The 56878-nt window shown below is 68.7% G+C and carries 52 protein-coding genes (2 of these 52 cut by a window edge); 30 read left to right on the top strand and 22 right to left on the bottom strand.

Translation table 11 applies throughout. The features are described 5' to 3' along the window. Positions 1-2281, top strand: the 3' portion of a protein-coding gene (locus FXO18_RS01015) for an nSTAND1 domain-containing NTPase (RefSeq protein WP_149359213.1). The gene continues 1511 nt to the left of window position 1, outside the view; 2281 of the gene's 3792 nt are visible here — the last part of the coding sequence; its start codon lies beyond the left edge, outside the window; its stop codon occupies positions 2279-2281. 136 nt (positions 2282-2417) lie between these two features. Then, complete coding sequence (locus FXO18_RS01010; protein ID WP_149359212.1) at positions 2418-2939, top strand: hypothetical protein; 522 nt, start codon at positions 2418-2420, stop codon at positions 2937-2939. 33 nt (positions 2940-2972) lie between these two features. On the opposite strand, the gene FXO18_RS01005 is transcribed toward FXO18_RS01010, so the two are convergent. After that, positions 2973-6203, bottom strand: a complete 3231-nt coding sequence (locus tag FXO18_RS01005) for a DEAD/DEAH box helicase (RefSeq protein ID WP_149359211.1) — start codon at positions 6201-6203, stop codon at positions 2973-2975. A gap of 388 nt (positions 6204-6591) precedes the next feature. Here FXO18_RS01005 and FXO18_RS01000 point away from each other — a divergent pair, with 388 nt between their 5' ends. Then, complete coding sequence (locus FXO18_RS01000; RefSeq protein ID WP_149359210.1) at positions 6592-6909, top strand: hypothetical protein; 318 nt, start codon at positions 6592-6594, stop codon at positions 6907-6909. Positions 6910-7086: 177 nt separating this feature from the next. On the opposite strand, the gene FXO18_RS00995 is transcribed toward FXO18_RS01000, so the two are convergent. Next, on the bottom strand, positions 7087-8835 hold the full coding sequence (locus tag FXO18_RS00995; protein ID WP_149359209.1) for a hypothetical protein: 1749 nt from the start codon (positions 8833-8835) through the stop codon (positions 7087-7089). A gap of 33 nt (positions 8836-8868) precedes the next feature. Beyond that, positions 8869-9441, bottom strand: a complete 573-nt coding sequence (locus FXO18_RS00990; protein ID WP_149359208.1) for a DUF3558 domain-containing protein — start codon at positions 9439-9441, stop codon at positions 8869-8871. Positions 9442-9841: 400 nt separating this feature from the next. On the opposite strand from FXO18_RS00990, the gene FXO18_RS00985 reads away from it, so the two are divergent. The 3 genes from FXO18_RS00985 to FXO18_RS00975 all read left to right on the top strand — a co-directional run bounded on the left by FXO18_RS00985 (position 9842) and on the right by FXO18_RS00975 (position 11355). Further along, entirely contained in the window at positions 9842-10249 is a 408-nt protein-coding gene (locus tag FXO18_RS00985; RefSeq protein WP_149359207.1) for a hypothetical protein, read from the top strand. A 68-nt stretch (positions 10250-10317) separates the two neighbouring features. Next, positions 10318-10536, top strand: coding sequence for a hypothetical protein (locus tag FXO18_RS00980; RefSeq protein WP_149359206.1), 219 nt, complete (start codon positions 10318-10320; stop codon positions 10534-10536). Between the two features lie 90 nt (positions 10537-10626). Then, complete coding sequence (locus FXO18_RS00975) at positions 10627-11355, top strand: class I SAM-dependent methyltransferase (protein ID WP_149359205.1); 729 nt, start codon at positions 10627-10629, stop codon at positions 11353-11355. A gap of 53 nt (positions 11356-11408) precedes the next feature. Here the strand turns inward: FXO18_RS00975 and FXO18_RS00970 are convergent, their stop codons facing one another. Continuing rightward, a complete protein-coding gene (locus FXO18_RS00970; RefSeq protein ID WP_187774120.1) occupies positions 11409-12419 on the bottom strand; it encodes a thioesterase domain-containing protein in 1011 nt (336 codons plus the stop codon). A gap of 245 nt (positions 12420-12664) precedes the next feature. Here FXO18_RS00970 and FXO18_RS00965 point away from each other — a divergent pair, with 245 nt between their 5' ends. From FXO18_RS00965 to FXO18_RS00955, 3 genes are read left to right on the top strand one after another with little or no spacing between them, the layout of a single operon-like run. Next, entirely contained in the window at positions 12665-13468 is an 804-nt protein-coding gene (locus tag FXO18_RS00965; RefSeq protein ID WP_187774119.1) for an FHA domain-containing protein, read from the top strand. Between the two features lie 10 nt (positions 13469-13478). Next, positions 13479-13826, top strand: a complete 348-nt coding sequence (locus FXO18_RS00960; protein ID WP_149359202.1) for a hypothetical protein — start codon at positions 13479-13481, stop codon at positions 13824-13826. Next, on the top strand, positions 13823-16489 hold the full coding sequence (locus FXO18_RS00955) for an FtsW/RodA/SpoVE family cell cycle protein (protein ID WP_149359201.1): 2667 nt from the start codon (positions 13823-13825) through the stop codon (positions 16487-16489). The genes FXO18_RS00960 and FXO18_RS00955 overlap by 4 nt, the downstream gene beginning before the upstream one ends. Positions 16490-16493: 4 nt before the next feature. Here the strand turns inward: FXO18_RS00955 and FXO18_RS00950 are convergent, their stop codons facing one another. Together FXO18_RS00950 and FXO18_RS00945 are read right to left on the bottom strand one after the other, a co-directional pair. Beyond that, positions 16494-17372, bottom strand: a complete 879-nt coding sequence (locus FXO18_RS00950; RefSeq protein WP_149359200.1) for a DUF5602 domain-containing protein — start codon at positions 17370-17372, stop codon at positions 16494-16496. A 110-nt stretch (positions 17373-17482) separates the two neighbouring features. Continuing rightward, positions 17483-17953, bottom strand: a complete 471-nt coding sequence (locus tag FXO18_RS00945; RefSeq protein WP_149359199.1) for a DedA family protein — start codon at positions 17951-17953, stop codon at positions 17483-17485. 159 nt (positions 17954-18112) lie between these two features. Here FXO18_RS00945 and FXO18_RS00940 point away from each other — a divergent pair, with 159 nt between their 5' ends. Next, entirely contained in the window at positions 18113-19849 is a 1737-nt protein-coding gene (locus tag FXO18_RS00940; RefSeq protein ID WP_149359198.1) for a DUF2207 domain-containing protein, read from the top strand. Here FXO18_RS00940 and FXO18_RS00935 read toward each other — a convergent pair. Beyond that, entirely contained in the window at positions 19846-21201 is a 1356-nt protein-coding gene (locus tag FXO18_RS00935; protein ID WP_187774118.1) for a condensation domain-containing protein, read from the bottom strand. The genes FXO18_RS00940 and FXO18_RS00935 overlap by 4 nt on opposite strands. A 407-nt stretch (positions 21202-21608) precedes the next feature. Between FXO18_RS00935 and FXO18_RS00930 the strand changes: the two genes are divergently transcribed. From FXO18_RS00930 to FXO18_RS00915, 4 genes are all read left to right on the top strand, one after another. Next, a complete protein-coding gene (locus FXO18_RS00930; protein WP_149359196.1) occupies positions 21609-22730 on the top strand; it encodes an alpha/beta fold hydrolase in 1122 nt (373 codons plus the stop codon). 139 nt (positions 22731-22869) lie between these two features. Beyond that, positions 22870-24390: an alkaline phosphatase D family protein gene (locus FXO18_RS00925; RefSeq protein ID WP_149359195.1), complete on the top strand. Its 1521-nt coding sequence runs from the start codon at positions 22870-22872 to the stop codon at positions 24388-24390. A gap of 81 nt (positions 24391-24471) precedes the next feature. After that, on the top strand, positions 24472-24867 hold the full coding sequence (locus FXO18_RS00920; RefSeq protein WP_235900369.1) for a YidH family protein: 396 nt from the start codon (positions 24472-24474) through the stop codon (positions 24865-24867). Between the two features lie 2 nt (positions 24868-24869). After that, complete coding sequence (locus FXO18_RS00915) at positions 24870-25991, top strand: HNH endonuclease (RefSeq protein WP_235900368.1); 1122 nt, start codon at positions 24870-24872, stop codon at positions 25989-25991. A gap of 12 nt (positions 25992-26003) precedes the next feature. Here FXO18_RS00915 and FXO18_RS00910 read toward each other — a convergent pair whose 3' ends face one another. Beyond that, positions 26004-26336 (bottom strand): nucleoside triphosphate pyrophosphohydrolase, encoded by a 333-nt coding sequence (locus FXO18_RS00910; protein WP_149359194.1) that lies wholly within the window; start codon positions 26334-26336, stop codon positions 26004-26006. A 159-nt stretch (positions 26337-26495) separates the two neighbouring features. On the opposite strand from FXO18_RS00910, the gene FXO18_RS00905 reads away from it, so the two are divergent. Then, the gene (locus FXO18_RS00905; RefSeq protein ID WP_149359193.1) at positions 26496-27608 is read left to right on the top strand and encodes a VIT1/CCC1 transporter family protein; all 1113 of its coding nucleotides are present in this window, start codon (positions 26496-26498) and stop codon (positions 27606-27608) included. On the opposite strand, the gene FXO18_RS00900 is transcribed toward FXO18_RS00905, so the two are convergent. After that, the gene (locus tag FXO18_RS00900) at positions 27573-29267 is read right to left on the bottom strand and encodes a cation:proton antiporter (protein ID WP_328593298.1); all 1695 of its coding nucleotides are present in this window, start codon (positions 29265-29267) and stop codon (positions 27573-27575) included. The two genes, FXO18_RS00905 and FXO18_RS00900, sit on opposite strands and share 36 nt — an antisense overlap. Before the next feature lie 69 nt (positions 29268-29336). Next, entirely contained in the window at positions 29337-30614 is a 1278-nt protein-coding gene (locus tag FXO18_RS00895) for a hypothetical protein (protein WP_149359191.1), read from the bottom strand. A gap of 207 nt (positions 30615-30821) precedes the next feature. Between FXO18_RS00895 and FXO18_RS00890 the strand changes: the two genes are divergently transcribed. Next, positions 30822-31820 carry an SDR family NAD(P)-dependent oxidoreductase gene (locus FXO18_RS00890; protein WP_235900367.1) on the top strand — a complete coding sequence of 333 codons (999 nt, stop codon included), beginning with the start codon at positions 30822-30824 and terminating at the stop codon, positions 31818-31820. Between the two features lie 4 nt (positions 31821-31824). On the opposite strand, the gene FXO18_RS00885 is transcribed toward FXO18_RS00890, so the two are convergent. The 4 genes from FXO18_RS00885 to FXO18_RS00870 form a co-directional block, all read right to left on the bottom strand. Further along, the gene (locus FXO18_RS00885; protein WP_149359190.1) at positions 31825-32712 is read right to left on the bottom strand and encodes a prealbumin-like fold domain-containing protein; all 888 of its coding nucleotides are present in this window, start codon (positions 32710-32712) and stop codon (positions 31825-31827) included. Positions 32713-32844: 132 nt separating this feature from the next. Next, positions 32845-33555 (bottom strand): MOSC domain-containing protein, encoded by a 711-nt coding sequence (locus FXO18_RS00880; protein WP_223114411.1) that lies wholly within the window; start codon positions 33553-33555, stop codon positions 32845-32847. A gap of 11 nt (positions 33556-33566) precedes the next feature. Then, entirely contained in the window at positions 33567-34283 is a 717-nt protein-coding gene (locus FXO18_RS00875) for an LmeA family phospholipid-binding protein (RefSeq protein WP_187774117.1), read from the bottom strand. Between the two features lie 61 nt (positions 34284-34344). Beyond that, positions 34345-35169 (bottom strand): glycerophosphodiester phosphodiesterase family protein, encoded by an 825-nt coding sequence (locus tag FXO18_RS00870; protein ID WP_149359188.1) that lies wholly within the window; start codon positions 35167-35169, stop codon positions 34345-34347. Positions 35170-35299: 130 nt separating this feature from the next. Here FXO18_RS00870 and FXO18_RS00865 point away from each other — a divergent pair, with 130 nt between their 5' ends. The 3 genes from FXO18_RS00865 (at position 35300) to FXO18_RS00855 (ending at position 38800) form a co-directional block, all read left to right on the top strand. Further along, entirely contained in the window at positions 35300-36730 is a 1431-nt protein-coding gene (locus tag FXO18_RS00865; RefSeq protein ID WP_149359187.1) for an alanine/glycine:cation symporter family protein, read from the top strand. 128 nt (positions 36731-36858) lie between these two features. Further along, positions 36859-37254: a hypothetical protein gene (locus FXO18_RS00860; protein ID WP_223114403.1), complete on the top strand. Its 396-nt coding sequence runs from the start codon at positions 36859-36861 to the stop codon at positions 37252-37254. 55 nt (positions 37255-37309) lie between these two features. Next, positions 37310-38800, top strand: a complete 1491-nt coding sequence (locus tag FXO18_RS00855) for an SDR family oxidoreductase (protein ID WP_149359186.1) — start codon at positions 37310-37312, stop codon at positions 38798-38800. Positions 38801-39051: 251 nt separating this feature from the next. On the opposite strand, the gene FXO18_RS00850 is transcribed toward FXO18_RS00855, so the two are convergent. After that, positions 39052-40992, bottom strand: a complete 1941-nt coding sequence (locus FXO18_RS00850) for an ABC transporter ATP-binding protein (protein ID WP_149359185.1) — start codon at positions 40990-40992, stop codon at positions 39052-39054. Next, positions 40989-42722, bottom strand: a complete 1734-nt coding sequence (locus FXO18_RS00845; RefSeq protein WP_149359184.1) for an ABC transporter ATP-binding protein — start codon at positions 42720-42722, stop codon at positions 40989-40991. The genes FXO18_RS00850 and FXO18_RS00845 overlap by 4 nt, the downstream gene beginning before the upstream one ends. Before the next feature lie 242 nt (positions 42723-42964). Here FXO18_RS00845 and FXO18_RS00840 point away from each other — a divergent pair, with 242 nt between their 5' ends. Then, the gene (locus FXO18_RS00840) at positions 42965-43579 is read left to right on the top strand and encodes a lytic transglycosylase domain-containing protein (RefSeq protein WP_149359183.1); all 615 of its coding nucleotides are present in this window, start codon (positions 42965-42967) and stop codon (positions 43577-43579) included. 125 nt (positions 43580-43704) lie between these two features. Then, complete coding sequence (locus FXO18_RS00835) at positions 43705-44550, top strand: LLM class flavin-dependent oxidoreductase (protein ID WP_149359182.1); 846 nt, start codon at positions 43705-43707, stop codon at positions 44548-44550. Here the strand turns inward: FXO18_RS00835 and FXO18_RS00830 are convergent. Continuing rightward, entirely contained in the window at positions 44539-44997 is a 459-nt protein-coding gene (locus FXO18_RS00830; protein WP_149359181.1) for a carboxymuconolactone decarboxylase family protein, read from the bottom strand. The two genes, FXO18_RS00835 and FXO18_RS00830, sit on opposite strands and share 12 nt — an antisense overlap. 100 nt (positions 44998-45097) lie before the next feature. Here FXO18_RS00830 and wrbA point away from each other — a divergent pair, with 100 nt between their 5' ends. Beyond that, entirely contained in the window at positions 45098-45694 is a 597-nt protein-coding gene (wrbA, locus tag FXO18_RS00825; protein ID WP_149359180.1) for an NAD(P)H:quinone oxidoreductase, read from the top strand. Positions 45695-45763: 69 nt separating this feature from the next. Here wrbA and FXO18_RS00820 read toward each other — a convergent pair whose 3' ends face one another. Continuing rightward, positions 45764-47836, bottom strand: a complete 2073-nt coding sequence (locus tag FXO18_RS00820) for a fatty acid desaturase (protein WP_235900366.1) — start codon at positions 47834-47836, stop codon at positions 45764-45766. Between the two features lie 216 nt (positions 47837-48052). Between FXO18_RS00820 and FXO18_RS00815 the strand changes: the two genes are divergently transcribed. The 4 genes from FXO18_RS00815 to FXO18_RS00800 are packed head-to-tail and all read left to right on the top strand — an operon-like array spanning position 48053 to position 50558. Continuing rightward, positions 48053-49024, top strand: a complete 972-nt coding sequence (locus FXO18_RS00815) for a pirin family protein (RefSeq protein ID WP_149359178.1) — start codon at positions 48053-48055, stop codon at positions 49022-49024. Positions 49025-49052: 28 nt separating this feature from the next. Further along, positions 49053-49772: a pirin family protein gene (locus FXO18_RS00810; RefSeq protein WP_149359177.1), complete on the top strand. Its 720-nt coding sequence runs from the start codon at positions 49053-49055 to the stop codon at positions 49770-49772. Positions 49773-49782: 10 nt separating this feature from the next. Continuing rightward, positions 49783-50088: a GNAT family N-acetyltransferase gene (locus FXO18_RS00805; protein ID WP_149359176.1), complete on the top strand. Its 306-nt coding sequence runs from the start codon at positions 49783-49785 to the stop codon at positions 50086-50088. A gap of 26 nt (positions 50089-50114) precedes the next feature. Beyond that, positions 50115-50558, top strand: coding sequence for an SRPBCC family protein (locus tag FXO18_RS00800; RefSeq protein ID WP_149359175.1), 444 nt, complete (start codon positions 50115-50117; stop codon positions 50556-50558). Between the two features lie 20 nt (positions 50559-50578). Here FXO18_RS00800 and FXO18_RS00795 read toward each other — a convergent pair whose 3' ends face one another. Continuing rightward, entirely contained in the window at positions 50579-51373 is a 795-nt protein-coding gene (locus FXO18_RS00795) for a thioesterase family protein (RefSeq protein ID WP_149359174.1), read from the bottom strand. A 100-nt stretch (positions 51374-51473) separates the two neighbouring features. Between FXO18_RS00795 and FXO18_RS00790 the strand changes: the two genes are divergently transcribed. The 4 genes from FXO18_RS00790 (at position 51474) to FXO18_RS00775 (ending at position 54613) form a co-directional block, all read left to right on the top strand. Further along, the gene (locus FXO18_RS00790) at positions 51474-52169 is read left to right on the top strand and encodes a TetR/AcrR family transcriptional regulator (RefSeq protein ID WP_149359173.1); all 696 of its coding nucleotides are present in this window, start codon (positions 51474-51476) and stop codon (positions 52167-52169) included. Between the two features lie 93 nt (positions 52170-52262). Then, positions 52263-52835, top strand: a complete 573-nt coding sequence (locus FXO18_RS00785) for a YceI family protein (protein WP_149359172.1) — start codon at positions 52263-52265, stop codon at positions 52833-52835. Positions 52836-52891: 56 nt separating this feature from the next. Next, positions 52892-53788 carry an adenylate/guanylate cyclase domain-containing protein gene (locus FXO18_RS00780; protein ID WP_149359171.1) on the top strand — a complete coding sequence of 299 codons (897 nt, stop codon included), beginning with the start codon at positions 52892-52894 and terminating at the stop codon, positions 53786-53788. Between the two features lie 273 nt (positions 53789-54061). Continuing rightward, entirely contained in the window at positions 54062-54613 is a 552-nt protein-coding gene (locus FXO18_RS00775; protein WP_149359170.1) for a YceI family protein, read from the top strand. A 110-nt stretch (positions 54614-54723) separates the two neighbouring features. Here FXO18_RS00775 and FXO18_RS00770 read toward each other — a convergent pair whose 3' ends face one another. The 3 genes in view from FXO18_RS00770 to FXO18_RS00760 are tightly spaced (at most 47 nt apart) and all read right to left on the bottom strand, a layout consistent with a single transcriptional unit that may run on beyond the window. Then, positions 54724-55710: an SRPBCC family protein gene (locus FXO18_RS00770; protein WP_149359169.1), complete on the bottom strand. Its 987-nt coding sequence runs from the start codon at positions 55708-55710 to the stop codon at positions 54724-54726. A 25-nt stretch (positions 55711-55735) separates the two neighbouring features. Beyond that, positions 55736-56092, bottom strand: coding sequence for an ArsR/SmtB family transcription factor (locus FXO18_RS00765; protein WP_149359168.1), 357 nt, complete (start codon positions 56090-56092; stop codon positions 55736-55738). Positions 56093-56139: 47 nt separating this feature from the next. Further along, a protein-coding gene (locus FXO18_RS00760) for a M20/M25/M40 family metallo-hydrolase (RefSeq protein WP_149359167.1) crosses the window boundary here: on the bottom strand, positions 56140-56878 show its final stretch. 1511 nt of this gene lie beyond the right edge of the window; 739 of the gene's 2250 nt are visible here — the last part of the coding sequence; the start codon falls outside the window, past its right edge — the gene reads right to left on this strand; the stop codon is at positions 56140-56142.

Below are 56878 nucleotides of genomic sequence, written 5' to 3'. Positions count from 1 at the left end.
AGAGGCCGACCGGCAGCGCCGCCTACGCCGCCTCAACGCCACCCTCGCCCTCATCGCCGTCGTCGCCGTCGTCGCCGCGATAGCCGCCACCGCTGCCGGGGTGTACGCCAGCAATCAGCGCAGCGACGCGGAGCTCGCGCGCAATGAATCCATGTCCCGCCAGGCGTCCGTGCAGGCCCAGCGCACCCGCGAGGACACCCCCGCCCTCGCCGCGCAGCTCGCGCTCGCCGCCTACCGCATCAATCCCACCATCGAATCGCGCGCCGCCCTGCTCGACGCAACCGCGACGCCGACACCCATGCGCCTCGCCCACGCCCAGGGCGCCACCGACTTCGCGCTCTCCCGCGACGCCAGCACCCTGATCGGCACCTCCGCGGACGGCACCGCGCACATCTACCGCATGAATGGCAATGCCTCCGCGCCGGCCCGCACCAGCACCCTCACCACCGGCGACGAGGACAAGCACCATTCCTACGCGGTGACGCTCTCGCCCGACGAGTCGCTCGCCGCATTCGGTGGCGGCAGTGGACTCGTGCTGTGGCAGCTCGACGGCGACGAGCCCAGGTTCCTCGCCGAGCTCGATACCGGTGGCGAGCCCATCCACGATGCACAGTTCGCACCAGTCGGCCGCATCCTTGTGGCAGGGACCCCTGACGGTGGCATCCTCCGCTGGGACCTCACCGATCCCGAGCGCCCCGTCGTCCTGCCCGGCATCGTGCCCGAGAACCCGCTTCCCCAGGCCCGGGCCGCCATCGCGCACTCCGCGGACGGCAGCATCATGGCCACCTCCACCAATGCGGGCATCGTTAGCGCCTGGGACGTGACCATCCCCGGGGAGGAGCCGGCCCTGCTCGCGGAGCTGCCCCTCGGCGGTGATGGCACGACCGTGGCCAACGGGCTCGCCCTCAGTCCCGATGCCCGCTTCCTCGCCGCCGCCACAACCGCCGCCGACGTGCAGCGCTGGGACATCACCGACCTCGCGAGCCCCACCGTCCTCGACCCCCTCACCGGGTTCGACAGCTGGGTCAACGGCGTGACCTTCACCAGCGACGGCAGAGTCCTCGCCACCGCGAGCTCCGACCAGACCGCGCGCACTTGGGACTGGGCCACCGGCACCGAACTGACCCGCTTCAACTCGCCCGCCCTGCTCACCGGAATCGCCTACTCCACCGCCGAGGACATGCTCATCACCGGTGGTGATGACGGCATCATTCGTATCTGGCCCACCCCTGGACCTGTCCTCGGTGGCATCACTGGCGTGGTTTTCCAGCTGCGCTACAACGCTGACCGGTCCATCCTCGTCGTCACTGCTGGGCGCGGTGACCGCGGCGCGCACCTCTTCGACACCACCGACCCCGCCAGGCCGCAACGCCTCAGCCGCATCGACGTCCCCGAGTTCAGCGCCACCGCCGCCATCACCGACGACGGCACCATCCTCGCCGTCGGCACCCTCGACGGGCAGGTCCACCTCTGGGATACCAGCGACCCCACCAGTCCACGCCAGCTCTCCACGATCAAGCACGACCATGACTCGCTCGTCGCGTCCCTCGAGATCTCCCGCGACAAGCAGACCCTCATCACCAAGACCTACGCCGGCCCCGAGAACGGCGTGTGGGACATCAGCGACCCGGCGAGCCCCCGCGCTCTCGACACCCTCGGATCGCGGCGCGGACGCGGCTACCTCGGCGACTTCAGCCCCGACGGCAACCTCTACGCGCTCGGCACCGCGGGTGGAGGCGTGCCCATCTGGCGCTACACCGGCACCGGCGAATTCGAGTTCGTCGCCGACCCGGGCGATTTCGGAGGCCACGTCGAGGCCGTCAGGTTCAGTCCCGACAGCACCCTCATCGCCGCGGGAGGCGGTGGTGGCGACACCGCGATCCGCCTCATCGATGTGACCGACCCCAGCAGCCCCCGCATCACCGCCACCCTCTCCGGGCCCCGCGTAGACATCTACTCCCTCGATTTCAGCGCCGACGGAACCCGCTTGATCGGGACCTCCGGAGATCAGATCTGGATGTGGGACATCACCGACCGTGACGATCCCCGAGTCCTCGGTGTCCCCACCGCGTACGAGGGCCGCGCCAACGATGCCGTCTTCATCGGCGATGACCACCACATCGCGGCCGCCGGATGGGAACGCAACGTGCGCATCTGGACCAGTGCCCCGGATTCCGCCGCCGACTGGGTATGCGACACCCGCGGTACCGCGCTGACCAGCGGCGAATGGGAGCAATTGCTGCCCGGTGTTCCCGAGATCGACATCTGCGGCACCGAGTAGCCGGGAACAGCGAGACGAAGGTTTTGCCCGATTCCGCTGAAAAAAGTGTGATCTGCATAACAGAATGGAGGGGGGCCGCGGAGTCGCGGACCAGGACGCCGAGGAGGTAGCCCGGGTGAGCCTCACAGTGACGTGCTTGACTCCTCCGGAAATGTTCCGCGCGGCAGCGCTACGCTTCCAGCCGGGGCGACGGCACCGCATGAACGTGGAGTTCCGCAACGAGGACGGCGACCGCGTGCATGACGCGATCATCCTCGACTGCCAATGGACCGAGGATGCCGTGGCCATGGTCCTGATCCTCGAGCAAGGCCAGCGCGTGCATGTCGACATCCCTGATACCGCTCCGGGCTCCGCGCGCGCCGCCGTCGTCGTCGCACCGACAACACTGTCGACGCCGTTGCTCGTGCGTGGCGTGGAGCGCTGGCTGATGTGGCAATCGAGCAGCGACGAATGGAACTCCGGCACCGGCCCGTTCGACCACCTCGCCCCGCTGCGGCGACAACCGCTCGCCTGGCGCCAAACACTCGCCCAGCATGCCGAGAATCGTGAATGGGCGCTCGTGCTCTCCCACATGCGCGATGCGCTGCGCCCCCTCCACGGCGACACCCTCGTCTGCACCGCGGCGGTGATGTTCGACGTCAACGGCACCGTCCCGTAGCCGATCCGGCCCGGGGGCTCGCGCACGGCGGGCCTAGGTGAACAGCCCGCGGATGTCGTCAGCGGTCAGGGCACTGCTGAACCCCGCACCATCGTCGAGGACATTGCTCGATAGCTGTGCCTTGCGCTGCTTGAGCTCCGCGACCTTCTCCTCGATGGTGCCACGGGAGATCAGCCGGTAAACGTTGACGGGGCGGGTCTGGCCGATGCGGTGCGTGCGATCCACCGCCTGCGCCTCGGTGGCGGGGTTCCACCAGGGATCGAGGATGTAGACATAATCGGCCTCGGTGAGGTTGAGTCCGAATCCGCCCGCCTTGAGACTGATGAGGAAAACAGGCGCGGTCCCGGCGCGGAACGCATCGAGGACCTTGCCGCGGTCGCGGGTGGAGCCGTCGAGGTAGGCGTACGGGATTCCCGCGTCATCGAGGCTCTGCCGGACCAGCGCGAGGAAGCTGGTGAATTGGCTGAACACGAGCGCGCGGTGGCCACCGGCGATGATGTCGCCGAGGTGCTCGTGGAGGATCTGGATCTTCGCGGACGGCACCCGCTCGTGGGCTGGGTCGACGAGCGCAGCGTGGAGGCTGAGCTTCCGCAACGTAGTCAGCGACTGCAGGATGGTGATGCGGTGCTTGTCGATGTCGTCGACGAGCCCGAGGATCTTCTGCCGCTCGCGCTGCAGCCGCGTGTCATAGGCCTTGCGATGCTTGGGGTGCAGCGGCAGGTCGAGAAGGGTTTCCTGCTTGGCGGGCAGGTCGCTGGCGACAGCCTCCTTGGTTCGGCGCCGCAGCAGGGGCGCGATGCGTCGCTGGAGCTGCCCGAGCCGCTCGGTGTCACCGATCTTCTCGATGGGCTCCGCGTAGGTTTGCTTGAACGAGCGCGGATTCGGGAACAGCCCCGGCGCGGTGATGGAGAGCAGCGACCACAGTTCCATGAGGTTGTTCTCGATGGGTGTGCCGCTGATCGCGAGCTTGAAGGGCGCCGGGACCGTGCGGCAGCAATTGTGGATCTTGGATTGGTGGTTCTTGGCGATCTGCGCCTCGTCGAGGATTAGCCCGGACCACGAGTGCTGCTGGTGGGCCTCGTTGTCGAGCCGGAACAGCGTGTAGGACGTCACCACGATATCCGCGCCCGCGATGGCGGCATCCAGGGTGGTGCGGCGCTTGGCGAGCGTGTCCGTCAGCGTCGCGACAGTGAGCCCCGGGGTGAAGCGGGCGGCCTCGTCGGCCCAGTTGGGGACAACACTAGTGGGAGCGACGATGAGGAACGGCGGCCCGCCGGGATGGTGCTCGCGCGCATGAGCGATGAGGGTGAGGGTCTGCAGGGTCTTGCCCAGCCCCATATCGTCGGCGAGGATGCCGCCGAGCTGGTTGCGCCACAGGAAGGCGAGCCAGTCGAAGCCCTCCTGCTGGTAGGGGCGCAGCTTGGCTCGCAAGGTGTGCGGCAGGTCCGCGACAGTGGGACTGTCGGTGCGCAGCGCGGTGACATGCCGGTCCCATTCAGCGGCCTGCTCGCCGATCACGCCGCACTCGACGAGCTCGTCCCACCAGCTGATCTGGTAGCGGTTGATGCGCAAGCCGTCGCCGGGCTTGTCGGTCAGGGCCTTCGCCTCGCTGATGAGCGAGCGCAACGTATCGAGCTCGGGACGGTCGAGGGTGAAGTAGGCACCCCCGGGCAGGATCATGCGCGTCTCGCCGCTGTCGAGGGCGCGGAACACATCCGGGAACGCAAGGTTGGTGCCGTCGACGCTGACCGCCACATCGAGATCGAACCAGTCCGACTGCCCAGTGAGGTGCGTGGTGGACAAGGTGATCGAGAACGTATCGTCGGCATCCCGGAAGTCAGGGACCTCGCCGCTGATCTCGATGTCGACCCTGTCCAGCGCGCGCAGCGCGGGCAGCATGTCCTCGACAAGAGTGACGGTATCCATGCCGTGGTAGGCCGTGGGATCCAACGGAACGAGCGTGCCGATGCTTCGCGCCAGCTCCTGCTCGGCAGCGGGATCCCGGATGCCATCGGGCTCGATCGGGGCCAGCGCGGGAAAATCCGCGACCGTGTCATCGATCCGGTACCGCCAGCTGCACAGGCTCGCCGCGCGATAGTCGACCTCGAACACCACCTGCACCAGCAGCCTCGGTCCCGTGACCTTCGGCGGAGCGAACGATTCATCGCTCGACCGGATCGCGGCGCGCCCGCGCAGGCGCGGGTAGTACAGGGTCGCGAAGCGGTGCGCGTCAGCAGCAGGCACGCTCAGCGGTTCCGCGTCGATTACCGCGGGCCGCAAGGGCTCGGGCACCCCCGCTGGGCATGCGGCAAGATGCAGGCAGCCCAGGTCATCGCGGTACGCGACACCATGCCCCTCCGCACCGAGGAACCCGATCGGCCGCAGCTCGCCCGCGCTCGGAGCATTCTCCGCTGCAACCGCGCCCGGCGGCACGCTCGCCTCGATCCGCAGGTCACCGCCCTCGCTGCGGCGCACATCCAGCATCAGCTCCGCGGGCGGATGCAGATCCACCATCGCCCAGTCCCGATCGCGGTCCAGCAGCACGACGCCACTGCCGAGGAGGTCCAGCAGGATCGGCCAGAACCGGATGCTGTGGAACTCCGCGAGATCGAGCTGCCCATCGAGCGCCGAGCCACGCGCCCCGCCCCGGCCCGCCTGGTAGACGGCATGGAACTCGCGCAGCAACGCCAGCTGCTCCCCATCGATCGCCATGCGATGCTGCACATACGGCAACTCGTTCCACGTGATCGCCGTGGAGAGCCAGCCCCGCCGCCCCTGCGTGACCAGCCTGGCCACCAGCCGGTGCCCCACCATGCCCGCCCGCTGCTGGGTAGAGGTCAACGGCTGCGCGGCCAGCTCCATGCCCAGCACCGCGCTCTCCTCCGGAGGCTCATCCTCGGGCAGCAGCCCCGCGAGCGCCTGCTCCCACGCTGCGAGCTGAAGGCCGGGCACCATCTCCCGCACCGAATCCACTGCGGTGGCCACCAGCGCGACAGTGTGCTTGCAATCCTGCCGCATCGGGCAGCTGCACCGGCCATGATCGAACCGCAGCTCGCCGCCCACCAGCGTGAAAACCGCCGAAGTGCGATACGAATTGCGGCCACTGCCAGCAACGATGCCGCGCAGCGCGTAAGCCGCGGCATCCCACGAATGATCCTGCACAGCCCCATCGCGGGCATAGCCCATGCCGCGCCAGAACGTCGCCTCCCCCACGAGCGGACGGAGGGCAACGGTGGGAAAATCTCGGAGCGCGGCGGGCAGCACCCGGCCAACCTACCGGAGGAAGCGCTCGAGCGAAACGGAGCGCGACCGGGGAAGCTTCCTCGTCGTAGGACTTGACGCTAGGCGCGCGCGGCCGTCGATTGTGACGATCCAGCCACGGTAGGTGTGGCGCGATCCTCGCGATTCACCGTCCCGGCCGAGGTGGCAAGTCGGGCGAACTACCTCTTGCGACCTATTCGTACACGATCTAGTATCTCTGTTCCCCGGGCTCCCGCGCCGCGATGGCTCACACCTCACAGCAGCATCCGGGAACTGGCAACCCCGAGCAGAGAAAGGCAGGACCACGCTGATGACGACATGACATGACACCCGAATCCGACGCCGAGACATCTCCGCAGGAGAGGTGTATCGGTCGACAGGAAGGGTCACCATGTCCAACTCGTCCAGCAAAAAGGTCCTCAACGCCGTCAAACTCCTCTCGGGCCGCCTGCACCAGGCCAAGCCCGGCACCATCTGCCGCTGCGGCGTATGTGCTCATCGCATCGCGCTCATCGCGCGGCGCGTCGGGATCAGCCGCGCCGCCCTCCGCGAGGCCCTGCAAGGCCCGGTGGAGGAAGAGGCACCGGCAGCGCCGCGCCGCCCGCTCACCGCACAGGTGTGCGTGGCCGGCACCATCTGCCCCCGCGGGTCGCGCAACAACGCCGAGGGCATCGGCATCCTTCTCGCCCGCCTCCACGAGGCCGAGTAGGCAGTGGCGGAAGGGTGCGGGGATCCCCTGATCCCCGCACCTTTCGCTGTCCCCGATAGCTAGGCCATGCCGCGCGTGCCTCGTGGCAAACTCCTATGAGAATCAACGATCTGCGTCGATCCTGGGCAGAACTTGTTGCTTTTCATGGGCTTTTTACGGTCTGGGGCGCGGCCGGGGCTACTCGTCGAAGATGTCTTCGGAACCGCTGATAATGCCCCGCGGCGTGCGCGGCAGGTCCCCGACCAGGGCATGGCCATTGCGCTTGGACGTCAGGTACGACGCAGGGGTGTGCCCCTGTCCCCCGGCGGCGCCGCCACCGGCCATGGGTGCCATTGGCGCCATGCCGCCCATCATCGGACGGGAACTGGTGCCTGGATTGCTGGGTGCGGTGGACGCAGCTGGCGGCAGGGTTCCCCCGGGCAGCCTCGGCGTCCCGCCGCTGCTGGGTGGCCGACCGTTTCCTGGTGCGCTGCCCGGCGCGGAACCGCGTGGTGCCCCACCGGATGCCGCGCCACCGGCTATTGGGCCACCTGGCCCGTGCATTCCGCCCGGGCCCGATGCGCCTGGCTGGCCGCCGGGGACTGGCCCTGGACCGTTGCCTGGGCCTGCTCCGATGCCCGCCCTCGGCGCTGTGGCAGTTTCTCCGCTGGCCACCGCAGCACCCGCGGGCTGCGTCCCGGCCGGAACGGTTTCCGGACCACGATGCAAGGATCGCGCGTCGGCCTCGTCCCCGGCCGCGCCTCCCTCGCTACCGCTGGTGGCAGCCTCAGCAGCCGTACCTCCGGTCGCTCCTTCGCTTCCAGTTCCTGCCGCTCCGCCTGGCCTGCCGCTTGCCTGCGGCGCGATGGCGGTATCGCTGTCGGTCGTGGGCGCGTCCGGGGGCGGCAGCAGCGGCACACGATCCGCCGAGTCCTCCACCACCGGCCGGTAGCGCAGTTCCATCGCATCCCGCGCCAGCTCCAGCGCCGCCTGCTGCTCCGCGGCCAGCCGCGCCTGCCATGCTCCTGTCGGATCCGCCGCATCCGTAGCGCTGGCTACCGGTATCTCGGGCACCGCCCGAGCCGCGTCCGACAAGCCCTGCACCGTGGTGTCGAGCTTGCCGCCGATCTCCTCGGCCACCGACCCGAGCGTGACGAGGCTGACCAGGTGGTCCTCGATCGCGGCGATCATCCGATCAGCCAGCTCTCCCGACAGCCCGGAAGGCAGCACCCGCAGGCCCGCTGCCGCATCCTCGGCGGCGGTCGCCAAGGCAGTACCGGCCTCTCTCCACGAGTCGGCGAACCGCATGAACTCCCGCAGATCGTCGGACAACGCGGTGGCGGCCGCGGCGATCTCGGCATGCCCCATGACCGCGAACGGCTCGGTCACCGCCACTGGGAGCGCGTGGTAGCCCGGCGAGCGCGGGCTCAGGTTGAAAACCGCCGCCGCGGCAGCGAGCAGGCCCTTGGCCAGCAGTGCCCCGGTCCCGCCTTCCTTCACCAGCGCTTCCAGCGGACCGTGCATGTCGGTTTCCGCTGGTCCGGTGGCCGGCAGCATGCTCGTGGCCAGCACCGCCCCGGTGCCGCCCTGCTTCGATAGCGCCTCGAGCGTGGCGAGCGCCTCGGCGGTATCCACATCCGTGCCGGTCATCTGATCGCGCGCCGAGCCCAGGGTGACCGCCATCGCCTCGGCGATAGCGATGTGGGAAGTGACGATGCCATCGAGCGAGGCCTCCCCGCCGTCCCACAGGAATCCATACGCGGTGGCCAGGGCCTGGCCCGACGGCAGCGTGCCCAGCCGCAGGCTGGCCGACGGCAGCGTGCGGATCACGCCATCCCTGTTCCGGGCGAGCTCGATCGCGAGTTGCTCGCAGGCGGTGATGGCGCGGTCGAGGGTGGCCGGGTCGAGCTCGAGCAGGCCCCCCGGGGTGGTGATCGGTGACGACATCGTGGTGGTTCCCCCTGGCGGGTCGGCGGGTGGCTAGCGGGCGGGCAGGTAGGGCTCGAGGATCGTCGTGTAGCGGATGACCTCCTCGTTGGCGTGCAACGAGGGGTCTGCCCGGGGCGCGAGCCGGAGGTTCACCCACACCGTGCCCTCACCCGTGGGGAACACGATCTCCGCGCATAGGAACGCCCCGCAAGACTCGTGGTTGTAGCGGATCCCGCTGCGCCGGTTGATGACCACCTCGGTGACGCCGGTTATGCCCGACTGGAGCAGCACCTCGTCGAGCGGGAGCATCTCCGAGGCGATCCAGATGCGGTGGTCCTCGCCCCGCCAGGCGCACTCGCGGTGGTCATCCCAGTGCTCGCCGGAGATCTTGGGGTTGCCGTAGATGCTCATGTACTCGGACTCGACATCGACACCCACCGCCTCGAGTGCCTCGTCGGGGATATCGGTGCACGGATCGAACAACGCCGACGGGCGCACCGGCGCTGTCGACGTCGGCGCGGCAATGGGCATCGACCCGCCGGGCGCCGTGACGAAAGGCAGGCCGCAGCCCGCGAGCAACCCCGCCACCAGAACCACGCCCATGCCTGCCACCGCTCGTCGCATGCCCGTCCCCTATCGTTGCCAGTACTGCGCTCGGAGAATAGGACGCAGCCCGAGCAGCGATGGTTCCCGAGCCCCCATATGGGATGCATCACAACCGCGCAACAGAATCTGCTAGCTGATGTCGCGTTTTCGGGCGCGTGTCGCGGCGCGTCGCGTGACATTGACCAGCAGATTCCCGGGAGAGCAGCCGCGCGGCGCTCTGGCCCGATGGCTAGCGGGCGGGCAGGTACGGCTCGAGGAGCGTGGTGTAGCGGATGACCTCCTCGTTGGCATGCAGCGAGCGGTCCCCAAGGGGCGACAGCCTCAGGTTCACCCACACCGTGCCCTCCCCAGTCGGCAGGGCGATCTCCGCGCAGGCGCGCGCCCCGCAGGAAATGTGGTTGTAGCGGACCCCGGATGGATGACCAGCACCTGGCCTGGCAGCACCTACGACTGCGCGGCACCCGCGCCCACCACCAGCACCGCGCGGCCCGCGGCGAGCGGCGGCCTCGGCCTCAGCACCCCCATGACGATGCCGGCCTGCGACGGCACTGGCATCGTCATTTTGCACAGCGCCATCACCCCCGGGCAGTACGCCAACGAGGTGCAGAACGCGCTCGACACGCACCCCGGTGCCCGCTACCTGCGCACCGACCAGTCCTGCCCGTCGCTGCGCCAGTCCTACGAGGGCAATCCCATCTACGCCGTCTACTACCCAGCAGGCACGAGCCGCACCGAGCTGTGCGCCCGCGTCCGCACTGTCGGCGGTGATGCCTACGGGCGCTGGCTCGACACCACCAGCGACCCGAGCGAGCTCGTCACCTGCTGAGGCTAGCGGTGTGCCTCCGCCGTCGTCGACGTGGTCACCTCTACCGTCGCCCGCTGCTCCCGAGGAGAATGACCGGCATGAGCATGACGTACTGGGTTTCATTCACCGCAACGGTGCTGGCCGGAGCTGCGCTCATCCTCACGCTCCCTTCATTGTTCGAACCGCATGAAACGCGACACGAGCTGACTTCGTTGCTGCTCGGTATCGTGGTGCTGGCTTCTGGAGGACTCGTGCTGTGGCTGAGGAAATCGGGCCGAGTGCCAGGCCGCCCCCGCACGGGCGACTAGCGTTGCGGCGCGCACCCCGTCCATCTGGGTGACCAGCCGTACCAGATCGAGCGCGAAGCTCCATGCAATCCCGCTACATGGAGGCGAAGAATGACCGATCGAGCACGGAGCTTCGGGGAGGCCGCGGCCAGCTACGACCAGGTGCGTCCGCGCTACCCGCGGCAACTGCTCGAGCGGATACTGCCGTCGGGGCCGGGCGTAGTCGTCGATTGTGGCGCCGGGACGGGGATCCTCACCGCCGAGCTCGTGGCGCTCGGGCGCGAGGTGATCGCGGTGGACCCGGATCCACGCATGCTCGACCGGCTGCGGGCGGTGCTTCCCAGTGTCATGGCGCTGGAAGGCCGGGCTGAATCAATGCCCCTGCCGGATTCCTCGGCCGCGGCGGTAGTTCTCGGGCAGGCCTGGCACTGGGTGGACGTGGAGGCTGCCTCCCGGGAGATCGATCGTGTGCTCGCGCCCGGCGGCTCGCTGCTCCTGCTGTGGAACATCCGCGACGAGACGGTGCCGTGGGTGCGGGAGCTCACGGGGATCATGCAGCGCAGCCCCGCCGAGGATCTCGTGCGCGGCGAGGGTCCGTGCGTGGCAGCACCGTTCGTGCGTGAAGCTGAGACAACGCAGGCGTGGCAACGCACGCTCACGCCCGCTGAGCTGCGGGAGCTGGTGCGCAGCCGCAGCAACTACCTGGTAGCCACTGCTGCGGAGCGCGCCGACATCGATGCGAGGATCGAGGAGTTGCTGGCATCGCATCCTGATCTCCGTGGCCGGTCCCGCATCGAGCTGCCGTACGTCACTCATGCGTACCGGTACCGACGGGGATGAGCCGCTAGGCGGGTGGGCCTGGCCGTGCCCCCGCCGCGAGTGTGCGAAATACGTCAGCCTTCCTCACGATCGCTGTCGTTTTTCGCACTCTCGTCGGCAACGAAGCCACCACCAGCGCCCGAGCCGCCACCACCACCGACACCCCAGCCCGGCACGTTCTCGACGCTAGTGAAGTCGTCGCTGGTGCGCGCGATGGTCGCTTCCTGGTAGTGGCCGGCTTCCTTGCGGTGCAGCGCGTCGGCGAGGAGCTCGGCGAGGGTGGGGCGCATGTGGGCCCACATGTGGCCGTGGTTGCGGATGACGGTGATGGATGTGCTGCCGGGGTGGCGGGTGTTGCGGCGCAGCACGGCGTCGATGTGGTCGGAGTGGCTGGTGAGGGCATCGTGCACGCCGATGATGTCGTGCCAGGTGGTGGAGGGGTGGAGGGTGTCGGGGAGCTCGTGGAGGGAGCGGCGGCGCATGATCATGGATCGGCGGATCTTGCTGAGGGGGTCCATGGTGGGCGCGGGGTGCTCGTGGTCGTGGGGGTCGAAGTCGCCGACGATGGTCTCGATGGCATCGCGGACGATGGGCCCCTCGCGGCGGAGCATGTGGAGGGCCCGCCAGGCATGGCGGTGCAGGCCGTCCATGGTGCCGACGGAGGAGAGGGTGACGAGGTGGTCGGCGTTGTCCTGGAGCGATTCGGCGACGGAGTAGGCGACGATGCCTCCCCAGGACATCCCGGCGACGTGGAGCGGTCCGGGATGGAGGCGCGCGAGGGCGTGGGCGTGGCTGTCGGCGAACTGGCGGCGGTCGGTGCGGCGGTGGACGTGGTCGGCCATGGGGGCGATGATGGGCCGATCGAGCTGCTGGGCGTAGGACCAGAGGTACCGCTGCCCGAGGGTGGTGTTCGGGGTGGATCCGAACCCGTTGTAGATCACGACGGGCTGCACGTGCTCGAACCGGCGGTTGAGGAGATAGAAGCGGAACTTGTCGCCGGTGGTGCGGTCCGTGGCGACGTTGTACTGGGTGATCTCGTCGCGGAAGGTGTGATAGGCCGCACCGAGGTGGTCCGTTTCGTCCATGCGTCCATTATCGTGGGTTGGCGAGCCATGGCTACTCGGGAGGGGTGGTCGATCGCTCGCAGGGGGATGTCCGGGCAGCGCGCTACAGTTCCTGGCTGGTGCCTGCATTGGCGTGGTGTCCGGCCTAGCGGCATGCTTGGATGCGACGGTCCTGGTCCGGCGGGATCCCGTGCTGTCCCCCGGGAGCACCAGCAAGCATTGAACCGCAGCAAGCAAGCAGCAGGAAACGGTCAGGAGTTCAGGGCATGGACGTTCTCGTCATCATGGTGTTCCTCGCGATCATCGCGGGCACCTCGTGGTGGGCGTGGCAGCAAGCCCGCGCGCGTGCCTTGCCGTCGGTGGCGCGCAGCGCGCTGGCCAACGTGGTGCGTGGTGCCGAAGCGCGCTTGCCGGAGGAGCCTCTCGATGCTCTCATCCACCGGATCGGCGAGCAGATCCTCCGCAAGTCCGAGCGGACGCTGAGCACCCGAGTGCTGCCCGAGAGCGTGGTGCTGATCGTGGCGCCCGAGCTAGCGAGCAGGATCACCAAGAACTGGGATTCATTCACCGACGATCTCGCGAACTATGTGCTGTCGTCCGCGGCCGATGAGGACTACATCACCGGCGATGTGCGGTTCACCCTCGCGGAGAACGAGCGGTTCCATCGTCGTCGTGTCGATACCATCCTGAACACCTCCTCGACTCCTGCCGGTGCCCGGGTCCGCCGTTCCTCGCCGCGCGCGGCCAGCGATGTCACCCAGGTTGTCGGGCGCGCGCAGTGGTTGATCGAGCCGCCGTCGGGCAAGGCGGTTCCGCTCACGGAGGGCCGTTCGTGGAAGGTCGGCGCCGGTGGCACGTGCGACATCATCATCAATGAGCCGATCGTCAGCCGCGAGCATGCCAGCATCACCGCGAAAGGTGATTCGCTGACGATCACCGATCTCTCCAGCACTAACGGCACCTGGCACGAGAAGCAGCGCCTGACCCGTCCGCTCACGATCACCAAGGACGCCACGATCGATCTGGCTGGTCGGGTCCCGGTCCGCATCGTCCATATCGCGGCGCTGTAGCGGGCCGACGATGATCAATAACTTCCTCGCCCACGCGGCCGTCCTCATCATCGCGCTGCCTCTTCTCGCGCACGTGGTCCTGCGCGAGCGTCCCCCGAAGGAAGCCTCGCGCGCCCCGGGGAATGCTCCGGCAGCGGGTCCGGGGCGCACAGCCAGCGCGAAGGGGTCCCCGTCAGCGGCGAAGACGACCGCAGGACCGAAGAGCGGTTCGAAGGCGGGCGCCAAAGCGGCGAAGGGGGCGAAAGCGCGGCGCTCGAGCAGCGACGGATCCGGCACCACACGAGTGCTGGGCTCGACGCCCGATGCGACGGATAGCGCCAAGAAGGGCCGTCCCGGCACCCCGAAGCGGGCGCGATGACCTCCACCACGGTCAACGATCCCGCGGCCACTCCTGCTCCGCGCTGGACCTGGCACGAGTCGCCGGTCGCGTCGACGTCCACCCGCGAGTGGCGGATGGCGTTGCTCGTGGCGGCGTCGAGCGGCCTGCTGGTGCTCACCGCCCTGGGCAGGCTCGGCTGGCCGCTGGGCCAGGGCATCCTGCTGCTCATCGCGGCCATCGTGGCACCGCTGCTGCTGACAGTAGCGGTGCGCGCGGCAATAGGGCCGCAGGTGTCGCTGGCGATGCCGTGGGCGGCGTGGTTCCTCACCTGTCTCGGCCTGGTCACCGGCTTCCGGCTGGCGCCGGGCAGCTTCATCACCACCATGCTGTGGCTGGGCCTCGCGATCACCGCGTTCGTCGTGTCCGCCCTGTTCACCAGCCGCTGGCACCCGCGGGTGTCCCGGCTGCACGCCACGGCGATCGCGGCTCTCGGCCTGGCGCTGATGGCGCTGCCGCTGGTGCCATCGCTGTCCTACGCCGTGGGCGAGGTGCGTGCCTGGATCCAGCTCGGCCCGTTCACCGCGCAGCCGGTCGAGTTCGCGCGCCCGCTCATCGTGATCTCGGTGGCGCTGCTGGCCCTGTCCACGGCGTCGTCGTTCCGCAAGGCCACCAAGCAGACCATCGCGATCACCGCGGTGCCATTGTTCGCGGCCGGGCTGCTCGCCCTGTACCTCGACGATCTGGGCCCGGCGCTAGCGATCTTCGCCGGTGGTGCCACGATCATCACCTTGTGCCTGCCCAAGATGCGCTACGCCCTGTGGCTGGCGGGGGCGGGTGCTGTGCTGCTCGGGCTGGTGTATCTCGTCTCGGGCAAGGTGCGCGACCGCGTCTCCGAGATCTGGGAGCCCGTGCTGCCCGATGGCAGCATCCGCCAGAACGGCATGGCGCAGATGGCCCTGTCGCGCGGCGGCTGGTTCGGCAGTGGATTCAACCGGGGCAATCCCACGGTGGTGCCGGTGGTGGAGAGCGATTATGTGCTCGCTGGCATCGGGGAGGAGCGCGGGTACGCCACCCTCCTGGTGATCGTCGCGCTGTTCCTGGTCATCAGCCTCGCCGGGTGGTACTCGGCGCTGCGTGCCCGCACGCTGGCGATGCGCCTGATCACCGCTGGCCTGACGGCAATGTTCAGCATCCAGGCGGCGTACGTGATCCTTGGCAATCTCGGCGTGGTGCCCATGACGGGAATGGTGACGCCGTTCCTGTCGAAGGGGGGCAGCGCGCTGATCGGCATGTGGTTCACGATCGGACTGATCGCCGGAGCTGGTTCACGGGCAGTCAATCTCAATGCGCCGCGCAGCGAGCGGGACCTCACCCGCCGCATCGCTCGCGTCACTCCGGGCATCCCGGCGTTCTGGGTGCTGGTCGTCGCGGGCACCGTCATTGCCACGGCGGTGGTGGATCCGCTGCCGGCGTCGCAGTTCGGTAGCTTCGTGCCGCTGGACAAGCGCAGCGACCTGCTGGCCCGCGATGGCCAGTTGCTGGCGAGCACGACCCACGATGCGAGCGGCACTAGCCGGATCGTTCATGGCGTGGCGGGGATGACCGATGACAATCAGCGCCTCATCAGTGTCGTGGACAATCGCATCCAGGAGTGGCCGAACTGCGGCAGTTGGTGGCGGTTGATGCTCGATCTTGATTGCCCGCCGCAGCCTGCGGTCTCCTCGCTCTCGCCGACGGTGCAGGCCGCTGCGCGCGATGCTCTTGGTGGGGTGTCGGGCGATGTCGTCGTCCTCGATACGGCGACGAGCTCGGTGCTCGCGGCATACTCGTCGCCCGACCCCTCGGGGCGCTGGGGCAATGGTCATCCGGCGCTCGCCGCGGACTCCGCGCCCGGCTCCACCTACAAGATCATCACAGCGGCCGCGGTGCTGGATGCTGGGCTGGACGGAGAGACCGAGGTCCGCTCCGAGTACACCCCGCCCGATGGCTTCGGCACGGTCCACAATCATGATCTCGGCCCGGCCGGCGGGTCCCTGGAGGAGGCGCTCGCCGAATCGTCCAACACGGCGTTCGCGGAGCTTGCCATCGAGATCGGTGCCGACCGGATCCGCGGCATGACCGAGGCGATGAGCGGCTGGGACAACGACGGCACCACGTTCGCCAGCAGGCCGGTCGCGCTCGGCGGCCTCGGCGATCCCGATGCGATCGCGCGTACCGGGTTCGGCCAGCAGGACGTGCGTGCTACCCCCCTCGCGATGGCGCATGCCGCAGCGATCGTGGCAACCGGCGGGACATCGAGCCCGCCCCGGTCGATCGTCGGCGCCTGCCGTGGCGATCGCTACGCCCCGACCGATGCACCGGCCCGCGAGCGTGTCATCGCGCCCGAGGCGGCGCAGCGCATCCGCGAGGGCATGGAGCTGTCCGTCACCAGCGGGAACGTGCCGGCCCTGCAGGGACTCACCGAGGACATCGCCGCCAAGACCGGCACCGCCGAGAACAGCAACGGCTTGTACGACGGCTGGATCGTCGCCATCGCCCCCGTCGAGGGCAGCAACATCGTCGTCGCGGTGCGTGTGCTCGCCGATACGGCGACGGGCACGGACCGGGGTGGCGCGAGCAGCGCCGGCCCGGTGGCTGCCGCGGTGCTGCGCGCCGCGATCGCGGACCGCGGCACCAGCATCAACCCCTGCGCGGGCAACTAGCCGATCATTCGCTGGATCGTTCCTCCAAGCCTCCGAGGGTGATGACGTACTCACTGGTGTCCTCGTCGAACCCGACGGTGTAGGTGGTGGGGAAGTATCCGTCGCGCGAGAAGACCCCGGGCTGCGGGATGTCCTTCTCGAGGGACGGCTTGCCGCGCAGCCAGTCGCGGGTGATCATCGGCTCGACGAACGTGAACTCGCCATTCCAGCTGCCCATGATGAGGGTGGACTCGAACACGTACTCGCCGGGGACGAGCCCCTCCCCGCCATCGAGCCAGTGCACCCCCATGTTGGGCACGCCCTGCATCTCGACCGGAGGCTCGGGCGGCACCACGTACCCGGCAGGCATATAGGGCTCGTCGGGCAGGTTCGCGGCCTTGGCGCCGAAATCCGGATCAGTAGGCACGATCGCGGCGACATCCGTCTCATCGATCATGTAGAAGTGCATGTCGAAGTGTGGCTTGTCGAACAGGCCGGGCGGCTCGTGGCCGCTGCTCGCCCAGTCGAGGGAGACATGGTCGAACATGGTGGAGTCGGCGCTCTCTGGAAGCTCGAGCGTCCAGACCGTGGGGGGCGCGTCCGGCTCATCGGGCAAACCGTCGAGCGCATCCTCGGTGAGCCGGATTCCCACCTCGCTGGGGTTGCCCTCGGCGTCAACGGTGACGAAGGCCGCGGCCTCCCCCTCGCCGACCGTGACGGCTGGCCCGCGCTCGAGGCTCGCCTCCGCTTGCTCAGTGACGACGGCGGTCGTTGTGCCGCTCGGTCCTGTGGTGGCGCTCGCAGCGCCCGGCTCGGTGTCGTCGCTGCCGCAGCTAGCAGCCAGGACGGCGAGGGTGATGCTGGTCGCGGCGAGCGACCGTCCACGCAGCACGGTGGTGGTCATGAGGGTGGTCCTTGTCCTACGGTGCGCGGCCTCGGCTGGTCGTGCTCCCACCGATAATCTTGCGCGCCTTTCGCACGGAATGTAAGAGCTTCCGGCTAGGTCAATTCCGGCTAGGTCGCGTCCCGTGCCCGGCCACGCTGCGACCACCAGGCGATCGCCCCCGCAAGGGCGACCAGCAGCGCGATGGCCAGCGGCGGCGAATAGGTGAACGCGCGCCACCAGGCAGTGAGGATCGCGATGCCGCCGAGCGAGTAGATCGCGGCCCACGCCGCGCAGCCGGCGAGCATGGCGATCAGGTAGCGGATGAACCGCATGCGGGTGGCACCGGCTGTGGCGTTCACAGCGGTCTGCAGGCCAATGGTGAAGAAGGATGCGGTGACAGCGGGGGGCCCGTAGCGATCGATGATGGCGCGGGACCGCTCGAGCCGGGGCTCGATGCGGGCGCCGAGCCGCGTCCGGTACAGCCCGGCTCCGAGCAGCCGCCCCAGCCAGTAGGTGGCCTGGGCGCGGAGGAACACGATGCCGAACAGGGCGAGGTAGACAACGACGAAGGGGTGCCCGGCGAGGAAGCCGTACTCCATGGTCCCCTCCCCTGGCACGTCCGTGGCTGGCAGTCGTCCCGATACTAGTGCGCCTGGCCACCGTGCGGGGATCGTCGATCAGGCGCAGCGCAGCCGGGCGCGCAGTGGTCTGCACTGTTAGCGTTTGCCCCAGGGTTTGTTGCTCGCCTAGGGAGGGTCATGCACCGAGGTCTAGCAGTGCGCGCGATGCTGGCGGGAGCCGTGGGGCTGCTCGCGGTCGCGGGAGCGGGTGGCGCGGCAGCGCAGTCGTCCGCCGAGGATTTCGAGTTCGATGGTGTCGAGGCGGTGTACCTGCTCGAGCGCGATGAGGAGGGCCGCGCTCGGATGCACGTCACCGAGACGCTGACCGCGGAGTTCCCGGACCGCGATCAGAACAAGGGCATCGTGCGGGGATTGCCCCGCAAGCACGACGGGCACCCACTGGGCACCGAGGTGGAATCGGTGACGCGCAACGGCGAGCCGGAGCCGATCTATTCGGAGACCAGCGAGGGCGACGAGCTGCTGGTCGCCACTGGCACGGATGACTTCCTGCGGGGCGAGCAGGTCTTCTCGATCGAGTACCGGATGCGCGATGTGATCGACGACGTCGGCGACGCGCAGGAATGGTATTGGGATGTGCTTCCCGCGGGATCGGCGCAGCCCTATGGGCCGGTGACGGTGACGCTGGAGCTCTCCCCGGAGGTAGCCGGGCTGTTCGACGGCCGCGCGCGCTGCCTGGAGGGCGCGGAGGGCTCGACGCGTGAATGCGAGGTGAGCATCGACGACGATGAGGTGCGCTTCACCTCGACGCGGCCGCTGGCCGAGGGCGAGGGCATGACCGTTGTGGCTGGATTCGCTGCGGGCGCCTTCGAGCCCTACACGGAGGGGGCGCTCGGCGTGGTCGCCTCCGTGCTCACGGGCGCGGCGGCGCTTCTCGCGGCGGGAGCCCTCGCCCTCGCGACCCGTGTGCGGGCCACGGTGGGCCGGTCCGTGCCACGCTCACGGGCGATCACCGCCTCCTACTCGGTGCCGCAGGGCCTGTCGATCCTGCGGATGGCCGCCATCCACGGGGGCACGATGGAAGCGCGCGCGGTGCCGGCGCAGATCGTCGATCTCGCCATCCGCGGCACCATCCGCCTTGTCGAGGTGGAGAGCGGCGCGGGCCACGAGTACCAGGCGGAGCTAGTGGATCCCACGGGCCTCGATGCTGACGAGCAGGAAATCGTCGATGCGTTGTTCCCCGCCGGCAGCACCGTCCACGAGCTCAGCGAGCCTAGCTCGAGCACCGCGAGCGCGATCACGGCACTGCAGCGCCGGATAAAGAGCGAGGTCGTCGCCGACGGCTACCGCCGGAAGGTGCCGGTGCCCCGGGGCGTGGTCGCCGGAGGCGCGGTGGCGCTCGGCAGCGCGGTGGCGGCGATCATCGCGCTGGCGATGCTGGGCCCGGATTGGCGGATCGCGGTGGCCATCGGCGCAGTGGTGGTTGCTTTGCCCGCGATCGTGCTGGCCTTCGACATCCGGCCCCTCACCGGCAAGGGCCGGCCCGTGGTGGACCAGCTCGAGGCGACGGCGAAGTACTTCGACTCGGTGGAGTCCTCGCGCACCAGCACGCACGGCACGACGGATCTTCCAGGCAGCGAGCTGCCGGTGATCGAGTTCCATGAGCGTGCCCTGCCGCAAGCGATGCTGTGCGGGGCCGCGAAGGACTGGGTGGAGCGCTTGTCCAGCACGTACGAGGAGGAGGGAGTCGCACCGTACTGGTTCGTCGGGCCCCGCCCCTTCAGCCCCATGGTCTTCATCGCGCTGCAGGGCGGGTTCGGGTCCACCGGGGCGCAGGCGGCCGGTGGGTCCGCGAGCGGGTTCAGCGGCGGCTCGGTCGGCGGTGGCGGGGGCGGCGGCTCCGTCGGCGGGCGCTAGACCAGTTGGAGGAGCGGCTGGATGCCAGCGACGGAGCGCAGCGGAGTCCGGGGATCGCTGTCGCCGAATTTTCCGAGGAAGTTGAGGAATCGCTGCAGGTGCGCGGCGATCTCCTCGTGGGTGTAGAGCTTCGGGTTCGCCTCGATGTCGAGGACCAAGGCGCTGTGCTGGTCATAGCGGATGGTCACGACTAGATCGTGGACGAGTCCGTCGGTGAGCGACTGGCTGACCGCGGTGGTGCCCTCGATCAGGATGGTGGGATCGGCGAGCGCGAGGTTGATCGTGGGGCCGAAGGCGTGCGCGTGGTCGCCGATCAGTCCGTGCTCGCGGATGATGTCATCGTTGCGGAAGCGCTGGTGCGCGATCGCTCCCGCGATGCGGTCGCGCGCTGCACGGATGGCTTCGGAGATGGTGGTGTCCTCGTTGATGCCGGTGCGCAGCGGAACGGTATTGCCCAGCGCGCTCGCTGAGCGCCGGATCGCGATGCGGGTGCGCGCGGGGACCGGGAACGTGAGGGTGGTGTCGCTGGTTCCGGTGATGCGGCTGAGGTAGCCGGCGAAGGCCGCCGTGATGATCGCGGTGGCGGTGCTGCTGGAGTACTGCGCGACCTCATCGAGCATCGAGGCAGTGCTCGCGGGGATCGCGGCGGATTCGCGGACTGTTGCCACGGACGCTGGCGCGGTGGTGCCGGCCAGGCTCGTTGCCTCGGTGGCACCGTCAAGGGTGGTGGACCAGTAGTCGTGGTCGCCGTCGTAGGCTGCCGAGCCACGGTAGGCATGGTCCTGCTCGACAAGGTCGGTGATGGGCAGGCCACGGAAGGGCGGGGCGGACCGATCGGCGAGCATGGCGTTGTGCACCTGCGCGACGCGGCGCAGGAAGAGCTGGCAGGACGCCGGATCGGCGATGATGCGATGAACCCTGGTGTACCAGATGTGCTGGCTCGGCCCGAGGACGAGCAGCGCGGCTTCGAGGAGCGGCCCGTGGAGCATGTCGACCGGGGTCGAGCGTTGCAGGCACATCCAGTCCTGCGCCGCGCCGGCGGGGTCGTCCTCGCCGGAGAGGTCGACGATCGCGAGGCCCGCGCCCCGGGGAGCGCTCGTGATCTGCTGGTAGGGCCAGCCATCATGCTCGGTGATGCGAGTCGTGGTGAGTCCGCACTCGGCGGCGGTCTGATCGATGGCGCGGCGCAGGATGCCGGCGTCGAGCGGGCCGTCGATGGTGACGTAGCGGGCCAGGCAATCCGGGATGCCGGGGTTCATGCGCTGCGCGAACCAGGCATTGGCCTGCGATGCGGTGAGCGGGATGCGCCCAGTCTCCATCGCTGCTTGGTCTCTCTGGCTCGCCTTGCTCATCTCAGTGTGTTCATCCATCTGGTCCCCCGGAACGTTACATGCGCGGTGTTGCCGTTACCGTGCATCCGTGGCCGAGCAGTGTCTCGGTTTGGTAACCCGCCTCGGCGGTGCTCGCATTCCTGGTTCCGTGGTCCCCTTCCCGTGCCCGGGTGATCTTGACCGCGCCCGGGTGACTCTTACCGTAGTGGATGTGGCCTTTGCTGACGATCGGTCAATTGGATGACGCCAATCCTCGGGGCACGCAGCGCCGATCCATGGTGTGGCGTTGTTCACGCATGGGTTACGGGAGCGAAACCTACTGTGACAATATGTCTCATCAACAGGGGTCTCACGCTTCGTGCCTGCCACGATCGCCCCGCCCAGCGACACCGTCACCCGGCCTGCCCGATCCGAAGGAGCCCACCCTCATGAGCGCCAGCCTCGATCTCCCCACGGCTCCCCCCACCGCTCCCGAGAAGTCCAGCGCCTTCGCGAGCAGGATCCCTACCGCCGCGCGCAATGCCTGGAACCTCACCCTCGGCGAGGGCCTCGAGCCCTACGCCCCCACGCCCTCGACGGTGATCCACGAGGCCCCGCACCGCACGCTCCGCAAGTACGACGTGCCTGCGGGCGGCAACCATGACGACCATCCCGTGCTGCTCGTCCCGCCGCTGGCCGTACCGATCTCCTGCTTCGACCTCCGCTCCGAGCAGAGCCTCGCCCAGCACCTCATCGACACCGGCCACGCGCCCTACGTCGTCGACTACGGCACCATCTCCTTCGCCGACCGCGACCTCGGGTTCGAGGAATGGATCGACGACATCATCCCCGCAGCCATCGAGCGCGTCTCCACCGAGCATGGCGGCAAGCCGATCGACGTAGTGGCCTGGTGCCTGGGCGGGACGATGACGCTGCTCTCCGCCGCCGCGCACCCCGAGCAGCCCATCCGCTCCATCGCCACCGTCGCCACCCCCATCGACTACGCGAAGCTGCCCAACCTCGTGCCGCTGCGCACCGCCGCCCGCTTCACCGGCGGACGCGTCACCACCTACGGCACCAAGCTCATGGGCGGCATGCCCTCCCCCTTCGTCAAGCTGACCTTCCGTGCCACCGCGTTCCAGCGGGAGCTGAAGAAGCCCTGGTTCATCGCCCGCAACCTCGGCAACACCGAGACCCTCGCCCGCATGGAATCCATCGAGCGGTTCATGAGCCAGATGCCCGGCTACCCCGGTCGGCTCTACCTGCAGCTGTGGCAGCGCATCATGCTCCGCAACGATCTCGCCAAGGGGCAGCTCATCCTCGGTGACCGGCGCATCGATCTCGGCCGCGTGGACAAGCCCGTGCTCGCGATCGCAGGCACAGGTGATGCCATCACCTCGGTTCCTGCTGCCCGCCACCTCGCGACGATCCTCACGGGCTCGCCCGGTGTGCGCTTCGAGACCGCGCCGGGCAGCCACCTCGGTGTGCTCACCGGCCCCGGAGCGCCCGAGCACACCTGGCCCCACATCGACGCCTTCCTCGCCGAGCAGCAAGCCACCGCCAACGCGTAGCCGTCCGGTTCCGCGACGCTGTTCACGGCCTTGTCGCCCGCGCGCCATCCCCTCCTTGGCTCCGTGTTGGCCCGTCCCGTCACGCTGGGCATGCCGGATACCCGGCATGGATCGGCTGGCCTAGCAAAGGACTCGGGGCATGGAATTCTCGCGGCGCGCGATGCTGCAGGGCGCACTGATCGGCACCTCCGTCCTGGGGGCATCGACCCTGGGCATCAGCGACACAGCAGGACTTGCGCGCGCCCAGTCGATCGGGCCGCTGCTCTCCCGCTCCCGGCCGCGCCTCACCCACGGCGTCGCTACCGGTGATCCCCGCGCGGACGGAGCGCTCGTGTGGGCGCGCAGCGACCGGCCCGCCCGCATGATCGTCGAGACTTCTGCCACCGAGGATTTCACCGCGCCCGCGCGCTACCTCGGCCCCATGCTCACCCCTGCCACCGACGGCACCGGCACCTTCCGGGTCCCGGGCCTGCCCGCGGGCACCGACGTGCACTACCGGGTGACGCTCGAGTCCGGCGGCGCACTGTCCGAGCCGGTCGCCGGTATTTTCCGCACGGCCCCGGCCAGGCCGAGCACCATCCGGCTCGCCTGGTCCGGTGATGTAGCCGGGCAGGGCTGGGGCATCAATACCGAGATGGGCGGCATGCGCGGCTTCGCCACCATCGCCGACCGCTCCCCCCATCTGTTCCTCCACTCCGGCGACTCGATCTACGCCGACAACCCGCTCGAGGAGACCGTCACGCTGCCCGATGGCCGCATCTGGCGCAACGAGCTGAGCGAGGCCAAGGCGCAGGCAGCCACCACGCTCGGGCAGTTCCGCGGCAACTACGCCTACAACCTCACCGAGGCGAACTACCGCCGGTTCAACGCCAGCGTCGCGCAGGTCGTGCAGTGGGACGACCACGAGGTCACCAACAACTGGTACCCCGGCGAGTCTCCCGAGATCGACGCGATGGCCCGTGCCGCCTGGCAAGCCTTCCATGAATGGCAGCCGATGCGACCGTCCGAGGCCGTCGACGGGCGCCTGTTCCGCGCCATCCCCTACGGCCCGCTGCTCGACGTGTTCGTCCTCGACATGCGCGCCTACAAGGACCCCAACACCAGCCACGCCCAGGACACCGGGCAGGTCCTCGGCCCGCGTCAGGCGCAATGGCTCATCGACTCGCTGCGCGCCTCCACGGCCCAGTGGAAGATCGTGTGCAACGACCTGCCCCTTGGCCTGATCGTTCCCGACGGCGACCACATCGAGGGCATAGCCAACGGGCGGCCAGGCTCCCCGGGCGGGCGCGAGTCCGAGCTCGCCCGCGTGCTCACCGCCATCCGCGACGTGCCCGGCGTGGTGTGGCTGACCGCCGACGTGCACTACACCGCCGCGCACCACTACTCCCCCGAGCGGGCCGCCTACCAGGATTTCAGCGAGTTCTGGGAATTCGTCACCGGGCCGCTCCACGCCGGGGGGTTCGGCCCCAACGAGCTCGACCCGACCTTCGGGCCGCGCGCCGAGTTCATCCACGCCCCCGAGACGCCGAACACCTCTCCGCTCGACGGGTACCAGCACTTCGGCGAGGTCATCATCGACGGCGAGACCCGCTCGCTGACGGTCAACCTCTGCGATACCTCCGGCGCTGTGCTCTACACCAAGGAACTATCCGCGCGGTAGAGTTCGGGCCGCGCGGTAGGGTTCGGGCTTGCGGCAGCAGCGCGCGCAGCGCGGCAGGAGCACCGCGGGAACGGAGGATCGTTGCGCACCGACGAGCATGCATCCGGCGAGCATCCCGACGATGAGCCGCTGACCGAGACCACGCGGCCCGATGAGCGCTTCACCCTCGCCAGCGAGCGCACCTTCCTGGCCTGGATCCGCACCTCGCTCGGCCTCATGGTCGCTGGCATCGCCCTCATCCATGTCGTTCCCGAGTTCGCCAACGAGACCATCCGCAGCCTCATCGGCGGCTCGCTGGTCGTGCTCGCCGGCGCCGCGGCCGCCGCGGGCCTGGGTCGCTGGTTCGCCGTCGAGAAGGCGCTGCGCACTGGCTCCGACATGCCGGGCAGCAGGCATCTCGTCGCATTGACCACAGTGGTCGTGCTCGTCTCCGCCATCGCGGTGATCGCCATCATCGCCGACGCCCTCTCCGCCTGACCATGCCCGGATCCGCAGGAGGCGCACCAGAGCAACCAGGCGCCGCGGACTCGATCGCGCTCGCGCAGCGCGTCGTCGCCCTCCTCGAATCGGGGGCCCGGCAATCGACCTACAAGCTCGCCACGCTGCTCGCCCTGGTCGATGAGGCCGTCGAGAACCCGGTCCCCACCACTGCCGAGCTCGCGGTCCCCGTGCCCCACCTCGCGCAGCGCGTGATCGCCTACTACTGGCCGCAGGTGCAGCCCTACACCGCCAGCGGTCCCCTCCGGCAGGGCTGGCCCCAGGGATCCGCGAAAGGTCCCGGCGGGGGCATGCCGCGCATCCCCCGGCTGATCGCGGAGGCCCGCGCCGCGCTCCGCGCGGAAGGGCACTCCACCGCCGACCACGCGCGCGAGTCCGGGTCCGCGGTGTACGAGCACCTCGTTCGCGATGTCGCCCACCAGCTCGCCCGCAACCCGCTCACCTACCTCCAGACTCCCGTCCGGGTGCCGCAGGGCGCGAGCACGGACTTCCTCTTCGATGCCAGTGGCTTCCACAACTCCATCAGCCGCGCTGCCCTCTATGCTCACGGCCCGCTCGTCCTGCGGCCCGGAGTGGCGGCCGCGCTCCGCGAATGCGCTCCCCTGCTGCGCCCCGTCATCGAGATGACCTGGATCGCCGACATCGTGCGGTTCAACGCCACCGACCTCGACCACGACGATCTCGCCGGCTTCCTCTTCGGCGCCGACCGCTCCTCGCTCATCCGCCTGCACGACCCCCTGCGCGACATCCAGCACGGCCGCTGCTTCTACTGCGCTGCCCCGCTGCGGGCCACGCCGCACGTCGACCACGTCCTGCCCTGGTCGCGGATACCGCTGGACGGCACCGCGAACCTCGTGCTCACCGATGCGCGCTGCAACAGCAACAAGCTCGCGATGCTCCCCGTGCGCGACCACCATGAGCGGGCCATCGGGCGCCCCGATCCGCTGCTGCGCGAGCTCTCCGCGGCGTCAGGCCTGCCCGTCCTGCTCGACCGCACCACCGCCGCCGGGATCGGCATCTACACCACGATCCCCACCGGGACTTTGCTGTGGCGGGGCCGCGATTCCTACGAGATCCACCAACGGCGGCGCGGCACGGACTAGGGGCCGGACTAGCTAGCCCGCCACCGGCACGGCAGCATCACTGACCGCATCGAGGATCACGCCGTGCTCGAAGCCGCCCCGCTCGGCGCGCTTCTGCGCCGCGGCGAGCTCGAGCTCGAGCCTTCCATGGCCATGCTGGGCGAGCAGCGAGAGCAGCACCTCGTACAGGTCCGCAGCCTCGTCGAGCACGTCCTCGGGCGCGGCGGCGGTCAGCTCGGAGCACTCCTCGCCCAGCTTGCTCAGCAAGGCCACGCGCCGGTCCTCGCCATCGACCACATGCACCAGGGGATCCCGTCCCGAGGCTCTGATGATGTGCGGGATGTGGTCGCGTACCAGCTTGCTCATGTCCACGATTTCTACCCGACGATGCGCTCGGCTGGACCAGAACGCCAAAGTTGGCCCCCGGCGGAAGGTTCCGTGGGGGCCGCGCTGCGGGCGGCGCGCGCACCGGCAGAGCGGTATTGTCATCCCAGCAAGCCGACAGACCAGGGAGGGACGAGCACGATGGCCGATGATCAGCGCGCCACCCATCCCGGCGTCCCCGGCACCGAGCGCGCGGCGCCCACTGCGCGCGACATCCGGCGCTGGCGCCGCTACCTCGCCAATGAGCGCGCCGAGGCCGCGGTGTACATGGATCTCGCCGAGCGCCGTACCGGCGAGGAACGGGAGATCCTCCTTGCGCTCGCCCACGCGGAGGGCCGCCACGAGGCGCACTGGCGGCGTCTCCTCGGCGACCACGTCGGCATGCCCCTGCGCGGCGATGTCCGCACCCGCATGCTCGGGTTCCTCGCCCGCCGCTTCGGCTCGGTGTTCGTGCTCGCCCTCGTCCAGCGCGCCGAGAAGCGATCGCCCTACGCCTCCGATACCGACGCCACCAGCGCGATGACCGCGGACGAGCACATCCACGAGGAGGTCGTGCGCGCCCTCGCCACCCGGGGCCGCAACCGCCTCTCCGGGACCTTTCGCGCCGCCGTGTTCGGCGCCAACGACGGGCTCGTCTCGAACCTCGCGCTCATCCTCGGCTTCGCCGGAAGCGGCGTGGGCAATGAGGTCATCCTCCTCGCTGGCGCGGCCGGCCTGCTCGCGGGCGCGATGTCCATGGCAGCGGGCGAGTACATCTCGGTGCGGTCGCAGCGGGAGCTGCTCGAAGCGTCCACCCCTAGCCCCCACACCCGCGACGCAGTGCCTGACCTGGACGTCAACGAGAACGAGCTGGCACTGGTCTACCGCGCGCGGGGCATGTCCCCGGCGGAGGCGGAGCAGCGCGCCACCGACGTCCTCGCGGGGCTGCGCACCGATGACACGGACGGGCAGCCCGCCACTGATGCGCACGAGAACATCGGCACCGCGATGCGGGCCGCGCTCGCGAGCTTCGGGTTCTTCGCCTCCGGCGCGATCATCCCCGTGATTCCCTACGCGATCGGCATCGAGGGCTTCGCGGCCCTGGTCACCGCATGCGTGCTCGTGGGCATCGCGCTCATCGCCACGGGTGTGGTGGTGGGCCTGCTCTCCGGTGGCCCGCCGGCCAAGCGAGGCGCCCGCCAGCTGGCGATCGGGTTCGGTGCCGCAGCGGTGACGTATCTACTCGGCCTCGCGTTCGGCACCACCATCGGCTGACCCGTCGTCCGCGCGGCGCTCGTTGGCAACCAGTTCCTCGAGCAGCTCGACGGTCGCGTCGGCGGCGATGCGAAACGGCTCGAGCACCACCTCGATGCCTGCCCCAGCGAGATCGACCGCGTCGCGCTCATTGTGCGCGGTCACCACGATGCGCCCCGCATAGGCATGATGGCGCAGGCCATGCAGCAACGCCCGGTTCACGTCAGCCACCGGCACGGTGCTGATGACCGCGCGCGCGGACTCGAGCGGCAACGCCTCCAGGAAGTGGACGTCCTCCGCGCACCCGAATACCACCTGCATGCCATGCCGGTGCCGGTGCTTCACGCGATAGGGGTCGCAATCCACCGCGAGCACCCGCCACCCATCGGTCGTCAGCCGGTCCGCTATCCGGCCACCGAAGCGACCGAGGCCGTAGAGGATCACATCGCATGGCGGCCGATCCTGCGCAGGGCGGTGCGCCCGGCCCTGCGTGCGATCGAACCGCTCGAGCCACGGCCCGATCCGCTGGAAGATCTGGTGCGAGTACAGGATCAGGTACGTCGAGCCACCGATGGTGATCAGGCCGACCACCGTGATCAGGCTGACCGTGGCGTTGGTGATATGGCCGAGGCTCAGCCCGAGCGCGGCAAGGATCAGGGAGAACTCCGAGATCTGCGCGACGGTCAGGCCCGCGAGGAACCCCACCCGCACCGGATAGCGCATCAACGCCATGATCACCAGCACGATCAGCGGGTTGCCCACCAGCACGAAGACCGACAGGACGATCGCCTCGGAGATCTGCTCGCCCGCGTCGGTGAATTCCAGCTGCGCGCCGAGCGCGAGGAAGAAGAACAGCAGCAGGAAGTCCCGCAGGCTGACCAGGCGGGCTCCTAGCGCGTCACGATATGGCGTGGAGGCCAGCGACATGCCCGCGAGGAAGGCGCCCACCTCGGAGCTGAAGCCCAGCCAATCACTGACCGCCGCGACGGACACCGCGTACGCGACGCCGAACAGCACCAGCAGCTCCTGCGATCGCGCCACCGTGTGCAGCAGCCGGGGCAGCACCAGCTTCATCAGCAGCACCACGCCAACGACCAGTGCGACGCCCTTCGCGAAGACCGTGAAGATATCGGCGCGCATCGAGCCACTCGATTCCTGCCCGAACGCGGTCAGCACGATCATCACGGCCACGACGACGATGTCCTGCACGATGAGGAACCCCACCGCGATGCGACCGTGCAGGTGGTCGATCTCGCGCTTGTCGGACAGCAGCTTGACGATGATGATCGTGGACGAGAAGGTCAGGGCCACGGCCACATACAGAGCGGTCACCACGTCCATGCCCAGCAGCCGCGCGATCCCGAAGCCGATGATCGAGGTGAACGCGACCTGCCCGAGCCCGGTCGCCAGCGCGACCGGGCCGGTACTTCGGATCAGATGGATATCCAGCCGGAGCCCCACCAGGAACAGCAGGATCGCGATGCCCAGGTGGGCCAGCAGCTCGATGGTGCCATCGGTGGTCACCCAGCCCAGGCCCACTGGACCAACGAGGATGCCGACACCGATGAACGCCACGATGAGAGGCTGCTTGAGCCACACAGCGAGCAATGCAGCACCAGCGGCCACGGCAAGGATCCCGGCGATGAGGGGAAAGTCATGGACCTGCATCGGCGCATCCATCCGTGGACGAGTCCTGCCTGTTCTCTACCTTCTCACAGGCGCTTGTCCGGGGGAAAGGGCGCGCGAGGCCTACTCGGGGGCCGCGGGAGGCGCTTCCCCCGGCACTGAACCAGCCGGAACGAGCCGCACTGGAATCTCCGGGAAGCCGCCCGACGTGTCGATCCGCTGGGGAGCACCACCCTCGAGCACCAATGGCGAGCGGTGCGCCACGCTCACGCTGGTGATGTCGTAGCACTGCGGCGCGAGAGCGAGCACGATGTGCCCGGTCGCGGTAGCCGGGGCTGTCGTGTAGGGCGCGCCGCCAGCGGGATCGCACGGCGCTAGCTGCAGGCTGGCACCGGGGACCACGGCTCCGGTTCGCGCGTCGAGCACCTTCAGCGACCCGGCCCGCCATCCGTCGCCGAGCCCGCCGGGGCCATCGAAGAACCTGATCTCCGCAGGCGCGTGCTCGCCCGAGCCATCGACCACCACCTGGCGCATTCCCTCGGGCACCGGGTAGGCATTGTCGGGCAGCGCACCGAGCGTGAAGTGATAGCAGCCCAGCGGGCCGTCGAGGATCAGCTGGCCCGAGTCGTCGGTCGTGCCGGTGATCGTGGTGATCGGCTCGACGGGCTCGGGGCTGCTCGGGGAATCGCAGGCCTCGAACACGTGGGCGTGTACCTCGACGCCGCCGAGCGGGGAGCCGCTCAGCGTGCGGGCGACGACGTCGAGCTCCCCTTGCTCCGGGGCTCCAGCGAGATGACGGCCATCCGGCTGCCCGGGCTCGGGCTCGGCTGGCGGGGCCTCGACGCCTTCCGCGGGCTCGGCGGGAAGCTGGGGCTCCACTACGGGATCGGCAGGCTCCGGGGCTGGCTCTGGCTCCTGATCCGGGGCTGGCTCCGGCTGGACAGCGGGCGCGCCAGGCTCGGGAGCGGGCGGGGCTGGTGGCTCTGGTTCAGGCTGGGGCGCCACCGGAGCGGGCGGGGCTGGAGCGGGTGCCACTGGAGCTGGCGCGGGCGCAGGAGGCCCGTCCAGGATCAGGATGGGTGGCGGCTCGGCCACCACGCGTGCCGGGACGCTCGGGGGCACGTCCGCAGCGGACGGGGTCTCGCCTGCCTGAGTCTCGCCGGCTTGGGCCCCCTCGTCCTGGGTCCGCTCAGGAAGGACGCCGCTCTGCTGGGAGTCATCGGCCACGGGGTCAGCCGTCCGCTCAGCGGTGGAGCCGAGGGGCAGGGGACGGTAGTTGTACACCATCTCGGAGTCGGGTGATCCGCACGCGGCAGCCAGGGCGGCGCCCCCGGCCACGAGCGCGAGGGGCAGGCCGCGCCAGGCCGGGCGCCCCGGCGAGCGCATTGTGTTGTCGCCCACGCTGATCACTCCCCTGCTGGCGTTGCTGCGTCTGTTGATATTTCACTCTCCCAGCAGCGGGAATGCACGCATCCAGGAGCCGTGCCGCGCAAACGAACCTGGATCGTGACAGCACTGTTACCGGCCATTCCCGGTGCGCGACCGCAACAGGTTCTCCTACGCTGTGGGGGACGAATCCTTTATTGCTCAACCTGCGAGGTACCTGTCTTGACGCCATCGTTCGTTCCTCGCGGTGCCCGGATGCTTGCCCGCACCGCCGATGCAGTGCTCGAGGGCACTGTGGTGGGGAGCTTCTCGTCGCTGGGACTGTCCGCGCGCCGGGCGCTGCCGGAATGGCCGGGCGATCCCGAGCTGCACGCGCTGCGCGACAAGACTGTTCTCGTGACCGGCGCCGGGTCCGGGATCGGTGCCGAGTGCGCCCGGCAGCTCGCGATGCTCGGTGCCCGGGTCCTGCTCGGTGTGCGAACGCCGAGCAAGGGCACCGAGACCGCTTCGTGGATCCGCGGTTCGGTGCCCGGTGCCGACGTCGATATCGTCGACATCGACGTCGCTGATCTGTCCTCGGTGCGTCGCGCGGCACGCCATGTGCTCTCCGTCGAGCCCCGGCTGGATGTTGTCATCCACAACGCGGGCGTGCTGCCGAAGGAGCGCGAGCTCACCACTGACGGCCATGAGGTGACCCTTGCGACGCACGTCCTCGGTCCGCTGCTGCTGTCAGAGCTGCTGCGCCCAGCGCTTCGGGCCTCCGGCACCAGCCGCGTCGTCTTCGTCTCTTCCGGCGGCATGTACACCCAGGGGCTCGCCGTGGATGATCCCGAGTACGCGCAGGGCGAGTACAAGGGCGCGGTGGCGTATGCCCGCACCAAGCGCATGCAGGTGTCGCTGGTGCCGCTGCTCGCGCACCGGTGGGCGGTCGATGGCATCGCGGTGCATGCCATGCACCCTGGTTGGGCGAACACCCCGGGCGTGGTCGATGCGCTCCCGGGGTTCCACCGCTTGATGCGTCCCCTGCTGCGCGATGCACGGGCCGGGGCCGACACGATCGTGTGGCTCGCGGCCGCGGCCCCCGCTCCGGAGTCCGGGCACTTCTGGCACGATCGCCATCAGCGTTCCCCGTTCCGGCTACCCGGCACCAAGCACGATGAGCATGACGTGATGCGGCTGTGGGAGTTCTGCCGTGGCGTGCTCGACCTGCCGGTGCGCTAGCGGCTCAGCAGGTTCCGGGTCCTGGGTAGTCCTGGTTGATCAGGATCCCATACTCGAAGGAATTGCCCTCGGGGGTGAATCGGGTGATTCCCGCTGGCGCGCATGGGGCGGTGGTTCCTGCGACGCCCACCGCGTCGTAGCAGGTGTTGGCAAGTTCCAGCTCAATGATGCCGGAGTCATCGGAAGGCGGCGTGATGAGGTCGATTCCGCTGGTGTCGCATCGCTGCAGCCGTATCCCTAGGCCATCGATCGGATCATTGGTTTCGAGGTCGGTGACGCGCAGGGTGGTGTCCACGACATTCTCGGGGAGCCGGGCTGGGCCGTCGTAGAACTCGATGGGCACGGTCAGCGTGTCGTTGTCACCCGCTATCTCGCCGCCGAAGAGGCCCGATGGCACGGGCAGGTGGGCGGTGGGAGCTTCTGTCAGCGTGACGCTGTAGCAGCCAGGCGCGAGGCCCTCGATGGTCATCACGCCGTCGGATCCCGTTCCGCCACGGGCGGCGAACCGTGGGTTGAGGTCTGCACCGGGGCCATCGGAGTAGCACGCATCCATGGCGGAGACGGTGAATTTGGCGCCCGGCACAGGCGCGCCACTGGTTGTGGTCGCGGCGACCACGAGCTGGCCGCTGGCTGGATCGCTCGTGCTGGGTGACGCGGTTGGCTCGCTCGGTGCGGTCGCGGGAGCAGTCGTCGGAGCCTGCTCGCCTGGCTCCTGGGCTCCAGGTCGTAGCGGCTCGGCTTCTGGCGAGCCTGCCGCTGAGGATTCGTCAGGCGTCGGGGCCGGTGTTTCGAGAGACGTTCCGGCGATGGGCTCGGTGGTGGTGCCGCACGCGGTGGCGAGAGCGAGCCCGGGGGCGAGGATGGCAATGGCGAACGGATGGACGGAGCGCAACGGTCCCTCTTTCTCGATGACGGCATCTTCACCTGGTCATCGCGCCCCACTGGTGATCTTGTTAGCGGTAGCGCATGATCCGCGCCATTTGTTCACCCAACCGTGACCTGACTCACCCCGTGCCCACCAGGATCACTGCCGCTCGAGGCGGGCGAGCGCCTTGCGGAGCCCACGGCGCGCGGACTCCGCGAGCTCGGGAATGCTGAGGGCGTACTCGATCCTGGATGAGGTGATCCCGGCAGCGGCGAGACTGCCGGGAGGCGCGGTGAGCATGCGGAATACCTCGGCGACGGCGACACCGTGCGCGGCCCGGGCGTGCGGGACCAGTGGTCCGCTGGTGGGCACGATCGCGGGCTGGAGCACGCGGGCGTAGAACCCGCACCGGCCGGTGTCGATCATGCGGACTATGACGGCCTTGTCCCCGGCGTGCATGCCGAGCTTGTAGCAGGGCTCGCGGGGCTGGCTGATCTGGATGATCGCATCGCTCCAGGACCAAATGTCGCCGATGCAGGCAGTGTCCTCGCTGATGCCAGTGATCGTGAGGTTCTCGCCGACCCCGCCCTCGCGGAGCGGGTAGCCGTCAGCTCGCCACGCGGGGTAATGCTGGGCCGGGTAGAGGTAGATGGCCTTGTCCGGGCCGCCGTGCACCGCGGTGTCGGCCTGCTCGTCGCCGTCGAGGTTGTGCGGGCGCAGCCCGATGGTGGCGCTGTCCACAGGACGCTTGCTGATGGCGCTGCGCACGTCCTTGCCGCCCAATGTGCCGAGCACTGCGGGGCGCCCGACGCGGACGGCGACGATGCGCGGGAGCCGCGGGCTGGCGGGCTGCGCTGGTCGGTTTTCCACGAGTGCCTGGCCTAGGGGGAGGTCTGGAAGTCAGCGAGCGCGAGCCCGGAACCGGTCAGGGTGACGTCCACGCCCTCCTCGGTGACCGTGACTGAAGTAGCAGTGAGGCCGTCGGGCAGGGCTCCCACCGATTGGCTCGCGCCGCCCTTGATGGCATCGGTGATGGCCTCCGGCAGAGGCAGCCCAAGGATCTCGGCGTTGCCGAGGTCGATGACGACGTTGCCATCCTCGATCCGTGGCGTGGCGTCGACGGTAGCGGTGCCGCGCATGAGCTCGACGACGAGCGCCTCCCGCGCGGGCTGCGGGACCACCCCGTCGATGGTGATGCTCACGCCGGGGAGGATGGAGACGTCGCCGCCGTCCTTCTCCTGGATCGCCTGGAAGATGGTTTCCGCGGTGATGCGCGCGATGACGGTGACGTCACCCGCGACGGGGTTGTCCCGGTCGGTGATATCGATATCGCCGAGCTCGATGGTCAGCGCGGAACCACGCAGGTCGCCGGTGCCGATGGTGCCGCTGTCGATCGACAAGGACTCGATGCGGTCGTTCATCAGCGCGGGCAGCAGGGGTTGCATGCCGAACGAAGTGCTGGGCTCGGATTGCCAGGACTCCCCGAGCGGTTCCCGGATCTCCCCGCCGACTATGAAGCGTGTGACGATCTCTGCTGCCCCCGCGATGATCGCGAGAAGCACGAGGAGCGTGACGACGGCCTTGAGCAGCCCGCGCATGCGTGTTCCTTCCTGTTTCCAGTGGTGTGGCGTGAGGCCGGTAGCTATCGAGCGGGCACGGCTAGCGCTGCGGCCGCTCGGCAAGCACGGCGGTGAGCGTGTCGGGCCGGTCGGTGACGATGCCATCGAGACCGAGGTCGAGCAGTCGATGCATCTCCGCCGCGTCGTTGATGGTCCACGCATGAACTTCGATGCCCAGGTCGTGGCAGAGATCGACGAATCGTTGATCGACCACTGTCCGGCCCCGATAGATCAGCGGCACCTGGGCCATGTGCCCCCACGCCACCTTGCGGAGCAGGCCCAGGGGTGGTCGCAGCGGCGCCAGCCGCGAGCCTGCCCAGACCGCAGCGACGCCGAGCCTGGTGAGCGCGGCAGCGGGCAGCTCGCCACCCCGGGAGAACAGCCGGCGCAACCGGTGCAGCCTCCGCGTGGAGAACGACGCGATGCTGACACGATGCCGCGCGCCAGCCTCGTCGATGGTCGCGACGAAGGGCTCGACCGCGGCGTCGGACTTGATATCGATGTTGAACCGGGCGGTGGGCAGTTCCCGAAGGGCCGCATCGAGGCGCGTGACGGCCTCCCGGCCATGGACGCGCACGTCGGCGAGCTCGGACCAGGCAAGGTCGCGCACCGAGCCCTGCGACCCCGTGACGCGGGCAAGGGTGTCGTCGTGGTGGACGATCACCACGCCGTCGCTGGTCGCGTGCACATCGATCTCGATGTACCGGTAGCCGTGGTCGGTGGCGGCGCGCATGGCGGCCAGGGTGTTCTCCAGCCCGTCCCATTCACCGATGTGCCAGCCACGGTGGGCGAAGGCACGCGGCCGCGGCAGTTCCAGGTAGCGCGCCGCGGGCGTGCTGGGGTGGTTCTGGCGGTGCGGTCTCATGCCGTCCAGTGTGCCGGTGCGGAGCGGTCGGCGCGATCAGTGGCCGGGGTTAACGCCGACCTCACATGGTTTTCACAGTTGGTGGCCGGTTCGAATCGCGACCGTGACACCACGCGTATACATTTCAGCAATGTCCAACATCGCAGAGTTCGCCGATGCGCTCGAGTCCGCGCTCGGCACAGTCTCCGGCTACGTGTGGGGCCCGTGGCTGCTGATCCCCCTGCTGCTCGGCACCGGCCTGTACCTGACCATCCGCCTCGGCGGCCTGCAGTTCCGGAAGCTGGGCCCGGCGCTGCGGCTCGCGCTGATCGAGCGGCATGACGAGGGCGGCACCGGGGACATCTCCCAGTACCAGGCCTTGACCACCGCGCTGGCCGCCACGGTGGGCGTCGGCAACATCGTGGGCGTGGCCGCAGCCATCGGCCTCGGCGGTCCGGGTGCCCTGTTCTGGATGTGGGTGACCGCGCTGGTCGGCATGGCGAGCAAGTACTCGGAGGCTTTCCTCGGCGTGCGCTTCCGGGTGACCGACGCCAAGGGCGAGCAGTCCGGCGGCCCGCAGTACTACCTGTTCCGCGGCATCCCCAACCGCTTCGGGCTCGTGCTCAGCCTGCTGTTCGCGGTGTTCGCGGTGCTCGCGTCGTTCGGCATCGGCAACATGACGCAGAGCAACGCGGTGGCCGCCCAGATGGACAACGCGTTCGGTATCTCGCCGCAGGTCACGGGCCTGGTGCTGTTCGTGCTGACCGGGCTGGTCCTGATCGGCGGCATCAAGGCCATCGGCCGGGTCACCGCAGCGTTCGTGCCGATGATGATCGTGCTGTACCTAGCCTGCGGCACATTGATCCTGGTGCTCAACGCGAGCGCGATCCCGGGGGCGTTCGGGATGATCTTCTCGGAGGCGTTCACCGGGCAGTCCGCCATGGGCGGCCTCCTCGGCTCCGCCTTCCTCTACGCGCTGCAGCTCGGCGTGGCTCGTGGCATCTTCTCCAATGAGTCGGGCATGGGCTCGGCAGCCATCGCGGCCGCGGCGGCCAAGACGACGCATCCCGTGCGCCAGGGCCTGGTCTCGATGACGCAGACCTTCATCGACACGATCATCGTGGTGACATTCACCGGACTGGTGCTGATCACCACTGGCGTGTGGGAGGGCGACCGCGAAGCTTCTGGCACCATGACCGCTGATGCGTTCGATGCGGGCCTCCCCGGCGAGTGGGGCCACTACGTCGTGGCTCTGAGCATCGCGTTCTTCGCTTTCTCGACCATTCTGGGATGGTCGTACTATGGCGAGCGTTGCGTGGAGCGACTCGTGGGCCGCCGGGGCGTCGCTCCTTATCGGGCGATATTCACGGTGATGGTCTTCGTGGGCGCGGTATCCCAGCTAACGCTCGTATGGACATTCGCCGATGTGCTGAATGGATTGATGGCCATTCCGAACCTCATCGGCCTGCTGGTGCTCTCCGGTCTCGTCGCGCGCGAGACGAGGCATTACCTGGCCAACGATCCGGAGCTGCGCGCGAGCGCGCGGGAGGTCGATGCATTCATGGTTGGTGCCCGGAAATAGTTTCGCGGTGAAATAACTGCACCGGGTGTGACAAAACTAAACCCCACGTCACAGCTATTTGCGCTAGGGCGTGGGGTTTGTCACCAAAGGGTGCAAACCGCACAGTCATTGTCGTAGCTTTAACCCTCGTGACCGAGGAACCACCACACCAGCCCAGCGCACGCCGCACCGAGCGCCAGCCACCCCGATCGGCGGGCCGGAGCGAGGTCGACGAGCAGCCCGACACCCAGCCGCTCACGATCTCCGACTACGCCCAGATCTTTGGCACGCCCGGCGCCCCGAACGGCTACGATCCCGATACCGGTCGCCCCTACTCCGACCGGGGCAACCTCGCTGTCGGCGTGCTCAATCTCCTGATTCCTGGCGCCGGGCGCCTCTACTCCGGCCACTACATCATCGGCCTCCTCCAGCTCATCCTCGCGCTGCTCACCTGCGGGCTCGGCCACGCGTGGAGCCTCATCGATGGCATCGTCATCCTCGTCAACGGCGGCGCCGACGCCTCCGGCAGGCCGTTGCGCCCATAGCGGAAAACCACATCCTCACCGCCCTTCTCCCCCATCGCCCCGGTAGCGTGGTCGCATGGCGGACTCCTCCTCGGCACACACCACGCGATGCCTCGTCACCGGCGCCACTGGCTACATCGGCGGCCGCCTCGCACCCCGACTGATCGAGCAGGGAAACGCTGTGCGCGTCCTCGCCCGAACGCCCGAGAAGCTCCGCGACGTGCCCTGGGCGCGCGAGGCCGAGATCGTCCAGGGCGACCTCACCGACATCCACAGCCTCGAAGAGGCATGCCAGGGCATCGATGTCATCTACTACCTCGTCCACTCGATGGGTGGCGACAAGCGCTTCGCCGACACCGAGCGCCAGTCCGCGCTCAATCTCGTGCACGCCGCCGAGGCAGCAGGGGTTCAGCGCATCATCTACCTCGGTGGCCTGCATCCCAGCAGCGACGACCTCTCCCCCCACTTGCGCTCCCGCGCCGAGGTCGGCGACATCCTGCTCGGTTCCACCGTCCCCACCATCGTCCTGCAGGCCGGTGTGGTCATCGGATCGGGCTCCGCGTCCTTCGAGATGATCCGCCACCTCACCGATCGGCTGCCCGTCATGGTCACCCCGAAATGGGTGAAGAACCGCATCCAGCCGATCGCGGTCCGCGACGCGTTGCACTACCTGCTCGCGCTCGCTGACCTGAGCACCGCGGCCGGCGAGAATCGTACGTTCGATATCGGCGGGCCCGACGTGATGCAGTACGGGGAGATGATGCAGACCTACGGGGAGATCGCCGGTCTCCCCCGCCGCCGCATGATCGTCGTACCCGTCCTCACCCCACGCCTCGCCGGGCACTGGATCAACCTGGTGACCCCGGTTCCCAAGGCGTTGGCGATGCCACTGATCGAATCGCTCCAATGCGAGGCGATCGCCCACGAGAGCGACATCAAGGACTTCGTGCCGCCCCCCGCCGAGGGCCTCACTCCCTATCGCCGTGCCGTGCGGCTCGCGTTGCAACGCATCGACGATGGCGATGTCGAGACCCGCTGGTCCAATGCTTCCGTGCCCGACGCTCCCGCGGACAAGCTGCCTTCTGATCCGGACTGGTCGGGCGAGACCGTCTACACCGACATCCGCCGCCAGGAGTGCTCGGCACCGCCCGAGAAGCTCTGGGAAGTCGTCGAGGGCATCGGCGGCGAGAACGGCTGGTACTCGTTCCCCCTCGCGTGGTCGGTCCGCGGCTGGATGGACCGCCTGGTCGGTGGTGTTGGCCTGCGCCGGGGCCGGCGCGATGCCCGCCATCTCTACAAGGGGGAAGCCCTGGACTGGTGGCGGGTCGAGGAGATCGAGCCGCCCCGGCTGCTGCGGCTGCGCGCCGAGATGAAGGTGCCCGGGGGCGCGTGGCTGGAGATGCGCGTCCACCCCTCCGGAACTGGCTCGCAGCTCGATCAACGTGCCGTGTTCTTCCCCAAGGGACTGTTCGGGCGTCTCTACTGGTACTCGATCCTGCCGTTCCACGGGGTGATCTTCAGCGGCATGGTCAAGAACATGACGCGCACCGCGGAGCGCTCGACCTAGGGGCCTGGGGCTGGCTGGGCCCGAGCTGGCGGGGCCTGGTGCCGGCGCCTGGCCGCGTTGCGCCAAAGCGCTAGGCCGTGCGCCAAACGCACCTGAAATCGACAGACGCGATAGAAACTGCCTGGGTGCACCCACGGCTTCTATCGCGTTCGCGGCCAGGAGCGGAGCCAGCGGTCTGGAGCGGCAGCCGCCGCCAGGAGCCAGCGGCCTAGAGCGGCAGCCACCGGCGGCAACCCGCGCGCCCGCCCCTGCTATGTCTCGGCGCCGGCGAACTGGCTCATGTACAGCCGGTGGTAGGCGCCCTGCGCGGCGAGCAGCTGATCGTGCGTGCCCTGCTCGACGATGCGCCCCTGCTCCATGACAAGGATGACGTCAGCGTCCCGGATCGTGGAGAGGCGGTGCGCGATGACGAACGCGGTGCGGTCGGTGCGCAGGCGGCTCATGGCCTGCTGGATGAGCAGCTCGGTGCGGGTATCGACGGAACTGGTCGCCTCGTCGAGGATGAGGATCTGCGGCTTGGCGGCGAAGGCGCGGGCGATGGTGATGAGCTGCTGCTCGCCCACGCTGACCGTGCCGGTGTCCTCGCCGAGGATGGTGTCGTAGCCATCGGGCAGCGTGCGGGCAAACCGATCGACATAGGACTCCTGGGCCGCTTCGAGCACGTCCTCCTCGGTGGCCTGGTCGGAGCCGTAGCGAATGTTCTCGGCGATGCTGCCGCCGAGCAGCCAGGTGTCCTGCAGGACCATGCCGATGCGCGAGCGCAGGGCGTCGCGGGGCATGCGGCGGATGTCCACGCCGTCGATGCGGATCGATCCTCCGGTGACGTCGTAGAACCGCATGATCAGGTTCACGAGCGTCGTCTTGCCAGCCCCGGTGGGGCCGACGATGGCGACCATGTGACCCGGCTCGACGGTCAGCGATAGGTCCTCGATCAGCGGCTGGTCCGGGTGGTAGCGGAAGGAGACATGATCGAACTCGACGCGGCCGCGCTGCCCGTCGCTGGCGAGGCCACCGCTCGCGGGCGCGGATGGCACGTCCGCTGGCTCCTCGTCGGCGTCGAGCAGCTCGAAGACACGCTCGGCGGAGGCAACGCCGGACTGCATCACGTTGAGCATCGAGGCGAGCTGCGAGAGCGGCTGGGTGAACTGGCGCGAGTACTGGATGAAGGCCTGGACCTCGCCAAGGCTCATTGCGCCGGTGGCCACGCGCATCCCGCCGACCACCGCGACGAGGACGTAGTTGATGTTGCCGAGGAACATGATCACCGGCATGATCAGCCCGGACAGGAACTGTGCCTTGAACGCGGATTGCCGCAGCTCGCCGTTGTGGTCGTCGAAGCGGGCCTGCGCGATGTCCTCCTGCCCGTAGGCGAGCAGCAGCTCGTGGCCGGTGTGGGATTCCTCCACGTGCGCGTTGACCGACCCGGTGTGGCGCCACTGCCCCACGAAGTGCGGCTGGGCGCGCCGCATGATCACTGCGGCGACGAGCAGCGAGGCCGGCACGGTGAGCAGCGCGATCCCGGCGAGCAGGGGCGAGATCCACAGCATCATGCCGAGCACCGCGACGACGGTCAGGATCGCGTTGAGCATCTGGCTGACGGTCTGCTGCAGGCTCTGGGAGAGGTTGTCGATGTCGTTGGTGACGCGGCTGAGCGTGTCTCCGCGCTGGTTGCGGTCGAAGTAGGCCAGCGGTACGCGGTGAATCTTGGCCTCGATGCTGGCGCGCAGGCCCCGGATGACGTTCTGCACCACGGTGTTGAGCAGGTAGGCAGCGCCCCAGGCGCACGTCGCGGCGACGAGGTAGACCAGCAGCGCGACGATCATGGTCTGGCCGAGGGCGGTGAAGTCGATGCCCTGCCCGGGGGTGACGGTCATGCCGGAGACCATGTCGGCGAAAGTGTCCTGGCCGGACTGGCGCAGTTGCTCGACCGCTTGGGCCTGGGTCAAGCCGTCGGGCAGTCGCCTGCCGATGATGCCGTTGAAGATGATGTCGGTGCCGTGGCCGAGGATGCGCGGTCCCACCGCGTTCAGCAGGACCGATACGACGATCAGCGCGATGATGACGGTAAGCGCGAGTCGTTGCGGCGCGAGCAGCCCGAGCAGCCGCCGCGTGGAGGGCCCGAAGCTCATGGCCTTGGCGTTCGGGTTGCCGCGGCTGTCCGCGGCGCCACCCATGGGTCCGGGCCGGGTCATGGGGTCCCCTCCGTTGTCATCTGGGACTCAACTGTTTCGCGGTACTCCCCGCAGCTCGCGACCAGTTGCTCGTGCGTTCCCATTCCGACGATGCGCCCCGCGTCGAGCACGATGATCTGGTGCGCGTCGCGAATGGTGGCGATGCGCTGGCCGACGAGCACCACCGCGGCATGGGAGATGCGGCTGGCCAGCGCGGCCCGCAGCCGGGCATCGGTGGCGACGTCGAGGGCGGAGAACGAGTCGTCGAACAGGTAGATGCCGGGCTGGCGGACAAGGGCGCGGGCGATGGCGAGGCGTTGGCGCTGCCCGCCGGAGAAGGTGGTGCCGCCCTGGCTGACGGGGCTGTCGAGCTGCTGGGGCAGGGCTCGGACGAAGTCCTCGGCCTGGGCGATCCGCAGCGCGTCCCACAGCTCGTCGTCGGTGGCGTCGGCACGCCCGTAGCGCAGATTGCTGGAGATGGTGCCGGAGAACAGGAACGCGCGCTGGGGGACGTAGCCGATGCTCGCGCGCAGCGCGGTGGGCTCGAGCTCGCGGGAGTTCGTGCCACCGACCTCGATGACCCCTTCGGTGGCGTCGATCAGGCGCGGGATGAGCTGCAGCACGGTGGTCTTGCCCGATCCGGTGGCGCCGATGATGGCGGTGGTGGTCCCGGGCTCGACGGTGAAGGTGATGTGCTCGAGTACGGGTTGCTCCGCCCCGGGGTGCTGGAAGGCGACGTCGCGGAACTCGATGCGGCCCGGCTGGGGCTGGTCGGTGCGCGGCTCCGGGGCACGGACGATGGTCGACTCGGTGCGCAGGACCTCGCTGATGCGGTCGGCGCTGACGGCGGCGCGGGGCACCTGGGAGGCCATGAAGGTCACCATCATGATCGACATGAGGATGAGGATCAGGTAGCTGAGCATCGCGGTCAGGGAGCCCACTTGCATGCGGCCCTCGTCGATCTCGATGCCACCGAACCAGATCACGGCCACCGAGGTGATGTTCATGATGAGCATGACGATGGGGAACGCGAGGGCCAGGAGCCGCCCGACACCGAGCGCGGTGTTGGTCAGGGCCTCGTTGGCGGTGGCGAAGCGCCGGGACTCCCACGGCTCGCGGACGAAGGCCCGGACCACCCGTACACCGGTGATCTGCTCGCGCAGTACCTGGTTGATCGCGTCGATGCGGGACTGCATCACCCGGAAGCCGGGGATCATGCGGGCGATGATGGTGCCCATGGCGATGGCGAGCGCGGGGACACTGACCGCGATGAGCCAGGACAGGCGCGGTTCCTCGCGCAGCGCCATGATGATGCCACCGACCGCCATGATGGGCGCGATGACGAGCATCGTGAAGCTCATCAGCACGAGCGTCTGCACCTGCAGGACATCATTGGTGTTGCGGGTGATCAGCGAGGGCGCGCCGAAGGTGCCCATCTCGCGGGCGGAGAAGCCGGTGACGCGCCGGAACACGTCGCGGCGCACCTCGGCCCCGAAGGACGTAGCGGTGCGGGCGGCGAGATAGACGGCGCTGATCGTGCAGGTGATCTGCAGGAGCGCCACGGCGAGCATGACGGCGCCGATGCGGATGATGTAGGCGATGTCGCCCTCGGTGACGCCGTTGTCGATGATGTCGGCGTTGAGGCTGGGCAGGAACAGGGCCGCGAGGGCGCCGAGGAACTGCAGGGCGATGATCCCGGTGATCGAGCGCCGGTAGCGGGGCAGGTAGGTCCGCAGCAGGGCGATAAGCATGGCGGCTCCTTCCTGGCGTGTGCCGCACCGGCGATTGTTTCACGGTGTTGACGGCACAGCATGGGTATCGCCGCCGGGGAAGCCAGCGTCACACCGTCCACTATTTGAGAGTTCCACTACTTAACGCTGGGCAAGCACCCGGCAAGCGCTGTCGCGCCACCACGGGAAACCACGCCACCCGTTATCAAAATGTGTTGAAAACGATCCCGAATCGCAGTCGGCGTGTCAGGCTGCTCACTGCCATGAAGAAGATCACAGCAGTCCTCAGCACCACTGTGGCCGCTCTCGCCGCCTCCGCCGCGCTCGCGAGCCCCGCATCCGCCAACGCGCCAGCAAGCTTCGAGCCCTGGCTGCAACGCTCGGCCGCCCAATGCTCCGGCATCAGCGCCAGCGTCCTCGCCGCACAGATCCACGCGGAGAGCGACTTCCGCACCAACGCCGTCAGCCGCTCCGGCGCCATGGGCCCCGCGCAGTTCATGCCGGGAACCTGGGCCATCTGGCGCACCGACGGTGACGGCAACGGCACCACCGACCCCTACAGCATCGCCGATTCGGTCATGGCACAGGGGCGCTTCATGTGTCACCTCTTCGGCCAGACCGCCGCGGGCGTGAGCAACGGCACCATGCGTGGCTACGCCCTCGACCTCGCGCTCGCGGCCTACAACGCCGGGCTCGGTGCCGTCCAGCGCGCCGGTGGAATGCCCTCGGGCGGCGAGTACTCCACCCAGACCCAGCCCTATGTCGCCAAGATCAAGGCGCTCGAGCCGCGCTACCGCTACCTCAACGGTGGCGGCGGCACCAGCCCGCTGCACCAGGCGGGCCTGGACTTCGGCTCGCTCGCTGGGCTCCCCTTCTAGCCCCCACGACGCCCGGTCACCGTGGCTCCCACTTCCCCAGCGCCCAGCCGGCCCCGACCCAGCTGGGCGCTCCTCGTGACGGGCAGGACCACGGCATTTGCCCCATCCCCCTGGAGGAGACAAGCATGGACCAGCAACAGCCTCGCTTCGGATGCTTCCTCGCGCCGAGCGCTAGCGACACCGGTCTCGCGGCGACCGCTCGGCTCGCGGACCAGCTCGGCCTCGACCTGATCGGCATCCAGGATCATCCTTACCAGCGCCGCTTCCATGACACCTGGACGCTGCTGAGCTTCCTGGCCGCGCGCACGGAGCGCATCAGCCTGTTCCCGGATGTGGCGAACCTGCCGCTGCGCCCGCCCGCAATGCTGGCAAAGGCTGCGGCATCACTGGATGTGCTGAGCGGCGGGCGATGCGAGCTCGGCCTGGGCGCGGGCGGCTTCTGGGAGGCCATCGAGGCGTACGGCGGCGAGCGCCGTGCGCCCGCTGATGCGCTGGCCGCGCTGCGGGAGGCGATCGAGGTGATCCGGGCGATGTGGTCCACGGAGGGCTCTGCGCGGTACGCGGGCGAGCACTATCAGTTGGCGGGAGCCAAGCCGGGCCCGGCGCCCGCGCACGCGATGGGGATCTGGCTGGGCGTGCTAGGGCCGCGCGCCCTGCGGCTGGTGGGGACGCACGCGGATGGCTGGGTGGCATCGCTCGGGTTCGCTCCGCCCGAGACGCTCGCGGAACGGCACGCGCGCATCGACGACGCTGCCGCTTCCGTTGGCCGCGATCCCGCGAGCATCCGGAGGATCTACAACGTGTGGGGCGATTTCGAGCTTCAGGAGTATGTGGACCTGCTGTGCGACCTGATCGCTAACCATCGGATGGACACGATCGTGCTGGGCATCGATGGGCCGGATGGGCCCTCGGCGAGGCTTCACTGGCTCGCCGAGGAGGTGATCCCGCGCGTGCGGTCGTCACTCGGGTGAGAGCGTGACGCGATGCTCGCTGAGGATCGATACCCGGTTGAACGCGTTGATCGTGATCAACGTCCAGTTGAGCACGGAGACCTGGGCCTCGGTGAAGTGCTCGGCGGCCGCGGCGAACGCGGCGTCGCGGCGGGAGTCGTCCTGGATGGTGGTGACGGCCTCGGCGAGCGCGAGCGCGGCTCGCTCGCCCGGCGTGAAGACGCCTGCCTCGCGCCACGCGGGCAGGACGGTGATGCGGCGCGGGTCCTCGCCGTTGTCCAGCGCTGCGCGCGCGTGGACATCGAGGCAGTAGGCGCAGCCGTTGATCTGGGAGGCGCGAAGGTTGATCAGCTCGATGAGCTTTCGGTCGAGCCCTGCCTCCTTGGCGGCGGTGCGCACGGCACGGGCCGCGGCCACGTAGGCCTTGAAGATCTCGGGATGCTGCCTGTCGAGCAGTGGTCGGTCCATGCCAGGAACTCCTCCGATTGGTTGACGCTTCAATTTTATTGGTACTAGAATCTGCTCCATCGCCGCATGATGTGACACGCACCACAATCCCGGAGGACCCATGAAGCTCGCTGTCATCTACTACTCCGCCACGGGCCACGGCACCACCATGGCCGGAATCGTCGCCAAGGCCGCCGAGACCGCCGGCGCCGAGGTGCGGGTCCGCCATATCGCCGAGACCGTGGACCCCGCCGCCTTCGCGCAGAACCCCGCCTGGACGGCCAACCACGAGGCCACCAAGGACCTGCCCGCCGCGACCGGGGCCGACATCGAATGGGCCGATGCCGTCATCTTCGGCTCCCCCACCCGCTTCGGCAACGTCTCCGGGCAGTTCCAGTCCTTCATCGACAGCCTCGGCGGGCTCTGGGCCCAGGGCAAGCTCGCCAACAAGGTCTACGCGGGATTCACCTCCAGCCAGACCACCCATGGCGGCCAGGAAGCCACCCTGCTGAGCCTCTACACCACGATCATGCACTTCGGCGGCATCATCGTCGCCCCCGGGTACACCGACCCGCTGAAGTTCGCCGACGGCAACCCCTACGGCGCCAGCCACATCACCGGCCCGAGCAACACCAACGAGCTGAGCAACGAGGTCAGCGCGGCGCTCGAGCACCTCGCGACCCGCGTGGTCGAGATCGGTGGCAAGCTCGCCGGGTAGAACCCGGCCACAGATGTGGATGGCCCGCACCAGTGCTGCTGCGGGCCATCCCTTTGCCATTCGCGGGCACTACTGGTCGTAATCGACCTCGACCTGGTGCGTGGTCGGCCGCGCCTGGCAGGTCAGGATGTAGCCGTCCGCGACCTCCTCGTCGGTCAGCGCGTAGCGGATGTCCATCTCCACATCGCCGCCAAGCAGCTTGGCGCGGCACGTGCCACAGGCCCCGCCCATGCACGCGTAGGGCGCGTCGCCACCGGTCTGCAGCACGGTATCGAGGACGGTCTCCGGGCCCGAGCTCACCCCGTTGTAGAGCTCGCCATCGATCCGCGCGGTCACCGAGGAAACCACGCTGTGCATGGTCGTCGGTGGCGGCGCTGTGGCGAAGAACAGCTCCGAATGAATGGTGGCGGGATCAATGCCCGCAGCCTCGAGCTCCTCGGTCGCACGGTCGATCAGGTCCTGCGGCCCGCACAGGTACCACCCGTTGATCGCGCCGCTCCCCGGCTCGGCGCATTCCATGATCTCGCGCGGCTGCAAGCGGCGCATCCGCACCGTCTCGAGCTCGCCGTCGAGCGCGGGCTCCTTGCCGCTGGTCAGGAAGTGCACGATCCGCAGGCGGCCCTCGAACTTCTCGGCGAGAGTCGTGAGCTCGTCGGCGAACATGGTCTGCGCGCGCGACTTGTTGCTGTAGAGCAGGGTGAACCGGGCATTCTCATCGCGCTCGAGCGTGGTGGTGATCATCGCGAGGATCGGTGTGATCCCGCTGCCCGCCGCGATTGCCACGTAGTGCGTGGTCGTGTCCCCCGGGGCGTGATCGAGCGTGAAGCGCCCGGACGGCGGGAGGACGTCGAGCACGTCGCCGCGGCGGGCGGACGAGACGAGCTGGTGCGATACAGCACCGCCAGGGATGCGCTTGATGGCGATGCGCGCGCGGCCCGAGTCCACGGACGAGCAGATCGAGTAGGTGCGGCGCTGGCGCTTGCCGTCCACGGTCAGCTCGAGGGTGAGGTGCTGGCCGGGAACGAACGCGAACTCCTCCTTGAGCTCCTCGGGGATGGTGAACGTCAGCGATACCGCGTCGTCCGTTAGCGGGAGGACCTCGTCGACGGTGAGCTTGCGGAACTCGGGCCGGGAGGACGAGCCCGCACCGAGGTTGTGGGTGATATGCCGCCACTCCCGGTACTCCTCCGGCGTGAGCTCCTTGCCCCAGGCGCTGGTGATCGCCACGTTCGCATCGAGGTAGCCGTCCTCGTTGCGCTTCCACGCGGTGATGTAGCGGTAGAACGGGATCGCCGGGTGGAGGTGATGGACGAGGTGATAGTTCTGGTAGAGCAGCGTCGGGGTGAGCAGCCATTCCATGCCGACGCGGACGCGGGTGGCACGGTAGCGGTCCTGCTTGTGCGTCGCCTCGAGCCCATGATGGGGCAGCCAGTCGAACCACCAGGCCAGCGCGGTGAGCGCGATCCGCTGCGGGATGATGTACATGACGAGCAGGTACCAGCCGAGCCCCGAGACGATCAGCGCGCCGTAGACCACCGCCGAGAGCGCGAGCAGGAACACCGATTCGATGACCTCGGTGCGCGGGCGGCGGATGATCGGCCGCTCGGACTTGTCGAGGATCCCCTTCCAGTGGAAGGCACGGGGCAGGTAGAACAGGACGTACCAGACGTCGATCGTGGCCCAGCGGAACGGCAGCTGCCACCACGGCCCGTGGCTCGTCCACGCATCAGGGTCCTCGGTCATCGGCTCGTTGGTGTTGCGGTGATGCTCGATGTGGATGTAGCGAATCAGCGGGAACGACGCGTAGCTGGCCACGAACGGCACCGACAGCCTGCCGAACACCTCATTGATCCAGGTGTGGCGGCTCACCGCGTGGTGAGTGGCATCATGGAGCACGGTGAACATGGTGAAGTTGACGACGGCATGGAGCGGAATGGTGATCCATGCGCTCACCCCGGCGCCAAGCAGCAGCCACGCGACGAACGCCCACCAGCCGATCCCCACCGCCCACAGCGCGACCGTGGGCAAGGCGATGACGGGGAGCGGTATGCCGGGGTCCGGCACGCCGCGGCGGGGCGCAAGCGCGTCTGGCTGGGCTGACGGGGCCGACCGAGCGGTTCCGCCGGCTCCGGTGGGTGCCAAGCTACTCATCGTGGCTCCGATCTCGTGGGGCGCGTGGACCATGCCTCGCCGATGATCCGAAACGTACCAAATCCCAGGTTCGGCGCATGGATGGATCGATGCAACCGATACAGGACGGGAACCACGCGACCCGGATGGCCGACAGTCCCGGCGCACCCGGAATAGATTGAATCCTCAACCAGTTGTAGGGTTCGAGAGCCACGAGAGGAGCACCCAATGCCTGCCGTCACCGCCAATCCGCTCACCCTCCCCCGCATCCACGCCGCCACCGCCCCCGAGACCGAGCGCACCGTCACCTCCCTGACCAGCGGCCCGCGCGGCTTCGAGGGCGAGGGCTTCCCCGTCACCCGGGCCTTCGCCGGAGTCCCCGCCGGTGCCCTCGACCCCTTCATCCATATGGACCAGATGGGCGAGGTCGACTACGCGCCGGGCGAGCCGCGCGGCACCGACTGGCACCCCCATCGCGGATTCGAGACCGTCACCTACATGATCGACGGCCGCTTCCAGCACCAGGACTCCCACGGCGGCGGCGGACTGATCGAGAACGGCGCCACGCAGTGGATGACCGCGGGCTCGGGCGTCCTGCACATCGAGACCCCGCCCGCCGAGCTCGTCGACTCCGGCGGCCTGTTCCACGGCATCCAGCTGTGGGTGAACCTGCCCCGCAAGGACAAGTTCCTCGCCCCGAAGTACCAGAACCTCGAGGGCGAGCAGGTGACCCTGCTCGCCTCCGCCGATGGCGGCGCGCTCGTGCGCGTGATCGCCGGCGACCTCGACGGCCATCACGGCCCAGGCGCCACCTACACGCCGATCACCATGGCCCACGCCACCATCCAGCCGGGCGCGCAGCTCTCCACACCGTGGAACCCCGCGTTCAACGCCCTGGTGTACGTGCTGTCGGGCCGCGGCACCGTCGGCGCGGAGGCCCGCCCCATCCGCCAGGGCCAGCTCGCCGTCCTCGGCGCTGGCGACCGCATCACCGTCGCGGCCGCGGAGTCGCAGGACAGCAACCGTCCCGCGCTCGAGGTGCTGCTGCTCGGTGGCCAACCGATCCGCGAGCCCGTCTTCCAGTACGGACCGTTCGTGATGAACACCAAGCAGGAGATCATCGAGGCGCTCGAGGACTTCCAGTCCGGCGCGTTCGGGCACATCCCCGCCGATGGCATCCGTCCCTACCGGGGACGCTGACGAGGGCCCCGCGCCCGGGAGGCAACCGATGGACACCGTGATCAAGCGCGCCGATGAGCGCACCACCATCCGCATGGAGTGGCTCACGAGCAGGCATTCGTTCCCGTTCGCGGGCAACTTCGACCTGCATCGCGGTGGCCACGGCGTGCTGCTCGTCAACAACGACGACATCATGGCCCCCGGTGGCAGCTTCGACCGCCACCAGCACAAGGACATGGAGATCATCACCTGGGTGATGTCGGGCGAGGTCGTGCACGAGGACTCCACCGGCAACACGCTGCGCATCCCCGCCCGGTCCGCCCAGCGCATGACCGCCGGCAGTGGCATCAGCCACGCCGAGCGGAGCCTCTCGCGCGAGGGCGAGGACATCCGCGTCGTGCAGATGTGGGCCGCGCCCGACACCAACGGCCTCGAGCCCAGCTACGAGCAGGCCGACTTCAGCCGCGAGCTCGCATCCGGCGAGCTGTTCGTCGTGGCTTCCGGGCTGCCGAAGCACGTCGGCTCCCCCGGGATCGGCCTGGCCAACAAATACGCTGCCCTCTACGCCGCGCGCCTCCCGGAGGGCCGATCGATCACGGTACCGAGCGCACCGTTCGTGCACGTCTACCTCGCCGAGGGCACCGCGACGCTCGGGGACGAGGTTCTCGCGGCGGGCGATTCCGCTCGCATCACCAGCGGGGGCGGCCAAGCGCTGACAGCGACGAGCGAATCCGAAATACTCATCTGGGAGATGTACGCCCACTTCTGAAAGGAACCCCATGGCCATCGAGGTCAAGCACAACACCGAGCAGACCCGCTTCGAGATCTGGGTCGATGACGAGCTCGCCGGATTCACCGAGTACCGGCCGCGCGGCTCCTACCGCGCCTTCATCCACACCGAGATCGCCGACAAGTTCGGCGGCCAGGGCCTCGCCATGAAGGTCATCCAGGAAGCGCTCGACACCACCCGCGGCGAGGGCCTCGAGATCCTGCCGTACTGCCCGGCCGTGCGGAAGTTCCTCACCAAGCACGTCGACTACGTGGCGTTGGTGCCCGAGGACCGCCGGGCCGAGTTCGACCTGTAGGAGCCCGGCCCTCTAGCATCACAGGCATGGTCTCGGTCACCACGTCGATCATCATCGATCGCCCCCGTGCGGATGTCGCGCGGTTCGCCGCCAACCCCGACAAGGCCACCACCTGGTACGAGAACATCTCGTCGGTCGAGTGGCTGACCTCCCCGCCGCTCGCGGTAGGCACCCAGCTCGCGTTCCACGCCGAGTTCGTCGGCCGCACCCTCGACTACACCTACGAGGTGGTGGAGCACGTGCCCGGCGAGCGGCTCGTGATGCAGGTCCGCGAGGGTCCGTTCCCCATGCGCACCACCTACGCGTGGGCGGACGCGGGCGAGGGTGCCACGCGCATGGAGCTCACCAATGAGGGGGGACCGCCCAGGCTGTCCCGGCTGGCCAGGCCCATGATCTCCGCCGCTATCAAGCGCGCCAGCAGCAAGGACCTGCGCCTGCTCAAGACGATCCTCGAGCAGGGCCAGTCCTAGGGAATGCCCGGCACTCAGGCTCAGTCGGGAAGGCGAACCCCTGCGAGCTGCATGGCCTGCCCGACGATACGGCCAGCGCTGTCCCACACGGTCGTCGTCTCGTCCATCCGGCCACTACTGATCTCCGCCGATGTGGTGTGCACCTGGACGGGGCCGGGCGCGGGGGCGTTCCGGATGAACGCGGTGAACTGGATGGTCGGCGCCCAGCCGGTGACACCGAGCTCCAGGGAAACAGGCGGAGACGCATCCAGGGGGATCAGCAGGCTGAACGGATCCCACGGCGCCCCGTCCGCATGCCTGATCCACGCCCCGACCTGGCCGGAGCCCCGGGGCTTCCCTGCGACGAACCCGAGAACGCCTGGGTCGACCCGGTGCTGCACGACATCCATGATGGGCAGCACGAACGGCCCGTTCGCTGGGATCTGCACGCAACTGTCCTCGTCGGGGATCTGCGGCCGTGCAGCCGAGGAGAAGTACGGGTCCGCGTTCTGCAATGCTCCGAGGGTGATGAGGGCGGCCAGGCAGTCCGTGCCGCCTTGCCGCAGGACCGCATGCACCTGAGTGACCGATTTTCCCTCGCGGAGGACGGTCGTCTCGACGAGAGCCTTCCCGGGCACGGGCGGGCTGATGAATGTCGCGCTGACCGCGCTGAGATCAGGATGGCGGAGGGCCCCATGCGCTGCCGCGCGGGCCGTGGTGGCGAGCAGGTAGCCGCCGTGCAGCTTGTCGCCGACGGCGAAGCGGCCGTCGAGATTCACCTGGTGGACGCCTGGCGAGACTTCTTCCGACCGCGATGCGGAATCGAAGGTGGTCATGGGTTTCTCACTTTCGCTGCCGTGGGCGCACCGTTGCACCCATCGTTAAGTTAACGACGTCAGGTTGACAGTGTCAACCCCGGTGACCGACAATTCCCGCATGCCCGAATCGCGACACCGCACACGAGCTCGCGCCCGCCCCGGAGAGGGCGCGCAGCTCCGCGACGACATTCTCGACGCGGCCGAAGCGATGCTCGTGGAATCGGGCACCGAGAGCGCGTTGACCATGCGCGCGGTGGCCAGCCGCACCGGGGTCACCACTCCGTCGGTCTACTTGCATTTCGAGAACAAGGAGACCCTCGTCGACGCGGTGTGCCTTCGCGTCTGGGATCAACTAGGCATACACGTCCGCGAATCGGCGGCACGCCACCGTGACCCGTTCACCGCGCTCGCCGCGCAGGCACGGGCATTCACGCACTTCGCCCTCGACCACCCCATCCAGTACCGGGTACTGATGATGCGCCAGTCCTCCTCGCCCGGAGTCGCCCTCGCGGCGCGCGAGTGCTACAAGTTCCACCTCGAAACCGTGTCGCAGTGCATCGAGACCGGGATCTTCCAGGGCAGTCCGCAGCGCCTCGCGATCGGACTGTGGTCAGCCTTGCACGGGTACGTTTCCCTGCTGATCAGCCAGCCGGATTTTCCCTGGCCCGTGGACATCGAGGTCATCCTTCTCGACACCATCAGGATGGCGGGATTCGGGACGGCGATCGCTTCTCGCCTGCCGGAGCGCCTGCACCTGTCCGAAGCAGACCTCCCCGACCGGCTCGACCGGGCAGCGGAGGAAATAGTGCGCTAGAGCGCTTCATGGACTCCTGATCGTCGCCGACCGGGCACGGCTAGTAGCGCGCCTGGCCCCCGCGAGCCCTCGCGCGGGACTACCGTGGACACCATGCTCGATGCGGGTGAATACGTCCTCGGCCCGGAGCACCCGGGCCATGAATCCGACCAGCTGGCAGTGCGGACCTCCCGAGCGGGGGTGGGCGCGCGCGTGGGCCACGACCTCGTGATCGGTGCCGCCGAGTGGTCCGCGCGGGTCATCGTGCCCCCAAGCGGACCGGGCGACGCCACGATCGCCGCGACCATCCAGACGGGCTCCCTCGCGATCAGCGCAGCCACTGGCGGCGTGAAGCCCATGTCCGGCTCGGACCGGCGCACCACCGAGAAGAACATGCGCGGCGTGCTCGATCCGAGAGCATTCCCTACCGCCACGTTCGCCTCGACCTCGATCACCATCGACGGCACAACGCTGCGCGTGGACGGCGATCTCGCCCTGCTCGGCGCCGCGAGGCCCGTCACGCTGACCGGCACCATCGATGAATCCGGCCAGGTCGAGGTGACGGCACAGGTCCGCCAGTCCCGCTGGGGCATCACCCCGTTCTCCGCGTTCCTCGGGGCACTGCGGCTCGCCGATGATGTGACCGTGGCCATCCGGGGGACGCTCGAGCTCGACGGGACGCGATAATGGGCACGGAACCGCAACCGGTCCCGCTGCCCGATCCCCCGCGTGAGAGGTGCTGAATGGATGAGCCTGACGCGCTAGCAGTGATGTTCGCCGATGTGAGCGGCAGCACCGAGCTCTACGAATCACTGGGCGACACGACCGCGAGCATGGTGATCGCCGAGGCCGTGGATCGCATGGCGCGCGCAGTCGGCCGCCACGGCGGCATCGTGATCAAGACCATCGGCGACGAGGTGATGGCCCGGTTCAGCACCGTCACCGATGCCGCGCAGGGCGCTATCGCCATCGAGGAAGCGATGCGCGCGCCACTACCGGCGGGGCCCCGGCTGAGCGTGCGGGTGGGCCTGCACTTCGGCCAGGCGATCATCCGCGACGATGGCGATGTCTTCGGCGACGCCGTCAATGTCGCGGCGCGCATGGTCGGGCTGGCTCGCGCGGGCCAGATCGTCATGTCTGGAGCGAGCGTTGCCCTGCTGCCCGGCGGCGGGCCAGTGCGGGTTCGGCTCGTCGATCGCGCCACGGTGAAGGGCAAGAAGGAGCCCCTCGACATCTATCAGGTGCTGTGGGACGACGATACCGATGCAACACGCATCGTCAGCCTCGGGCGCTCCGCCCCGGGCGAGGCCGGCAAGGTGCTGCAACTGCTGTTCCACGGGCATGCCGCGAGCGTGTCCGAGCGCGATACCCCGTTCCTGCTCGGCCGTGGGCCGAATAGCGACCTGGTCGTGGATCTTCCGCTGGTGTCGCGCAAGCATGCACGGATCGAGTACCGGCGAGGCGCATTCGTGCTGGAGGACCAGAGCACCAACGGCACGTACGTGGTGACCCATGAGGGCGCGCGGGTGCATCTGCGACGCGATGAGTGCCCCCTGCTCGGCAGTGGGCAGATCAGCCTGGGCGCGCAGGATGCCCAACATGGAGCTGACTCGATCTCGTACACCGTGCTCGCCGGCTAGTTCGCTGGGCCGCTTGCTGGGCCGCAAACGCGATAGAAGCGACCCGAGAACCGGGCGCATTTCTATCGCGTTTGCCGATCGCAGGTGCGTTTGCCGCCGGGGCAGGGCCGCTGAGCCAGTCGTCGGTCGGTGCCGCGGGCGCCACCATCGACGCCTGCATCTCTAGGTGTGACTTCTGTCACCATCCCTCGACAGATTCCTAGTTGAATGCTTGACTAGTTTTAGTTGCTTAAGCAACTACTTGCATCGATTCCACGCTTTCGAGGAGCCACCATGACCACCGCCGTCACCACCCTGCCCGACCTCACCACCGGCACCTGGACCATCGACCCCGTCCACTCCACCGTGTCCTTCAGCGTCCGCCACCTCATGGTCAGCAAGGTCCGCGGCGAGTTCACCGAGTTCTCCGGCCAGCTCGAGGTCGCCGAGGACGGCACCCCGTCCGTCACCGCGCACATCGCTGTCGCCTCCGTCACCACCAAGAACAAGCAGCGCGACGAGCACCTCGCCACCGCCGACTTCTTCGACTCCGCGAACAACCCCACCGCCACCTTCGCCTCCACCGGGCTCCGCGCCGACGGCGACGACCTCTACCTCGACGGCAACTTCACGCTGCGCGGCGTGACCAAGCCCGTCAGCCTCGCGCTCGAGTTCAACGGTGTCAGCCCCGGCATGGGCCAGGGCGAGGTCGCCGGCTTCGAGGCCAGCACCACCATCAACCGCAAGGACTTCGGCCTCAGCTTCGACGCACCGCTCGAGAACGGCGGCGCCGTGGTGGGCGACAAGGTCACCATCACCCTCGACATCGAGGCCGTCAAGCAGTAGCACACCTTCCGCTGCCACCCCTGGTCCCGCGTGCCACCACCCCGGCGCGCGGGACCAGTGCATTCCGCTAGGCGAGAGGCCCGGCAGGCACCGTCACAAGGCAGGCACGGTCACGCGATGGCCGTTGCCAGCACGTCGCGCTCGAGCCGCTGGTAGCTCGATTCCATGCCATCGGTCATGCCGGTACCGAGGACCATGTCGCGCAGTTCGACGCTCGGATACGTGATGACCAGCGTCATCAGCGTGCCCCCCTCCACTGCCGCGAGGGTCATCTCGTTGACCGTGCCGTCCCCGGGCATTCCGATCATCCGCTCGGTGGTCACCATGCGGTGCGGCGGAGCCGACTCGAGCAGCTCGCCCTCGAACCCGAACCTGTTCTCGTCGTTCCCGGCCTCTTCCCATTCGTACCGGTAGCTCTCGCCGACAACCTCCGCGACCTCGCACACCGGCATCGTCCAGCCATCGGGGCCGAGCATCCACTGCCGCAGGAGGCTCACGTCGATGTGCGCGCGCCACACTTCCTCGATCGGGCCACGGATGACCCTGCTGATGCGCACCTTCGTGTCACTGAGGATCGCGGTGCTGGTCGCTCGGCCAGCGGCGAAGGAAGAAAGATCATCGAGGATCGCGTCGATCTGGCCCATCGCCTCCCTCATGCCTTCGTCCATGCCCATCTCCAGGAGCTTCTCGAGCTCATCGAGCGAGTCGAACTGGCTCACAGTGGTGACCCGGGATCCCGCGTCGGTGCCTTCGAAGGTGAATCGCATCCGCACGGTGGGCAGGTCACTGTTGGGACTGCCGTCCGCGTGGGCGAACCGGTCGCGCACGTCGAACGAGTGCCGGGGCTGCACGGATTCCCATTCCCACAAACCGTGGTAGGTCTCCCCGTCGGGCCCGGTCATCGAGTACACCGATCGGCCACCGGGCGCGGCATCGTGACGGGTGAACTGCGCGGGGTAGGCCGGTGGCCCCCAGAATCGCTCGATCTGCCGCGGGTCGGTATAGGCGTCCCACAGGCGCTCCAGCGGAGCCGCGAAGTCGGCGACAACGGTCATCGTGAGGGCTTCTGGGTCGCGGGTTACAGATGTGACGGGCATGGCTTTGCCTCTCGGTTCGGGTTGATCAATCGGTGTCGTCGGCGAGGAGCGCGTCGAGTCGCGCGATGCGGCCCCGCCAGATCTGTTCGTAGCGGCCGAGCAGCACCTGTGCCCGCCGGATTGCCTCGGGGTTGCCGCGGACTTGCCGCTCACGGCCCTTCGGATGCTTGGTCACCAGCCCAGCTCCTTCGAGGACGGCGACGTGCTTCTGCACAGCGGCGAACGACATGTCGTAGTCCGCTGCGAGTTCCGAGACTGTCGCCTCTCGGGCGAGAGTCCGGCGCAGGATGTCGCGGCGCGTCGCATCGGCGAGGGCCCGGAAGATCCGGTCGACCTCGTCATCGGTGAGCTCAGCGGCACCCGCGCCCGTATGTACAACCATATGGTTGTATATTACTCCGTTCCCGGGATTTGGCAAGACCCCGAGAATCACAAGGTGACGGTGCGCAGGACAAATGCGTTGCTGCGTGCATGCAGGAACATCTCCGGTGGCGGCGGCCGGAAACCGCGCACCCCACCGGCATCGACCCGGGAATAGTCGAACGCCTGCAGGGTGAGCTCACCGGGCTCGGCCACGATGGTGATCTCTAGCCCTTCCGCGGGCGGCGCGTGGAAAACGAACCCTGCCGTCGGCACCGGCAACACCTCGCGCCCATCGACGGTGAGCGAGCGGATCGTGTCAGCCGATTCGTAGAAGACACCCACGGCACCCGCCCCGCGCTCCGAGCCCAGCCGCAGATCGAGTGTCCGTTCATTGCCTTGTACATCATCCGCGATGACGTCGAGCTCTGGCTGCGGCAGGTCGCTCGGCTCAGCAGGACCAGTGTGCAGCGGAACCTCGGAGAGATGCGTGAACGGGGCAACCAGCTCGCGCTTGGTGTCCACATAGTCCGCGCTCCACCGGTTCGGCGGTATCGACGACATCCACATCGCCTCCCCGGAGCTGACGTCCATCGCGTAGGTCAGGCTGACTGGTTCCGGCGTCTCCGGACTGAACGTATCGACAGCGAGTCCGCACCCGGCGAGCCCCACGACCCCCGCGAGCGCGGTCACCGGGATCAGGACTCCGCGCCGCCGCGGCCACACTGCCTCGAGGAGCGGCGCGAGAAGCACGGCCAGCAGCACGACCGGCCCCACGATGAGCAACGCCGCCTGGCTCATCCCGATC

Source organism: Lolliginicoccus suaedae, assembly GCF_008312885.1.
GTDB classification, from domain to species: Bacteria; Actinomycetota; Actinomycetes; order Mycobacteriales; family Mycobacteriaceae; genus Lolliginicoccus; species Lolliginicoccus suaedae.
Note: the sequence above shows the minus strand (reverse complement) of the source record. Positions and strands in the feature narration are given on the sequence as shown.

Bases quoted from the DNA above. Each gene is read 5' to 3' on its own strand.
- FXO18_RS01000 (WP_149359210.1), top strand. From the start codon at position 6,592: ATGTCCAACTCGTCCAGCAAAAAGGTCCTCAACGCCGTCAAACTCCTC.
- FXO18_RS00995 (WP_149359209.1), bottom strand. From the start codon at position 8,835: ATGTCGTCACCGATCACCACCCCGGGGGGCCTGCTCGAGCTCGACCCG.
- FXO18_RS00990 (WP_149359208.1), bottom strand. From the start codon at position 9,441: ATGCGACGAGCGGTGGCAGGCATGGGCGTGGTTCTGGTGGCGGGGTTG.
- FXO18_RS00985 (WP_149359207.1), top strand. From the start codon at position 9,842: ATGACCAGCACCTGGCCTGGCAGCACCTACGACTGCGCGGCACCCGCG.
- FXO18_RS00980 (WP_149359206.1), top strand. From the start codon at position 10,318: ATGACCGGCATGAGCATGACGTACTGGGTTTCATTCACCGCAACGGTG.
- FXO18_RS00975 (WP_149359205.1), top strand. From the start codon at position 10,627: ATGACCGATCGAGCACGGAGCTTCGGGGAGGCCGCGGCCAGCTACGAC.
- FXO18_RS00970 (WP_187774120.1), bottom strand. From the start codon at position 12,419: ATGGACGAAACGGACCACCTCGGTGCGGCCTATCACACCTTCCGCGAC.
- FXO18_RS00965 (WP_187774119.1), top strand. From the start codon at position 12,665: ATGGACGTTCTCGTCATCATGGTGTTCCTCGCGATCATCGCGGGCACC.
- FXO18_RS00960 (WP_149359202.1), top strand. From the start codon at position 13,479: ATGATCAATAACTTCCTCGCCCACGCGGCCGTCCTCATCATCGCGCTG.
- FXO18_RS00955 (WP_149359201.1), top strand. From the start codon at position 13,823: ATGACCTCCACCACGGTCAACGATCCCGCGGCCACTCCTGCTCCGCGC.
- FXO18_RS00950 (WP_149359200.1), bottom strand. From the start codon at position 17,372: ATGACCACCACCGTGCTGCGTGGACGGTCGCTCGCCGCGACCAGCATC.
- FXO18_RS00945 (WP_149359199.1), bottom strand. From the start codon at position 17,953: ATGGAGTACGGCTTCCTCGCCGGGCACCCCTTCGTCGTTGTCTACCTC.
- FXO18_RS00940 (WP_149359198.1), top strand. From the start codon at position 18,113: ATGCACCGAGGTCTAGCAGTGCGCGCGATGCTGGCGGGAGCCGTGGGG.
- FXO18_RS00935 (WP_187774118.1), bottom strand. From the start codon at position 21,201: ATGAGCAAGGCGAGCCAGAGAGACCAAGCAGCGATGGAGACTGGGCGC.
- FXO18_RS00930 (WP_149359196.1), top strand. From the start codon at position 21,609: ATGAGCGCCAGCCTCGATCTCCCCACGGCTCCCCCCACCGCTCCCGAG.
- FXO18_RS00925 (WP_149359195.1), top strand. From the start codon at position 22,870: ATGGAATTCTCGCGGCGCGCGATGCTGCAGGGCGCACTGATCGGCACC.
- FXO18_RS00915 (WP_235900368.1), top strand. From the start codon at position 24,870: ATGCCCGGATCCGCAGGAGGCGCACCAGAGCAACCAGGCGCCGCGGAC.
- FXO18_RS00910 (WP_149359194.1), bottom strand. From the start codon at position 26,336: ATGAGCAAGCTGGTACGCGACCACATCCCGCACATCATCAGAGCCTCG.
- FXO18_RS00905 (WP_149359193.1), top strand. From the start codon at position 26,496: ATGGCCGATGATCAGCGCGCCACCCATCCCGGCGTCCCCGGCACCGAG.
- FXO18_RS00900 (WP_328593298.1), bottom strand. From the start codon at position 29,267: ATGGATGCGCCGATGCAGGTCCATGACTTTCCCCTCATCGCCGGGATC.
- FXO18_RS00875 (WP_187774117.1), bottom strand. From the start codon at position 34,283: ATGCGCGGGCTGCTCAAGGCCGTCGTCACGCTCCTCGTGCTTCTCGCG.
- FXO18_RS00870 (WP_149359188.1), bottom strand. From the start codon at position 35,169: ATGAGACCGCACCGCCAGAACCACCCCAGCACGCCCGCGGCGCGCTAC.
- FXO18_RS00865 (WP_149359187.1), top strand. From the start codon at position 35,300: ATGTCCAACATCGCAGAGTTCGCCGATGCGCTCGAGTCCGCGCTCGGC.
- FXO18_RS00855 (WP_149359186.1), top strand. From the start codon at position 37,310: ATGGCGGACTCCTCCTCGGCACACACCACGCGATGCCTCGTCACCGGC.
- FXO18_RS00850 (WP_149359185.1), bottom strand. From the start codon at position 40,992: ATGACCCGGCCCGGACCCATGGGTGGCGCCGCGGACAGCCGCGGCAAC.
- FXO18_RS00845 (WP_149359184.1), bottom strand. From the start codon at position 42,722: ATGCTTATCGCCCTGCTGCGGACCTACCTGCCCCGCTACCGGCGCTCG.
- FXO18_RS00840 (WP_149359183.1), top strand. From the start codon at position 42,965: ATGAAGAAGATCACAGCAGTCCTCAGCACCACTGTGGCCGCTCTCGCC.
- FXO18_RS00835 (WP_149359182.1), top strand. From the start codon at position 43,705: ATGGACCAGCAACAGCCTCGCTTCGGATGCTTCCTCGCGCCGAGCGCT.
- FXO18_RS00830 (WP_149359181.1), bottom strand. From the start codon at position 44,997: ATGGACCGACCACTGCTCGACAGGCAGCATCCCGAGATCTTCAAGGCC.
- wrbA (WP_149359180.1), top strand. From the start codon at position 45,098: ATGAAGCTCGCTGTCATCTACTACTCCGCCACGGGCCACGGCACCACC.
- FXO18_RS00815 (WP_149359178.1), top strand. From the start codon at position 48,053: ATGCCTGCCGTCACCGCCAATCCGCTCACCCTCCCCCGCATCCACGCC.
- FXO18_RS00810 (WP_149359177.1), top strand. From the start codon at position 49,053: ATGGACACCGTGATCAAGCGCGCCGATGAGCGCACCACCATCCGCATG.
- FXO18_RS00805 (WP_149359176.1), top strand. From the start codon at position 49,783: ATGGCCATCGAGGTCAAGCACAACACCGAGCAGACCCGCTTCGAGATC.
- FXO18_RS00800 (WP_149359175.1), top strand. From the start codon at position 50,115: ATGGTCTCGGTCACCACGTCGATCATCATCGATCGCCCCCGTGCGGAT.
- FXO18_RS00795 (WP_149359174.1), bottom strand. From the start codon at position 51,373: ATGACCACCTTCGATTCCGCATCGCGGTCGGAAGAAGTCTCGCCAGGC.
- FXO18_RS00790 (WP_149359173.1), top strand. From the start codon at position 51,474: ATGCCCGAATCGCGACACCGCACACGAGCTCGCGCCCGCCCCGGAGAG.
- FXO18_RS00785 (WP_149359172.1), top strand. From the start codon at position 52,263: ATGCTCGATGCGGGTGAATACGTCCTCGGCCCGGAGCACCCGGGCCAT.
- FXO18_RS00780 (WP_149359171.1), top strand. From the start codon at position 52,892: ATGGATGAGCCTGACGCGCTAGCAGTGATGTTCGCCGATGTGAGCGGC.
- FXO18_RS00775 (WP_149359170.1), top strand. From the start codon at position 54,062: ATGACCACCGCCGTCACCACCCTGCCCGACCTCACCACCGGCACCTGG.
- FXO18_RS00770 (WP_149359169.1), bottom strand. From the start codon at position 55,710: ATGCCCGTCACATCTGTAACCCGCGACCCAGAAGCCCTCACGATGACC.
- FXO18_RS00765 (WP_149359168.1), bottom strand. From the start codon at position 56,092: ATGGTTGTACATACGGGCGCGGGTGCCGCTGAGCTCACCGATGACGAG.